Consider the following 57,671-nt stretch of genomic DNA (forward strand, 5'->3'; position numbering starts at 1 on the left):
TTCATCCAAACAGGCATTGGCCATTTTACAAGGTTTGAAAGCCGACGTAGTAACCTACAATCAGGTTACAGACGTACAAATCCTACACGATCGCGGCAATTTGATTCCAGCCGATTGGCAAGCGCGCCTGCCGAATAACAGTTCACCTTTCTATTCCACAATGGCGTTTCTGGTTCGAAAAGATAATCCGAAAGGAATTCACAGCTGGAATGATTTGGTGCGTGAAGACGTCAAACTGGTGTTTCCGAATCCGAAAACCTCGGGCAATGGCCGTTATACCTATTTGGCCGCCTGGGGGGCAACCAGTCAGGCCGACGGCGGTGACGAGGTTAAAACCCGCGACTGGATGAAACGTTTTCTGAAAAACGTGGTGGTATTTGATACCGGTGGCCGAGGTGCGACAACGACTTTTGTGGAGCGCGGGCTGGGCGATGTACTGATTAGTTTCGAATCAGAAGTGAACAATATTCGGAAAGAATATGGCAGTGACAAATATGAAGTCATCGTTCCGCCGGTGGATATCCTGGCGGAGTTCCCCGTGGCATGGGTAGATAAAAACGTTGCGAAAAATGGCACGGAAAAAGCTGCGAAAGCGTATTTAACCTACTTGTACAGCCCTGAAGCGCAACAGGTTATTACCAGCTTTAACTATCGCGTCTATGACAAAGCGGCCATGGCTGCGGCGAAGTCCACATTCCCGGAAACCAAATTATTCCGCGTGGAAGAACAGTTCGGCAGTTGGCCGCAGGTGATGAGCACCCATTTTTCCACCGGTGGCGTATTGGATAAATTGTTAGCGGAAGGGCACCAGTAATGTTGTCGGCGTCCAGCAAGCGGGTTCTGCCCGGATTCACCCTTAGCCTCGGGAGCAGCCTGCTTTATACCTGCCTGATCCTGTTGTTACCTTTGAGCGCTCTGGTGATGCAACTGGCTCAAATGAGTCTGGCGCAATACTGGGAAGTGATCTCCAACCCGCAGGTGGTCGCTGCTTACAAAGTCACGCTATTGGCCGCCGGCGTTGCCAGCGTGTTCAACGCAGTTTTCGGTATGCTGATGGCGTGGATTTTGACCCGCTATCAGTTTCCCGGCCGCAGTATTCTTGACGGTCTGATGGATTTACCTTTTGCCTTGCCGACGGCGGTTGCCGGTTTAACGTTGGCCACGCTGTTTTCCACTACCGGTTGGTACGGTGGTTGGCTGGCACAGTTTGATATCAAAGTTTCCTTTACCTGGCTGGGAATTGCTGTAGCCATGGCTTTTACCAGTTTGCCCTTTGTGGTGCGAACCGTGCAGCCGGTGTTGGAAGAGTTAGGGCCGGAATACGAAGAAGCGGCAGAAACCCTGGGTGCCACTCGTTGGCAGAGTTTCCGTCGGGTGGTCATGCCGGAGCTGGCTCCGGCGCTGCTGGCCGGTACTGCGCTATCGTTTACCCGTAGTTTGGGGGAGTTTGGCGCCGTGATTTTTATCGCCGGTAATATCGCGTGGAAAACCGAAGTGACCTCGCTGATGATTTTTATTCGCCTGCAAGAGTTTGATTATCCAGCGGCTAGCGCCATTGCCTCGGTGATTCTGGCCGTGTCATTGGTATTGCTGTTTAGCATCAATACCTTACAGAGCCGCTTTGGTCAGCGGATTGGGGGGCACTGATGGCGGATATTTCAGAATTTAACGGTGGCGCCGTTCGTCCGCCTTTTAACTGGAGAAAATGGACGTTAATTGCCATCGGCGCGGTGTTTTCCATTTTATTGTTAGTGATTCCAATCGTTTGGATTTTTATCACCGCATTCTCCAAAGGAATGGAGGTGGTAGGGCAGAATTTAGCCGATCCAGACATGCTGCACGCTATTTGGCTCACGGTGTTAGTCGCGCTGATTACCGTTCCGGTGAATTTGGTGTTTGGCGTCGTGATGGCCTGGCTGGTGACGCGTTTTCAGTTCCCCGGTCGTCAATTATTGATGACGCTGATTGATATTCCCTTTGCCGTCTCGCCAGTGGTAGCGGGTCTGATGTATTTGCTGTTTTACGGTTCCAATGGTGTGGCTGGCGGCTGGCTGGATGCCCATGATATCCAACTGATGTTTTCATGGCCGGGCATGGTGCTGGTGACGGTATTTGTTACCTGCCCGTTTGTGGTGCGGGAACTGGTACCGGTGATGATGAGTCAGGGCAGCCAGGAAGATGAGGCTGCAATATTGCTAGGTGCATCCGGTTGGCAAATGTTCCGCCGCGTTACCTTGCCGAATATCCGCTGGGCACTACTGTACGGTGTGGTCTTAACCAACGCCCGCGCCATTGGTGAATTTGGCGCAGTCTCCGTGGTATCCGGCTCAATTCGCGGTGAAACCTATACCTTACCGCTGCAAGTTGAATTGCTGCATCAGGATTACAACACTGCCGGTGCTTTCACCGCTGCGGCGTTACTCACCCTGATGGCGATAGTTACCCTATTTCTGAAGAGCGGTCTGCAATGGCGCTTAGCGCGTCAGGTTGTTCGCCTCGAACAGGAGGAAAAGCATGAGCATTGAAATTAACAATATCAGTAAATATTTTGGTCGCACCAAGGTATTGAACGACATCACGCTAGATATCCCTTCTGGTCAGATGGTGGCGCTGCTGGGGCCTTCGGGGTCGGGTAAAACGACGTTGCTGCGAATTATTGCCGGTCTGGAAAACCAAAATGCTGGACGGCTGAGTTTCCACGGTACTGACGTTAGCCGGTTACACGCGCGGGATCGTCGGGTGGGTTTTGTGTTCCAGCATTATGCGCTGTTCCGCCATATGACGGTGTTCGACAATATTGCGTTCGGCCTCACGGTATTACCGCGCCGCGAGCGTCCAAATGCGACGGTCATTAGGCAAAAAGTCGAACAGCTACTAGAAATGGTACAACTTGGCCATTTGGCGAATCGTTTCCCTTCCCAGCTTTCTGGCGGTCAAAAGCAGCGAGTCGCTTTGGCTCGTGCGTTGGCGGTAGAGCCGCAGATTCTGTTGCTGGATGAACCTTTTGGCGCGCTGGACGCGCAGGTACGTAAAGAATTACGCCGCTGGCTGCGTCAGTTGCATGAAGAGCTGAAATTCACCAGCGTTTTCGTGACCCACGATCAGGAAGAAGCGATGGAAGTGGCGGATCGGATTGTGGTGATGAGCCAGGGCAATATTGAGCAGGTGGGGACGCCGGATGACGTGTGGCGCGATCCGGCCACGCGTTTTGTATTGGAATTCCTTGGTGAGGTTAACCGATTAAGCGGTGAGATCCGCGGTTCGCAGCTTTATGTTGGCGCTCATCACTGGCCGCTGGATTTGGCTCCTATGCATCAGGGCCGCGTCGATTTGTTCCTGCGTCCGTGGGAAATGGAAATCAGTACTCAGGCCAGCGCTCGCTGTCCGCTGCCGGTTCAGGTACTGGAGGTCAGCCCGCGCGGCCACTTTTGGCAGTTAACCGTGCAACCGATAGGCTGGCATCAGGAACCTATCAGCGTGGTACTCCCTGAAGGTGGCGTGGCTGCGCCAGTGCGAGGCAATCGCTACTACGTTGGTGGATTGAACGCGCGGCTCTATTCTGGCGATCAATTACTGCAACCCATTGCTATGGCGCAAAGTGCCTGATAGTTTTTGCTCACCACATATAATCAGGTGGCCTATTGGCCGCCTTTTTGCTTTGTCCGAACGTGGCGTAAGAGTCATGCCATCGGGCACTTTTACTTGCTCAATAGGTTAATAATGTGACAACCCTGGAACAGTGTATCGGTAATACCCCGTTGGTGAAATTGCAGCGTTTGACACAAGGGCTGGACGCCGATGTGTGGGTCAAACTCGAAGGGAATAATCCTGCTGGTTCAGTAAAAGATCGGGCAGCGCTGTTTATGATTCAGCAAGGGGAATTACGGGGTGATATTCATCCGGGTGATGTATTAATCGAGGCTACCAGTGGTAATACCGGCATTGCTCTGGCTATGATTGCAGCGATGAAAGGCTACCGAATGAAGTTACTCATGCCGGAAAATATGAGTCAGGAGCGTCAGGCGGCGATGCGAGCCTACGGCGCTGAATTGATTCTGGTCAGCCGTGAGCAGGGCATGGAAGGCGCGAGAGATCTGGCGCTGGAGATGGAACGAAAAGGGCAGGGCAAGGTATTGGATCAATTCAATAATCTGGATAATCCTCTGGCTCATTTTACTGGCACTGGGCCAGAAATCTGGCAGCAAACGGCGGGGAAAATAACCCATTTTGTTTCCAGCATGGGTACTACCGGCACGATCACCGGCGTAAGTCGCTATTTGAAAAGCCAGAATCCGCAGGTGGAAATTATCGGTCTACAACCGGCGGAAGGCAGCAGTATTCCTGGTATTCGTCGCTGGTCTCCGGCTTATTTACCGGGGATTTTCCGTCCAGAACTGGTCGATCAGGTATTGGATATTGGGCAGAGTGATGCGGAGAAAACCATGCGTCGTCTGGCGGAACAGGAAGGGATTTTCTGCGGTGTCAGTTCCGGTGGTGCGGTGGCTGGTGCTTTACGCGTCGCGGCAGAACGTCCTGGCGCAGTGATTGTGGCGATTATTTGCGATCGTGGCGATCGTTATCTTTCTACCGGCGTTTTCGATTAGTTCCACCGATAAAAATGGCATCCGAAGACAACCCTGCACTTCGGATGCGTTTCAGCTAATACTGGCGTAACCGGTTGCCGTCCCAGGATAATTGTCGAATGGACGCCACTGCCGCGCCGTTCTCGGTTTCCCCGCCAATCAGCCAGATATTATCTCCATCCTGAATAGAAACGCCGTAACCCAAAGGTTGAGGCAATTTTCCGACGATTTTCCATTCCCCATTCACCAATCCATAGATTTCGTCATGCCAGTTTTTTTTCAGTCCTTGATGAGCATAAAGCTGACCGGCGTTAAATTGATCTCTGGCTCCGGGAAAGTTGGCTCCGCCTGCTACCAATATGGCCTGACGGCTAATACCAGCAAAGGATCCGGCCAGCCCTTCCTGCTGCTTTTTATCGCTGGCTGGAATCAGATCGGGCAACCGTTTCCAGTGCATCTGATCTTGTTGCCATGTCCCTTTTAGCGCTTCGGTGATTCGTAGTCCTGGTTTGACTTCTCCGTTAATCAAGATGACTCGGTTTTGCCGGGCCGCGATAGCAGAGCCTGCGCGGCCAAATTGAGGTAACTGGCCGCCGGATCGCCATTGATTATTCGTCGGGTTATAAATCATGATTTCGCGATTGAAGAAGTAGCTCTCTGGTGCCTGATTGAAATAAGCCTGAGCCACGGCATCTTTTTGTTGCGGAGTTTGAGCTGTGCTTAAATCCTGAAAATAGCCGTCAAATACCTGCTTATTCACCCCACCCATAATCCACGCCCGCTGACCATCGAGTGAAGCAATCGCAGTGCCAACCAATCCCTGAGGTGCGCGGGTTGGCACTTTTTCCCAACGATTTTTCGATGGATCGTAGCGATAAACTTCGGTTAAAGCTTGCGGATTGGCCTCGCTTTCCGTGGTTTTACCAACGCCACCGAAAACATAAAGCTTGCCATTAAGCATGACGGAAACCGCCTGTTCTCGCGGCTGAGCCGGGAATTCAGCTATTTTTTCCCAGGCTGGTGATGTATGAGCAACATCTATCCGAAACCAGTTCTTACCTGCGCTACCCAAACCCACATAAATGATCGAACCATTTATGGCGCCAGTACCGTTCTTGAGCGGCAAAGGAACATCAGGTAAAGCCGCTGCCTGACTAAGGGAAATAGAGCACGTTGTCAATAAAGCGTAAATAAAACATAGAGTTGACTTGAACATGATGCTATTTCCTTATTCAAAGCTTGAGTATTATTAGAATGTTTAACTCCATTATTAATAATGAAATGGAGTTAAACTATTATAAGTAACATACCCAGTCCTTAGATGAAATCGCAATGGGAAAGCGCATTTTTGTGACCGCTTACCGAAATTATTCTCTCTCAGGGGCTCGGGGCGGGTTCATTTCGGCGGCACGTTTGGCCGGGAAGAAGCCAAAAGCCATGCCAGTCAGGCTGGAACAGAGAAAGGCGTTAACCATGGGGGGCGAAAGACATCACAGTAAAACTGCTGCTGAACTGAGTGAATAACTCGCCGCTCGCCAGCGATAACATCATGATGAGGTAACCGCCTAAAAGGCAGACCCATACCGCTTCAATTAAGAATTGCTGCATGATATCGCTGTAATGGGCGCCAACGGCCATGCGCACGCCAATGTCTTTGGTTCGTTCGGTTACGGAAACTAGCATAATATTCATTATGCCAATGCCTCCGACAATTAGCGAAATTACCCAATCATAGGTACCAATAGCGTCATAGTTGCCGTGGTTTTCTCGATGGTTTGACGGATACTATCGGTATTCATCATGAAAAAAGCCGGATTGCCGTGACGCTGAGTAAGCCGTTTTAAAACGTCCTGTTCAGCGTTAACTCAGTCAATATCATCGTTTATCCGAACGTTAAGTAAGGCTGACCGAGCATACGCTGCATCGCTATGGAATAAGGAATCCAGACGTTCAGGTTTTCACCACGGCTAAAACCGCTCTGTTTTTAGCCGCCAGGCCGTTAATTCGATAGGGGAGGGAACCGAGTAAAGTCACCTTTACAATGGATTTTATCCGTTTGGGAACGGTCGGTTACGCGTATTCTCGTCGATGACAATTTCTTGTAGCAGGTTGTCCACGCCGTTGACGGTACCGGATACTGATGGATTGCCGTAGCGGAAAGTCACGCTGTGAACGTAAGGATTCAGTAAAACTGGCTGCGCTGGCGATTAATTGGCACGAAAATAGGTGAAATCAGTTAAGGGAGAAATATATGAAAATTCTATTAGTCGATGACGATATTGAGCTTGGCTCAATGCTGAAGGAGTACCTGAGCGGCGAGGGTTTTCAGGCTGATTTGGCTGTTACCGGTAAATCCGGTATTGATGGTGCATTATCCGGCAATTATATCGCGCTGATTCTCGACATCATGCTGCCGGATATGAGCGGAATTGATGTTTTGCGACAGGTGCGCCGGAAAAGTCGTTTGCCGATCATCATGCTTACTGCCAAAGGGGACAATATCGATCGGGTTATCGGTTTGGAAATGGGGGCTGATGATTATATGCCGAAACCTTGCTACCCGAGGGAACTGGTGGCGCGCCTGCGGGCGGTATTGCGTCGCTTTGATGAGCGGCCAGAGCAAATCAGCAGCGACTCCCTGCTGACGCTGGGAGCGCTGACGTTGAATCCCGCTACCCGCAGCAGTCAGTGGCAGGGTAAAGCGTTTGATTTAACCGCCTCCGAATTCAATTTGCTGGAATTATTGCTGCGTTCACCGGATCGGGTGGTGACTAAAGACGAACTGTCGGATAAAGGTCTGGGGCGACCGAGAGAGGCCTATGATCGCAGTGTAGATGTACATATCAGCAATATTCGGCAAAAAATTAGCCAGTTACCGGATAATAACCTCAATATTGAAACCGTTCGCAGCATTGGCTATCGCATCAAATAACGGTTTTTCAGGATATGATTATGCGTGGACGGTTGTTTTGGAAAATCCTATTGGGTTTCTGGTTTACCTTTATTTTGATGACCCAACTGCTTTGGGGGGTCTTTTCTTTCTATGGCAACCGACACGAGCCACTGGAAAACGGCATGATGCGACAGATGGTGGCCCAGCAGATGAAATCCGCCGCCTTGGCACTGAACAGCGGCGGTTTATCCGCGCTGGAAACTATGATGTCCGGCTGGACAGAACCGGAAAAAGCCTTGTTTTCAGTGCGACCTGAATCGGCGGCTCCGCCCGTTTCTGCTGCAAAAACACCTACCGATTCACCGTCATACCTCGTTGAGTGGGCGACAACGCCTGAGGGCGATAAATATCAGCTACGTTATGATTTTGACGGTATGCGGGCGGTTTACCTTCCCAAAGGGAACAGGGATGAGATTCTGAATATTCCAGCCCCCTTATTCTGGATGGGCGCATTAGGCGGGTTATTTTTCAGCACTTTTTTGGCATGGAATCTAACCCGTCCCATGCGCCAGCTGCGGGATGGTTTTGAGCGAGTAGCGCAGGGCGATCTTGCGGTACGCTTATTACCGGTAATGCGTCGCCGCCATGATGAATTGACCGAAGTGGCGCGTGACTTTGACTCTATGGCTGAACGTTTACAGGCGCTAGTGAGTGCCAGAGAGCAACTGCTGCACGATGTTTCTCACGAGTTACGCTCGCCTTTGGCGCGTTTGCAACTGGCGATTGGATTGGCTCATCAAAATCCAAGCAATGTGAAAACTTCATTGCAACGCATTGAACATGAAGCAGAGCGTCTGGATAAAATGATTGGTGAGTTACTGGCGCTTTCCCGCGCGGAGAATCAAACGTTGACCAATGACGAAGAATATTTTGATTTGTACGGGTTGGTAGAAGCGGTGGTGAATGACGCACGCTACGAGGCGCAGGTGCCGGGCGTGGAAATTTTGTTACAGGCTGAGCCTGAAAGGGAATATACGGTGAAAGGCAATGCCGAGCTGATGCGGCGTGCCATCGATAATATCGTCCGTAATGCGCTACGTTTTTCTACTCCCGGCCAGCAAGTGACGGTCAGGCTTTCCCAGATAGAAAAACAGTATCAAATCGAAGTGGTCGATCAGGGGCCGGGCGTGGAGCAAAGCCGCTTATCCAGTATATTTGATCCCTTTGTACGCGTGAAATCGGCTATGTCAGGCAAAGGTTATGGTCTGGGATTGGCGATAACCAGAAAAGTGATTCTGGCGCACGGCGGGCAGGTAGAGGCTAACAATGGTGAGCAGGGTGGTTTGGTGATTCGTTTACGTGTCCCCCAGTGGTCTACCCACTCGCGGTAATACTTCGGTAAGGGCATAGTCCTCCGACAATAAAAAACGGCGCCTAAGCGCCGTTTTCTCATCCGCAATATTCTTACTTCTTGATACGGATAATCGGTGTTTCGCCGACGGTAACGCTGCCAGAAAGTTTAATCAGTTCTTTGATCTCGTCCATGTTAGAGATAACAACTGGAGTCAGGGTAGACTTGGCTTTCTCTTCCAGCAGGGCCAGATCGAACTCGATAACCACATCACCTTTTTTCACTCGTTGACCTTCTTCAGCGATACGTTTGAAGCCTTCGCCTTTCAGTTCAACGGTATCAATACCGAAGTGGACAAACAGCTCGATGCCGCTGTCTGATTCGATAGAGAATGCATGGTTGGTTTCGAAAATTTTACCGATGGTACCGTCAACCGGAGCAACCATTTTGCTGCCTGATGGTTTAATCGCAATGCCATCACCAACGATTTTTTCGGCAAAAACAACGTCTGGCACATCTTCGATGTTTACGATTTCGCCAGACAACGGCGCAACGATTTCGATAGTGCCGCTGTCTTTCTTATCATCTGAAACCAATGATTTCAGTTTATCGAACAAACCCATGATCTTCTCCTAAGTATTTATATTGGACAGCGTTCCAGTCTCATGGAATTAGCAGAGTGTTTTCTCTTCGATGAACGTGTTAACCAAGTCCATCAATTCTTGCGCCGTTGGCTTAGATAACGCTTCAGCAGCCAACGCCTTCACATCTTCGAAATTCGTGTTACGGATAATTTTCTTGATGCGCGGGATCGAGATTGCACTCATGCTGAATTCATCCAGCCCCATGCCCAATAACAACAGTGTAGCACGTTCATCGCCAGCAAGTTCACCGCACATACCGGTCCACTTACCTTCAGCGTGAGATGCATCAATAACCTGTTTGATCAGGCCCAATACCGCAGGCGACATTGGATTATAGAGATGAGAAATCAGCTCATTGCCACGATCTACTGCCAGAGTATACTGAGTTAGATCGTTTGTCCCAATACTAAAGAAGTCAACTTCTTTTGCTAAATGGTGCGCGATGGTTGCCGCCGCTGGTGTTTCCACCATAACACCCACTTCGATAGATTCATCAAAGGCTTTATTTTCTTCACGCAGCTGAGCTTTTAGCATCTCCAGTTCTGCTTTCAGTGCCCGCACTTCTTCAACAGAAATGATCATCGGGTACATGATGCGCAGTTTACCGAAGGCAGAGGCACGCAGAATGGCACGTAATTGCGCATGAAGGATTTCTTTACGATCCATGGCAATACGGATTGCACGCCAGCCCAGGAACGGGTTTTCTTCTTTTGGCAAGTTCATGTACGGCAGGTCTTTATCGCCACCGATGTCCATGGTGCGGACGATAACGGCCTGAGAGCCCATGGCTTCGGCAACGGCTTTATAAGCCTGGAACTGCTCTTCTTCAGTGGGAAGAGAGTCGCGATCCATAAACAGGAATTCGGTACGATACAGACCAACGCCTTCAGCGCCGTTACGTTCAGCACCGGCGATATCGCGAACGGTACCGATGTTGGCAACCACTTCAACCTGATGACCATCTAAAGTGATAGCCGGCAGATCTTTCAGTTTGGCCAGATCGTTTTTCTCGGTGATGTACTGAGTATTCACCGCTTTCAATTGGTCGATCACATCGCTGGTTGGGTTAACGTAAATCTTGTTGTTCACCGCATCGAGGATCAGATAATCGTCGTTCTTCACCTGTTTGGTTACGTCGCTGGTGCCAACAATTGCAGGCAATTCCAGGGAGCGCGCCATAATCGAGGTGTGGGAAGTACGGCCACCGAGGTCAGTAATGAAGCCCAGAACTTTATCCAAGTTCAACTGCGCGGTTTCAGACGGCGTCAGATCCGTTGCAACCAGAATCACTTCTTCTGAAATTGCCCCCAAATCGACGATGGTCAGGCCGAGAATATTTTTCAGCAGGCGTTTACCTATGTCACGTACGTCAGCCGCACGTTCTTTCAGGTACTCGTCATCCAGTTCTTCCAGCGCTTTCGCCTGGCCTTCAATGACGGTATATGCGGCAGCGTCGGCTGAAGCATGTTCGTCTTTGATTAGGGCTATGATTTCCTGCTCAAGCTCTTCGTCTTCCAACAGCATGATGTGGCCTTCGAAGATGGCGGCTTTCTCTTCGCCTAGGCTCTCGCCAGCTTTGGTCTTGATCGCTTCTAACTGTTCAGATGCTTTCGCCCGGCCAGATTTGAAACGCTCGACTTCCTGCTCTACCTGGTCAGCAGAGATTTTTTTCCGGTTGATGACAATCTCATCTTCTTTCAGTAAAAGTGCTTTACCAAAAGCAATACCCGGTGAAACTAAAATGCCTGAAATCATAACCCTACCTTACTCTTGACTGGTTTTAACTTAAAAGACTGGGCTTCTTTTACTCAAGCTCTGCCATCAGTTTTACCAGGTGTTCAACGGCTTTCTGTTCGTCATCACCTTCAGCAGAGATGGTTACTACAGTACCTTGGGTCAGGCCCAGGGTTTGCAGTTTGAACAGGCTCTTAGCGCTGGCGCTTTTGCCATTGGAAGTAACGGTAATTTCAGAAGCAAAAGCTTTGGCTTCTTTAACAAACTGTGCAGCAGGACGGGTGTGTAGGCCATTCGGTGCGGTAATAGTAACTTCTTGCTGGAACATTGTGTTTCCCCAACTTATTTTGGATTTATGTTGTGGAGCTAAAGTCTAGTGTAATTTCCTAACTTTAGCCTGTATTGGCTAGCGCCTGACTATGGAACAAAGACAAGCTCTGATGCAACAGGAAACCAGAGTCATCGCTAAGGAGGATAACCTTCTCTTCGCGTTGTGTCTCCAATCCACACTATGTATGTCGCATATTACTCTTTTCAGCAAAATGATTAAATCGATTCAGCTAAAGTAACACACGTTGTGGGATTAATTTCGCGCATCAAAATAATTGACCGGTTAAATACTAAACCCAGAGGGTAAAATCAATCGTTATGTAGTGAAAAATTTGACGTACGCCACAAAAAAAAGCACCGCGAGGGTGCTTTTTTAGCATTTAGTGCGACCGCAAGTCTTACTGTTGCAGTTCTTGTTCTGTGAACAAATCTGCGAACAAAGCGGTGCTCAAATAGCGTTCACCCGAGGAGGGGAGAATAACCACAATCTCCTTGTCAGTAAAGCCAGCTTCTTCAGAAAGCTTCACGGCAGCAGCAACGGCGGCACCGGAAGAAATACCGGCCAGAATGCCTTCTTCTTCCATCAGTCTGCGCGCCATGGCGATAGCTTCCTCGTTGGTAACCAGTGCAACACGGTCGATTAAGGATAAATCTAGGTTTCCTGGAATAAAACCGGCGCCGATGCCTTGGATTTTGTGTGGGCCAGGTTTGATTTCCTGACCGGCCAGCGCTTGGGTAATCACTGGGGAATCCGTTGGTTCTACCGCTACCGTGGTGATGGCTTTGCCTTTGGTTTTTTTGATATAGCGGCTAACGCCGGTCAAAGTACCGCCGGTGCCCACGCCAGCAATAAATACGTCTACGCCGCCGTCGGTATCTTCCCAGATTTCCGGGCCGGTAGTTTTTTCATGGATTTCAGGGTTTGCGGGATTATCGAACTGTTGCAGAATCAGATAACGCTGCGGGTCGGTAGCCTGAATCTCTTCAGCCTTGGCAATCGCCCCTTTCATACCTTTTGCACCCTCGGTCAGGACCAAGTTGGCACCTAGCGCTTTCAGCAGTTTACGGCGTTCAATGCTCATGGTTTCAGGCATGGTTAGCGTCAGTTTGTAACCACGAGCGGCGGCAACGAATGCTAGTGCCACACCGGTGTTACCGCTGGTTGGTTCAACGAGTTCGATACCCGGCTTAAGAACGCCACGTTTTTCCGCGTCCCAAATCATGTTCGCCCCGATGCGGCATTTGACGCTAAAACTTGGGTTGCGCGATTCGACTTTCGCCAGAATACGCCCGTTGCCGATACGGTTCAGTCTAACCAACGGCGTATGGCCGATTGTTAAAGAATTGTCTTCATATATCTTGCTCATAGCCCGTCCTTTAACTCTATGAAAATGTAGGAAACGTTCAAAGCATACGCTAACAGGTCGGCTATGGAAGTAAAGAATTGGTATATCTATATGTGATTAGGAAATAAGTTTTTCCATCAATAAAAAGGGCGTGAGAACCACGCCCTGACTGGCTTTAGCGAGTAGGCTGAACAAACTGGTGCCGGTAACGATCTACCCACATAGCGGTGGCTCCACACACGGCAACGGGCATAATCACCAGATTCAAAAATGGAATCATCGTGAATACACTTACCAACGCGCCAAACTGCAAATTATCGACTTTATTCTGCCGTAGGGCGCTGCGCATGTTCTGAAAGCTCACTTTATGATTATCAAAAGGATAATCACAGTACTGGATTGACAGCATCCAGGCGCTGAAGAGGAACCATAGCACCGGCGCAGCCGTCTGGCCTATGCCAGGCACCAAATACAGTAACAACAGGACTAAGGCTCGGGGCAGGTAATACATTAGCTTGCGCCACTCTCGCGACATAATGCGTGGAATATCTTTAACGATACCGAGAATTCCAGTGTCTGGCAGCGGTTTTCCGGTTAGCTCGCCCTCTAATTGCTCAGCGAGTAAGCCGTTGAACGGTGCCGCAATAAAGTTGGCTACCGTGCTGAACAAATAGCTGAATACTAAGAGCACTGAAATAACCATCACTGGCCACAATAGATAGCTGAGCCATTGTAGCCAGTCCGGCACGTAGCTCATTAACTGTGGCACCCAAACGCTAATTCGGTTAAATAGCCACCAAAAAGCGCCGCCCATCAGTAAAATGTTGACCAATAGTGGCAAAATAACGAAGCGTCTGATGCCTGGGCGAGTCATTAACCGCCAGCCTTCCACAAAATAGCGAAACCCGCTGGTGGTTTTTGTGTCTTTTTGCACGAGTGACATGCCTTCCATTTCTCTGTAACTGAATCGTCCAGCCTATCATATTGCTATCAATTCTCACTGCCTAGTGCCATATTGGTTAATAAACGAACGAAATAGCTAGCATAATCATCTTTCTTAACAGAAAATCGAGCACGGACTTGCACTTGTGAACGTTGAGAAATAGAGTTAAAGGGTGAATGTTTGCCGCGGTGGCAATGTATTGGAACAACAGAGATAGTAATGATGCAGGATTTGCGTCTGATATTAATCGTTGTTGGCGCGATCGCCATAATAGCGTTGTTATTGCATGGTTTATGGACCAGCCGTAAAGAACGCTCTTCCCTATTTCGCGATCGCCCAGTTAAACGTCCGAAACAAGAACGTGATGAAACCCCGATCGAGACCTTCGATGAAGGGGTTGGAGAAGTGCGGGTGCGGGCTTCTCATCTACAGGATAAGCCTTCGTTGAGTCATGTTGATGACAACGATGAGGTGCCTATCATTCAACATACTGAGCCTAAACCGGCTTCGGTAAAGGTAGCGCCTCGTCAAGCGCCGGCAGCCCCCGTGCAGCCAGAGTATGACGATCCGTTGCTGGGCGGATTTTCGCCTGAACAACCACCGCATGCCACATCGGGTGATCCGCTGTTGGGTTCGGCGACTGAATCTTATTCAGCCCCGGAACCAGCGCAAGAACCACCGCGCATGGCGCCACAGCACGTTGAGCCTAAGCAGGCTGAACCGCAGCACGAACCTGTAGCTGCATCCGCTTCGGAAGTTAAGCAAGTTGCGAAACTGAAAGAAACGGTACTGGTTCTGCATGTTTCAGCCCACCACGGTGGTTCTATTGGCGGCGAAGTGCTGTTGCAGAGCGTATTGCAGGCTGGTTTCCAGTTTGGCGAAATGGGCATTTTCCATCGTCATCTCAGCCCAGCTGGCAGTGGCCCAGTTCTGTTCAGTTTGGCGAACATGGTCAAACCGGGATCTTTCGATCCTGACACCATGTCTGATTTTTCAACGCCAGGCGTCTCAATGTTTATGATGGTGCCGTCTTATGGCGATGCGAATCAAAACTTTAAGTTGATGCTGCAATCGGCTCAGCGTATTGCCGATGACGTCGGTGGTGTGGTGCTGGACGATGAGCGCCGTATGATGACTCCGCAGAAGCTGGAGACCTATAAGGCCCGTATCCGTGAAGTGCTGGATGCGACCGCCGAATAGTGCGCTTAGATAGCGAAACGAATTAACCCGAACCCCCGCATGCCGGGGGTTTTTTATCTTTGATGGTGGGCTATGGAATCGATAATCCAACAACTTAATCAACTGCGAGCCTCACTGCGCCATCACGAACATCAATATCATGTGCTGGATGCGCCAGAAATTCCCGATGCAGAATATGACCGTCTGATGGGCGAACTGCGGGAGTTGGAAGCGCAACACCCCAAATTGATTACCGCAGATTCGCCGACCCAGCGTGTCGGTGCCGCACCTCTGGATGCCTTCGACCAGGTACGCCACGAAGTCCCTATGCTGTCTTTGGATAACGTATTTGATGAAGAAAGTTATCTGGCTTTCAATAAACGGGTTCATGACAGACTGAAAACGGCAGAGCCGTTGACCTTTTGCTGCGAGCTAAAATTAGACGGTCTGGCGGTCAGTCTGCTGTATGAGGACGGTGAGTTAGTTCGCGCCGCCACCCGTGGTGATGGTACGACCGGTGAGAATATTACCGCCAACGTTCGCACTATTCACGCGATTCCCCTGCGTTTGCACGGTGATAATATTCCGCGTCGCGTGGAAGTCCGTGGCGAAGTCTTTATGCCACAGGCGGGTTTTGAACAATTGAACGAAGAGGCGCGACGTAAAGGTGGAAAAATTTTTGCCAATCCGCGTAACGCCGCCGCCGGTTCTTTACGGCAGCTCGATCCGCGAATAACGGCCAAACGGCCATTAACCTTTTTCTGTTATGGCGTCGGTTTGATGGACGGCGGCGAACTGCCCCGCAGCCATTTTGCACGCTTGCAGCAGTTTAAAGCCTGGGGGTTGCCGGTCAGCGATCGCGTCAAACTTTGTACCGGTGCTGAACAGGTTATCGATTTTTATCATCAGGTTGAGCAAGATCGTGCCAATCTGGGGTTTGATATCGATGGCGTGGTGATCAAGGTTGACTCACTGGATTTACAGGAACAGCTGGGCTTTGTTGCCAGAGCACCACGCTGGGCAACCGCATTTAAATTCCCGGCGCAGGAACAAGTCACTCTGGTCCGCGAAGTGGAGTTTCAGGTTGGTCGCACCGGTGCTATTACGCCGGTAGCTCGCCTGGAGCCGGTGCCGGTGGCGGGGGTGATTGTTAGCAATGCGACTTTGCATAATGCCGATGAGATTGAGCGTCTGGGGCTGCGTATTGGCGATACCGTTATTGTGCGTCGCGCTGGTGATGTTATTCCGCAGATAGTTGGCGTGGTGCTGGATAAACGCCCAGCCAATGCGCGGGAGGTGATATTCCCCGATCGTTGCCCGATATGTGGCTCTGATGTCGAACGCGTTGAAGGTGAGGCCGTGGCGCGTTGCACCGGCGGTTTGTTCTGCGCCGCACAGCGTAAAGAGGCGCTGAAGCATTTTGTTTCTCGTCGCGCGTTGGATGTAGACGGCATGGGCGATAAAATTATCGAACAATTGGTGGAGAAAGAATATGTCACTAATCCCGCCGATTTGTTTACGCTGACGGCCGGAAAACTGACCGGTTTGGATCGTATGGGGCCGAAATCGGCACAGAACCTAGTCGCCGCCTTGGAAAAAGCCAAAGAAACTACCTTTGCCCGTTTCCTATATGCGTTAGGAATTCGTGAGGTTGGCGAAGCAACCGCGGCCAATCTGGCCGCTCACTTCCGCACGTTGGATAATCTGCGTGCAGCGGATGTTGAAGCGTTGAAGGCCGTACCGGACGTGGGTGAAGTCGTCGCTAAACACGTGCTGAATTTCCTGTCGGAAGAACATAACCAGCAGGTTATCTCTCAGCTTGAACACGTGGTGCGCTGGCCGGAGCCGCAGCGGATTGTTGCAGAAGAAATTGACAGTCCTTTTGCCGGCAAAACCGTGGTATTGACCGGTTCTCTGAATATTCTTTCCAGAGATGAAGCTAAGGATCGCCTCACCGCGTTGGGTGCGAAAGTCAGCGGCAGCGTGTCGAAGAAAACCGACTTGGTGATCGCCGGTGAAGCCGCGGGCTCAAAGCTGGCAAAAGCGCAGGAATTGGGCATTAAAGTGATCGATGAGGCTGAGATGATCCGTTTGCTGGGCGAATCAGAATAAACCTGAAACCCGCCGCTGCTGGCGGCGGGTTTGGCCTGAATGGCTGAGAGGTGTGGAGTAGGGCGTGGAAAAAGAAAACCTGATTGAATTAGCCAATACCCGCATGCCTTTTGGTAAATACAAAGGGCGGGTTTTGATCGATTTACCGGAAGAATATCTGCTGTGGTTTGCCCGGAAAGGAGAGTTTCCTCAGGGTAAACTGGGCATGCTGATGGAGCTCACGATGACGATCAAAATGGAAGGGCTAGAAGGCCTGGTTAAACCTCTTAAGAAAGACTGATATGCCATGATGGCGACACTGTTTGGGTTTCAGTGCTCGCCATCATTGATTCATCTGTCTTATCCAACTCATTAAAATATAAACGTTAATTTTACTCTTCCCCGTAGGGCGATTGACCCCGTCTCCAGCCGTTGCACTGCTGTCGGCGTTGTCTGATTGCTGCGTTTTTGCCGCTTCTTTAGCCTGAATTCGGGTGATTTCGGCCTGTAATGTTTTAATTTGATTCTGAATCAGCTGTTGCTGGTTTTGCTTTTCATCGGCGCTGAGATCCGCATCTTTAATGGTATTGAGCTTTTCCGTTAACGTCCGAATTTGCTGAGTTAGCGCTTTTGCCTGTGAGGCATTGCCGTTATTGCTGGAACTGGCAACGGCAGAGGTGGATGCGGCTGAGATAGGGTTCGACATTTTTAAGAGCGATGGAATAATGCTTATCGACGATAGGGGGCTGTCTTTAACGGCTGACGCGGCTTTTATACAATTATTTCACTTACTGAATGCTGGCATATCACTCGGTATTACTGGGTTATGTTTGAGACCAGAGAATTGAGAGTGCAGAAAGGCAGCTAGATGATCGCGGGGAAAATCTAATAAAGCTGCCGATTGGAAGCGCAATAAAACCAGCCATAAGCTGGTTTATGCGTAAACGCGGGATAATACGGCAGACGGTCAAATTCAGCCTTAAACATAAACGTTAATCTGATTGCCAGCGCGATTTTTCCCCTCGCCATCGCCATCGCCGACGCGGGCTTTGCTGACGTTATCTACTGCGGTCAGGGCGGGTTTGTTACTCTGTGCATGGGTTTTTTTGATGGCGAGCATGTCGTCCTTACCCTTTTCTGCCTCTTTGGCCTGAATGCGGGCGATTTCTGCATAGAGGGCTTTGATCTGGTTGGTAATCAGCTGCTGTTGTTTTTGTATTTCCTCTTTCGATAAGCCGGAGTCTTTTAGCTCGGACAATTTCTCCGTCAGATCCTGTATTTGTTGGCGTAGTGCTTTGACCTGAGATTGGGCATCGCTACCGTTACTTGACGCCTTGTTATTTTGGGCTGTTTGCGGTACTGGAGCTGCTGTAGTAATAGTATTTGACATCCTTTTCTCCTAATAACCATGTGGGTATCTAAGAGATTTATCGGCATAACTAGCTAATTCTTTAGCCAGTTGCGGATATTCATGTCGTTCGAGACTGGCCGTTATAGACCAAATGCAGCTTAGGCCAGAGGTTCAGCCAACCTTTATCGGCTACTCTTTGATGAAAGGTCGCCAGATCGCCGTTTTTATCATTGAAAGTAATCGTTGAGGTAAACAAAGCCTGTAAACCCAGAGGCGCAATCAAAGTGAGGCTATCATTCGCTTCCAGCCGCACTCCGATAGCGGTTTCGACCTCGACCCAATAGCTGATAGCGTCCGCGGTGTTCAAATAAGGGGAACGATTGCTGCGTAAGTGCATGCGCGCCTGATTTTTTACCGACCACGGCAGAGGAGATTGCATCAGAAGCCGCGCTTCTAACTCTTTATCACGCTGTGGGTCAATGTTATCGCGGTCAAAGTAGACCAGATCGATATCATTCAGTGCTGTGGAGTTGGCATAACCCTGCAGCCGATCCCATACCAGATTACGCACAAAACCGGCAGCCAGACACCATTGGCTTAATCCTAATTGACGAGCATGATGCAGGGCATCCATGCGTTGGCTATCGGACTGTATCCACTCAATAATTTGCTGTTGCTGAGGCATAGAAATCCAAACTGATTTATCTGATGAATAAGCGAGAAATAGCATACCAGCCCGAAAGGGCGAATAGGTAGCGACCGGAACAGTTATTTTTTGAATAGCAGAAAGCAAAAAACCGGCCATAGGCCGGTCTTTTAAATGGTGGTGGAGCTAGACGGGATCGAACCGTCGACCTCTTGCATGCCATGCAAGCGCTCTCCCAGCTGAGCTATAGCCCCACAAATGTGGTGTAGTACTGGAATTCATACTGAAAATTATTTGAACCGCCAATCAACCTTAATTGCATTCAATTAAGCGAAGTTTGGTGGAGCTAGACGGGATCGAACCGTCGACCTCTTGCATGCCATGCAAGCGCTCTCCCAGCTGAGCTATAGCCCCAATGTACACATAATAAATCGTGTGAACGGGGCGCATGATATGAAACCGTAGAAACAGTGTCAACGGCTAATTCCATTTCTGTGTTTAAGCGCTGAAAAAGCCGCCAAATCAGCATCAAAAGCGCAAAATAATGGATGACGTATCACAGCTTTCACTTTTATAAAGATGAAAAAAAGCGGCCAATGTAGGCCGCTTTGAGACTGAAAAAACACCATTCTTACTGTTGCGCTTCGCGTTCAGCGATAAATGCCAGCGCTTTATCGATACGAGATAGCGAACGTGACTGACCGATAGCATAAACGGTGACGTCCATGCCAGGGGACTGACCCGCACCAGTAACGGCTACACGCAGTGGCATACCGACTTTGCCCATGCCTACGCCGAGGTCGTCTGCCGTGCTCTGAATCGCCTGATGAACGTTTTCTGCTGTCCAATCGGTAATGGCAGCCAGTTTGGCGCGTACCGCTTCCAATGGTTGACGAGCAACCGGACGCAGGTGTTTTTTAGCCGCATCCGCATCGAACTCTTCAAAATCTTCATAGAAGTAACGGCTGGATTCGGCCATTTCTTTCAGTGTCTTACAGCGTTCACCCAGCAATTTAACGATTTCAACCAACTCAGGGCCGTTGCGGGTATCAAAACCTTGCTGTTCAATATGCCAAGCCAGATGGACTGCCACCTGCTCCGGCGGCAGAGTATTAATGTAATGATGGTTCAGCCATTGTAGTTTTTCCGTATTGAAGGCGCTGGCGGACTTACTAATAGCATCCAGTGTGAAGAGCTCTTTCATTTCTTCAACAGAGAAGATTTCCTGATCGCCATGAGACCAGCCCAAGCGAACCAGATAGTTCAGCAAGGCTTCTGGCAGATAACCATCATCGCGGTACTGCATCACGCCCACTGCGCCGTGGCGTTTGGACAATTTTTTACCGTCGTCGCCCAGAATCATGGAAACGTGAGCATAAACTGGAACCGGAGCACCTAGCGCTTTCAGAATGTTGATCTGGCGTGGTGTATTGTTGATATGGTCTTCGCCTCGGATAACGTGGGTGATTTCCATATCCCAGTCATCAATAACAACGCAGAAGTTATAGGTAGGCGAACCATCGGTACGACGAATGATTAGATCATCCAGTTCCTGGTTGCTGAATTCAATTGGCCCGCGGATTTTGTCATCAAAGATAACGGAACCTTCCTGCGGGTTACGGAAACGCACCACGCATGGCTCATCGGCGCTGTGGGTGCATTGATTGTCGCGGCAGTGACCGTCGTAGCGAGGTTTCTCGCCGTTAGCCATTTGGGTTTCACGCAGTTCGTCCAGACGCTCTCTAGAGCAGTAACAGCGGTAGGCGGTACCGTTTTCCAGCATTTGATCGATAACCGCGTTATAGCGGTCAAAGCGTTTGGTCTGGAAGTATGGGCCTTCATCCCAATCCAGATTCAACCAATTCATCCCGTCCATAATGGCGTCAATGGCTTCCTGAGTAGAGCGTTCCAGATCGGTGTCTTCTATACGCAATACAAATTCACCACCTAAATGACGGGTGAATAACCAGGAATACAAGGCGGTACGTGCGCCACCTACGTGGAGGTAGCCGGTAGGGCTGGGTGCAAAACGGGTTTTGATTTTCATTGGGATCAAGTGCCTTATTACGCTACGCCTGTCGGCAGAGGCCGACGATTGCTCGGAATTTGAAAAAAGTAGGCCACATTCTATCACTCTGCCCCAATTCCTCAACGCCGTTCCGGAGTAGACTGATAGTATTCGTGGTGTTTATGGCTAAAGAAACGCCAGCATTGGTGATAAATATCGCATCCTGTTTAAAATTGCGGCGAACGATTGTTTTCGTTCTAAAAAGCGTTGACTCACTTCGAACTATCCCTATAATGCGACTCCAACAACACGGCGGGGCGATTAGCTCAGTTGGTAGAGCATCTCCTTTACACGGAGGGGGTCATCAGTTCGAATCTGGTATCGCCCACCACTCATCAATCATTTAGTTGTTCAGCAGTACCGTTGTAAGTAAGAAGTGGGCGATTAGCTCAGTTGGTAGAGCATCTCCTTTACACGGAGGGGGTCATCAGTTCGAATCTGGTATCGCCCACCAAACTCGACGTGTTGGCAGTAAGAAGTAGAATGAGATAGATGAGGGCGATTAGCTCAGTTGGTAGAGCATCTCCTTTACACGGAGGGGGTCATCAGTTCGAATCTGGTATCGCCCACCACTTCTTAAGACTTCGGGTCGTTAGCTCAGTTGGTAGAGCAGTTGACTTTTAATCAATTGGTCGCAGGTTCGAATCCCGCACGACCCACCATTTCCTTCCCGTATCAGTAAGCTCCCCAAAGAAAAAACAATCACAGACTGCACGATCCGTGTGGGTGAGATCCTGCGTTCAGGTTCGAGCCGAGCGAAGCGAGACAGCAACGCGAACGCGTTGACCCGAAGGGCGAGGCCAGCGGCCGAGTCATCCCGCACGACCCACCATTTCCTTCCCGTATCAGTAAGCTCCCCGAAGAAAAAACAATCACAGACTGCACGATCCGTGTGGGTGAGATCCTGCGTTCAGGTTCGAGCCGAGCGAAGCACGCACCATTCCCTATTGTCATTTTAGTTCCGTTAAATTTCCCTAAAATCACAGTTTTCAGTCATAGCGCTTTTGCCTACGCCCACTTATCGCGCTTCACATCCTCTAAATAGCTTGCTGAAAAAACCTCGTTTATGTGGGTAACCGGTTATTTTCATGCGTATAAAGCCAGTAGAGAGGCTGACGCAGCGCAGGTTAATGACGAATGCGGAAGTCAGCCGAGCGTTCCCATAAGGCGCAGAGAGCAGTAAGGGCGCTTAATTCAATTTAGGGGAATGCCGTGGCGTAGGATGTTGCGGTTTCTGGGAAGCTGATAAGATTGCAGGGGGAAAACATGCGTGCCATGTTGCTGATGGCTGAAAGGCTGAAGAAACGGTGGCATAAAAAAAGGCGCCGTAGCGCCTTTTTCATCAACCGACTTAGATTAAAGTACCAGACCCGCAATCGAGGCGGACAGCACGCTAACCAGCGTTGAGCCGTACAGCAGTTTCAAACCGAAGCGTGAAACCACGTTGCCCTGATGCTCATTCAGCCCTTTAATCGCACCGGCAACAATACCGATGGATGAAAAGTTAGCGAAAGAAACCAGGAATACGGACAGGATACCGACGCTGCGCGGAGACAGTTCGGAAGCTACTTTCTGTAAGTCCATCATTGCAACAAATTCGTTAGAAACCAATTTGGTTGCCATGATACTACCGACCTGTAGCGCTTCATGAGTTGGGACGCCCATGACCCAGGCAAATGGGAAGAAGACATAACCCAGAATACCTTGGAAGCTAATGCCAAATGCGAAGGTGAACAGGGCGTTCACTGCGGCGATCAGCGCGATAAAACCAATCAGCATAGCGGCAACGATAATCGCAACCTTGAAACCGGCGAGGATGTATTCACCCAGCATTTCAAAGAAGCTTTGGCCTTCATGCAGTGTACCCAGTTGCAGCTCTTCTTCTTCTCCCACTTTGTATGGGTTAATCAGCGATAGCACAATAAAGGTACTGAACATGTTGAGTACCAGCGCGGCGACAACAAATTTAGCGTCCAGCATCGACATATAAGCACCGACGATCGACATGGAAACCGTCGACATCGCGGTGGCAGCCATGGTGTACATGCGTTTTTCAGACATTTTGCCTAAAATGTCTTTATAGGCGATGAAGTTTTCTGATTGACCAAGGATCAGTGAGCTGACGGCGTTGAACGATTCCAGCTTACCCATGCCGTTCACTTTAGAAAGCAGGGTACCGATCAGACGAATAACCACTGGCAACACTTTGATATGTTGCAAAATACCGATCAGCGCAGAAATGAAGACGATAGGGCAAAGCACTCTCAGGAAGAAGAAGGCCAGGCCTTTGTCACCCATATTGCCGAAAACAAAATCGGTACCGGTCGCTGCGAATCCGAGTAATTTGTCGAAGAAGGCGGCGAATCCTTTCACAAAACCCAGGCCCACTTCCGAATGAAGGAAGAAGTATGCCAATAGCACTTCAATAACCAATAACTGAATGACAAACCGAATGCGGATGCTCTTGCGGTCTTTACAAATTAGCAGAGCCAAAATGGCCACGACGACCAAGGCCAACGCAAACTGCAGAATATGGGACATGTGTGCTCCAAACTTGAGGCAGGCTAGATTTCGGAGGTCATTTTATGTAACGCCTACATTAAAAACGAGACATAGATTGCAAATATAAAAAGTCACCTGAATATTTGCAATTAAATTAATAGGTTTCGTCACAAAACGACGCATGTTAATAATTTTCTTTATTCGTAGCATGGTTGTGCAAATTTGTTGAGAATCCTTGAGCAAAAAGCCGCAGGATTTAGTGAATACAAGCACAGATTTCCAGAAAGTAAAACCCAGCTATTGAAACAGCGATCTGAGTGGGTGGTGATTCAGAGAGATTGGCTATCAGAGAGATAAGTTTTACCAATGCAAATGCGCTTGATAATTATTATCATCTAGATAGTATGAGATAGACATAATTTCTCTAAGGGCAAACTGATATGATGAATAGCCGCGCAGCCGCCTCAGAGGGTCGTGCCTCCCGGAAGGTCAAGCTTTCCTTGATGGGGCCTGCATTTATCGCGGCCATCGGTTACATCGATCCCGGTAACTTTGCTACCAATATTCAGGCCGGAGCCTCATTCGGTTACACCCTGCTTTGGGTCGTGGTGTGGGCCAATGTTATGGCAATGCTGATCCAACTCCTCTCCGCAAAACTCGGCATTGCTACCGGTAAAAATCTGGCGGAACATATTCGAGATCGTTTTCCGCGTCCTGCTGTCTGGGCTTATTGGATTCAGGCAGAAATTATCGCTATGGCAACCGATTTGGCCGAATTTATTGGGGCGGCTATAGGATTTAAATTATTGCTTGGCGTGACGCTCTTGGAAGGCGCCATACTCACCGGTATTGCCACTTTCCTCATTCTCATGCTACAAAATCGCGGACAAAAACCTTTGGAGCTGGTCATTGGTGGTCTGCTGGTGTTTGTCGCGGCTGCTTATATTGTCGAACTGGTCTTTTCCCAACCCGAAGTTAGCGCCTTGGCGAAGGGAATGCTGATTCCCGATTTACCAAACGGCGATGCGGTATTTTTAGCCGCTGGAGTACTGGGGGCGACGATTATGCCACACGTCATTTATCTTCATTCCTCCCTAACGCAAACCGGGGGAAAGGAATCAAAAGCCGATCGTTATGCTTCGACCAAACTAGACGTAGCTACCGCCATGACTATTGCTGGCTTCGTGAATTTAGCTATGATGGCAACGGCGGCAGCCGCTTTTCATTTTAACGGTTATGGCAGTATCGCTGAAATTGAACAGGCTTATGTCACGCTGCAACCTTTATTAGGGCAAGGCGCGGCGACAATCTTCGGTCTGAGTCTGGTTGCCGCCGGATTATCGTCTACCGTAGTTGGCACTCTGGCGGGACAGGTAGTGATGCAAGGCTTTGTCCGTTTCTATATTCCGATTTGGGTACGCCGCTGTATCACTATGTTGCCATCATTCGTGGTAATTATGATGGGAATGGATGCAACCCGAATATTAGTGATGAGTCAGGTTTTGCTGAGTTTTGGCATTGCGTTGGCGCTGGTGCCACTGCTGTCCTTTACGGGCAATAGGGAATTAATGGGAGAAATGGTTAATTCCCGTTTGGTCCAAAACATTGGGAAACTGATCGTCGTGGTTGTAGTGGGGCTAAATCTATACTTACTCATTAGTCTGGCTTAATAAAATTCGGATAACCGGCGGATTGTTAGTGAATTCCGCCGGCACCGTTGTTAATCATCGTGGTCGTGATGAGGGTGGCGACCATGATGTTTGTTCTGTTGTTTCTTATACTTTTTATATGCGTGCTTATCGTATTTCCAATAGCGCCCATCGTGGTAATAATAGTTTTTCTTCCACCAGTCCTTATCTCGCCAGCGATGGCCGTCCCAGTAATGGCCGCGTCGGCTGCGCTCACCTATATCCTGCCCCTGATGCCCTTGCCACCATTGGCGATCGCGCCAGTCATAACCATCCCAGTAGTTCCCACTTCTGTCCTGTTCGCCGATCTGTAAAGAGACTCCGGGAAGCAGATTGATACTGACGGCCTGCGCCTGCTGCGCCAGAGGTAATGTAGCTAGCACGACAATCAGCAATAGGGGTTTTAACACGATGATTTCCTTCTTTATCTGACGGCAGCGATTAAAACTGAGCCGACAGTGAGTCACGCAATATTAAGATATTAATAAAATAGATAGAATCTAGCGTTCAGATAAAGATGGAAAATAACACTTTAGGAATTATCTGCCTGTTCATAATAATCATAATAAAGAGAAGGAGGGCAGGTAATTTGCCCTCTGGTGATGTGTAAACTGGGAAAGCGATTACATCAGGATGGATTCTATACGGGCTATTTCTTCAGCGCTAAAGTTGGTATTAGTCAGAGCCGCTACCGCATCCTCAATTTGTGCCGTTTTACTGGCGCCAATCAGCGCGGAGGTCACTTTGCCCTCACGCAGCACCCAAGCCACCGCCATTTGCGATAATTTTTGCCCTCGAGCCGCTGCTAGAACGTTGAGTTGGCGTACTTTTACCAGTTTTTCCTCAGTTATTTGCTCCGGATTAAGGAATTTACTGCCACTGGCGGCGCGGGAATCCTGAGGAATGCCGTTGAGATAACGATCTGTTAGCAGCCCGCCTGCCAGCGGTGAAAAGGCGATGGAGCCGACGCCAAATTCTGTCAGCACATCCTGCAAACCGCCCTCGATCCAGCGCTCGAACATAGAATATTTTGGCTGATGAATCAGGCAAGGCGTACCAAGGGATTGCAGAATAGTCAAAGCCTGCTGCGCCTGTTCTACGGGGTAGTTGGATAGCCCGATATACAGCGCCTTACCCTGACGTACCAGCAAATCCAGCGCTTTCATTGTTTCCTCTAAAGGTGTCTGCGGATCGGGCCGATGGTGGTAGAAAATATCCACGTAGTCTAACCCCATACGTCGTAAGCTCTGATTCAGGCTGGCTATCAGATACTTCTTCGAACCCCAGTCGCCATATGGGCCAGGCCACATGGTGTAACCAGCTTTAGAGGAAATAATCAGCTCATCACGGTAAGGCTGCAGGTCTTGCTGCAAGATTCGGCCAAAATTCTCTTCGGCTGAACCTGGCGGCGGCCCGTAATTATTAGCCAAATCGAAATGGGTAATCCCGTGATCGAAGGCGCAGTGAATCATATTTCGGCTGTTTTCAAACCGTGTTGCATTGCCGAAGTTATGCCATAAGCCAAGAGAGATAGCCGATAGTTTTAAACCGCTGTGACCACAGCGTCGATATTCCATGTCTTGATAGCGGGTAGGGTTAGCCTGATAAACCATGACAATCCTTAAGAGGAATAGGGCAGATAAATTAGTGTATGCGTTTTCACTAATCGGGTTCGCTAGCGGGATCACAAGGCTCACAAAGTCACGAAATATTTACAGTTCAGTATCGCTATTAACTTTGACGCATTAGATAAATTTAATTATTGGTTAATACTTTGCGTGTTTACTTTTTTATATGTTGGTTATATTCATAAGGATCACGCACGCTATGAAAAGTCATGTTTATAAAGTTGCCGATTATTTACTGGATCGTTTGGCACAAATGGGTATTAAGCACCTGTTTGGCGTGCCGGGGGATTACAATCTCCAGTTTTTGGACCATGTAATCGCCCACCCTCAGATCACATGGGTGGGATGTGCGAATGAGCTAAATGCAGCCTATGCCGCCGATGGTTATGCTCGTACACAGCCTGCCGCCGCGTTACTCACTACCATGGGAGTGGGTGAATTAAGCGCTATCAACGGTGTTGCGGGGAGTTTTGCTGAGTATCTGCCGGTTATTCATATTGTTGGAGCGATGACGCTACATTCCCAACGGAAAAAGGATCTTATGCATCATTCACTCGGGGATGGGGATTTCAACCATTTCTCTCGGATGGCTGCAGAAATCAGCTGTGCTCAGGCTTTTATTACGCAAGAAAACGCTGCTACTGAAATTGACCGAGTGCTGGTAGCGGCATTATTTCACCGTAAACCTGTTTATTTACTGATGCCAGCGGATGTTGTAGAAGCTCCATTGCATGCTTACCCAAATGACTTGGAACTTCAGTCTCCGTTACTATCGCCGGCGTCATTACATGCTTTTACTCTTGCTGCCAGAGAGTTATTAACCTCAGCTCATCAGGTCTCCGTGCTGGCAGATTTTTTGGTAGATCGCTTTGGTGCGACTGAAGTTTTAAGGGGATGGTTGAGTCAAACTCATTTGACCTGTTCGACATTGTTAATGGGAAAAGGTGTGATAGATGAGTCGCGTGCAGAATTTATGGGGACCTACAGTGGTGCTTCGAGCGAAATTGTGGTGAGGCAGGCGATTGAAAATGCTGATGTGTTGATAATGTTAGGGGTATGGTTTGTTGATACCATTACCTGCGGATTTAGCCAGCAAATTCCGATGGAAAAACGCATTGATATTCAACCTTTTGAAGCAAGAGTTGGTTCACAGATATTTAGCCAAATTCCAATGGTGGTAGCGATAGCTGCATTAGAAGAAATCACACTCGATTTACAGCGCAATTGGAGTCAGCCTGATTTCGTTCCTTTACCGTTACAACCATCATCATCAGGACTATTGGATCAGCAAAGCTTTTGGCATCAAATTCAGGGGTTTTTACGGTCGGAAGATGTCGTTATCTGCGATGTAGGAAGCTCTTCTTTTGGTGCTGCATCCCTCCGTCTCCCCAAGAATGTTACCTTCATCGTCCAACCAATGTGGAGTTCTATTGGCTACAGTTTGCCAGCAGCCTATGGCGTGCAAACCGGCAGTCCGCAGCGTCGAGTCATTTTAATCATTGGGGACGGTGCCGCTCAGTTAAGCATTCAGGAACTGGGGTCAATGCTGCGGGATGGGTTAAAACCCATTATTCTCTTATTGAATAACAATGGCTACACGGTAGAAAGAGCTATTCACGGCGAAAATCAACCCTATAACGATATATCTGCATGGAATTGGACTCAGTTACCGCAGGCGTTTGGGGCGGGTAACGAAGTCATATCCCTGAAAGTGAGTAAACCTGAGCAATTACAAAAAGCATTGCAATTAGCCGATCAAAACTCGCAGCTGGTATTTATCGAAGTTATTCTACCGCAGATGGATATACCGCCACTGCTGAGAAAAGTTACGGAAGCTCTCCGAAACAGAAACGCCTCAACCTGATATCAATGGTGATTGGTCGCCTGTAAGCTGTTCTAACAACCATAAACCGGCTGGTCCCGGCGGTTTTTTTTTCGACCACACCGCATCCAGAGAAATCATTTTTGGCCAGCCAACCGCAGAGAGTTCAACCAATTGATTACGGCTGAATTGTTTCACCATCCAACGTGGCAGGATTGCCCAGCCAAAGCCCTGTTCCGCCATTTCTAACAGCATCAAATAGCTTGGTGCAGACCAAACCGGCCCTTGAGCAGTGTTTTTATCTGTTTGTGTATAGGTGTTCAGCCGCAGTTGCCGCACGGTGGCCAGTTGTTCAGGTTGGATTTGTTGGCACTGAGCTAGCGGATGATTCCGTTGGGCAAACAGCGCCATACCGGACTGTTCTGGCAGAGGGCTGACGCCAATATCTGGCGGGTAGTCTTTTTGGACTTCAACCATCCCTAAATGAGCGCGACCATCCTGCAGTAACCCAATAACATCATCGGCCTCAGCAATCATGCATTCGAATTCAATATCAGGATAGCGCAGCTCAAAACGTTGCATTAGGGCTTCGTGGTGAGTGGGCTGATAAATATCCGAGAGTACAAAACTAAGACGAGGCTCTATTTTATCTGCCAAACGAATAGAAAGATAATCTAAACGCTCGCTGGCTGCCAGAATCTCCTGAACCTGCGCTAGCACGCGACGTCCGTGAGCAGTGAGCACCGGCTGGCGCGCCTGCCGATCGAACAAGACTAACCCTAAATCTGCTTCCAGATTGGCAATTGCAGTGCTGATGGTGGACTGACTTTTACGCAATTTACGAGCTGCAGCAGAAAAAGATCCCTGAGATGCGGCTTCGACGAATGCAATTAACGCTTCCGGTGAGTAGTGCATTATCTATCTACTTAATCGATGGCTTCTATTTTTAATCTATCCCAAAAAACGATGATAATCACTCGGTAGTTTTTAATTCATCAAAAAAAACAGGTCGATTTTATGCAAGCTAATCGTAAATCATTCGTTGAACGTATTATTCACGCCGTGGGGTTCGAAGTTATCGCCGTCGGCATTTGTGCGCCGCTGGGCGCTTGGTTATTAAACCGTTCGGTTCTGCAAATTGGGACATTAGCGGTGATGCTATCAACGGTCGCCATGTTGTGGAACATTATCTATAACAGTATTTTTGACCGAATCTGGCCAGTGAGCCGCGTAGCAAAGACCCTAGCGGTGCGTATCTGGCATGCTTTTGGTTTTGAAGCTGGGTTTGTATTGATCGGTGTGCCTATTGCGGCCTGGCTGCTGGGGATTTCCTGGGGACAGGCTTTTATGCTAGAGATCGGTTTCTTCCTGTTTTTCCTGCCTTACACCATGGCCTATAACTGGCTTTACGACACGCTGAGAGCGCGGGTGATTGCCTCCCGCCATCAGGCAAAAGAAAAAACGGCCGTTTGTCAGAGTAACGGTCAAGATTAAGGGGCGTAAGTGCTGGAGGTAAATATGAAATTATGCGGTTTTTCTCTGTGCTGAAACGTTTTTTGTGATCCGTATCGCTAAAGGCGCGGTGTTTAGTCCGCAGAGATTGTTGTTTTTCTGCCGTGATTTTACAGTGGGTACAGTTAACTCAATTAGTTAAATATCCATTTAACGGAGAAGTATTTGATGACGACCTATGCGTTGGTGGGTGATGTTGGCGGGACTAATGCCCGTTTGGCGCTGTGCGCTGTAGCAACGGGCGAAATATCTCAGGCGAAAACCTATTCAGGACTTGAATTTGAGAGTCTCGAAGCTGTTATCAGCCAGTATTTGGCGGAGCATAGTGCTGCGGTAGAAGACGCCTGTATTGCCATTGCCTGTCCGATTACCGGTGATTGGGTGGCCATGACAAATCATACCTGGGCGTTTTCGATTGCCGAAATGCAAAAAAATCTTGGTCTGAGTAAGCTGGAAATCATTAATGATTTTACTGCGGTATCAATGGCGATACCTATGCTTTCTACGCAGGATGTTATCCAGTTTGGCGGTAAGGATAAACAGCCGGGCAAACCTGTAGCGGTATATGGCGCTGGAACAGGTTTAGGTGTGGCTCATTTGGTTCATGTTGATCGCCGTTGGTTGAGCCTGCCGGGAGAAGGCGGCCATGTAGATTTTGCGCCAAACAGCGAAGAAGAAGATCGCATTTTGGCGGTGTTACGCAAGGAATTAGGGCATGTTTCCGTTGAACGCGTGCTTTCCGGGCCGGGTTTGGTGAATTTATATCGCGGAATCGTGATTTCTGACCATCGGGTGCCGGAAAATCTGGCACCGAAGGATGTCACCGAGCGAGCAATGGCAGATAGCTGCACCGATTGTCGCCGGGCGTTGTCACTATTTTGCGTGATTATGGGGCGATTTGGCGGCAATTTGGCGCTGAATCTCAGCACCTTTGGCGGCGTTTATATTGCCGGAGGCATAGTTCCACGTTTTATGGAGTTCTTCAAAGCGTCGGGATTTCGCGGAGCGTTTGAAGATAAGGGGCGCTTTAAAGATTTTCTCGTCGACATACCGGTATATATGATCACCCATCAACAGCCGGGCTTGCTGGGTGCTGGTGCCTATTTGCGCCAGAAATTAGGTATGGAACTGTAGTTACATTAATAAACGCCTATTATTTTAAAGGTTAATGAGGCGTTTTTTTTTAAGTTCTGTTTAGCCAGATTTTGGATAATGGCGGTAACTGTAATTTTTTTGCAGCTGCCGGTCTAGTTGCTGGCATTAATAACAGGAACTTTATCCATGCCAATAAATAATATAAATACCAGCAGACCATCCCCGTAACTATTCTCCCGAACAAGAATGACCTATATAAAAAGCAAAAAACGTTAGGTCAGGAAGTGATGAAAATTAAAAATGAGTTGTCTGCTATTAAAGTGGAGATTAATAAGGAACAAAAGGCGATTAAGAGTAGCAACATCCTGCTAAAAAGCCTCACTGGTATTTCACCCAAGCATGGTGATGATGTGAATGTGCGCTTGAAAAACGGCAATGTAAAGTTTGGCCAAAGAAGCAATTCTTTGAAAAACTTTGTTTCTGGCAGCCGTTATCAAGCTGAGCGACAAGAAGCCGCTAAATATTTTGGCTCGGAGGACCGCGAAGTCTCTGCTGCTGAGGCTAAGGTAAGAAAAGCGGACGAAGCTAATCAAAAAATCCGTAAGGACTTTTCTATGGTTTACCAAAGTAACGCAGGCTGTAAGGCGTTAAATGTTGAGGCTCGCCACCAGTTTGCCCGGTAGCCTAAGTGGTAGTAAAGTCGTTGCCGAATATGAAAGAGTGCATGGCGATAATATCTTCGGCCGAGGCAACAAAGAACTTAAAACTACACTCAAAGTTAATTGTTCGAATTTGACTGAATTAGTCAAAGCTGGAGCTAAAGCGTGGTATACACCAACGAATAAAAATACTATTACGCATCGTGGGCAAGGGATAACCAGCGCGGACATCAATAAATTAATTAGCCAATTCAATAGCGATAAAGCTCAAAATAAAGCCACTACTTATTCTCTAGGGCAGTTCTTTTCTACTTCCGGTGATAAAAAGGTCGCACAAGATTTTGCCAACCGTAGTCAGGATAGTGAAAGAGTCATGTTTGAAGTTAAGGGCAACAGTGGTAGGGGGATTTTTGTATCGGGCGGTTTAGCCTTTGAGAAAAACGAGCATGAAGTATTGTTATTCCCCATTAGCAAATTTCAAAGTGACCTCTATTACGAAAACGGGTACGTATAACGTTAAGATTAGCGACGTTAAGAACCATTCATAAGCGAAATTATTACCTTGCTAAGCTCGTCACTGATTAATTTTTTGATTCTGATAAACCCAAATGCCTACCAAATCTTAGGCTTTTCGCTAAGTATTGGTAGGCATTGATTTGGTCTGCCTTAATTCTTATTAATCAATCTATTAAGCATGGCTGCTGGCGGTAATGCCTGTCGGTGTTTCTTTTGGCTTTTCCAACTGTTTTGCCGAACCTTTCGGTGGCTTGATAATGAGAGTTAACAGTAGGGAAAGCACTGACATCACGGCAATCACGATAAAGGTGGCGTGGAATCCACCCAGACGGGCGGCGATAAATGAACCTGCCAGCGCCCCTAAACCAAAGCCTTGATAGATAATGCCATAGTTTTTGCTGTGATTTTTCAGTCCGAAGAAGTCACCGACAATGGCCGGGAATACGGTGATATTGCCACCGAAACAGAAGGCAATTGCGCCAACGCACAGGAAGAAAAGGGCGTGGGTCAAAGGAACGAAGCTTAGAACGCAAACTGCCAGCGTAGTAACTAACAAAGTGAAGGTAATCACTCGCAGGCGCCCGACTTTATCAGACAGCGCGCCCAAAATAATGCGGCCAGCGGTGTTGAAAATGGCGATGGCAGAGACGGTATTAGCCGCAGTGGCTAAATCCATTCCCGCTAATTCGACGCCCAAATCCTTCACTATACCAATCAAATACAAACCACTCATACATGCGGTGAAGAAGATGATGAAAAGGAAATAAGATTCTTTCACTGCCAGCATTTCTTTTACGCTGAAATCACGACCATTCTGGCTGGCTTGCTGCACATTGGCTGATTGTGGCGCGCTGACTTTTTCTTTCAGCAATAGGGAGCCTACGCCGACCAGAGCCATCACGATAAGACCCCAGTAGAAGAAGGCCAGAGAAACGCCCTGATTGGCAATCAGGCTGGCATTGACGTATTTGAATAGCAGGCTACCTGTACCGAATGCGCCAACGGAAATACCGGCTATCAAGCCTTTACGTTCAGGGAACCATTTAATTAGATTAGAAAGTGTTGTGATATATGCGGTGCCATCTGCAAAACCAACGACTACGCCAGCCAGCAGATAAATCATGCCAAGGGAAGTGGCGAAGGAACTGGCTATTAGCCCCAAACCTAGAATCAGGCCGGATATGAGCGTCAGATTGCGAATGCCGAAACGTTCCTGCAAGCGCCCTGCAAATAGTGTGGCAATAGCCAAAGAGAAGCTGGTGATAGAAAAGGTGGTGGCAACCGCGCCGAGTGACCAACTGAATTTTTCACCCAGCGGCTGGTTGAATAGGCTCCATGTATAAATAGTGCCCAAACCCATTTGGACAATGATAGTTCCTACAACGATTAGCCAACGATTTACCGGTTTGCTGCTCATGCCGGACTCCTTAACATCAATACAATTTGGCCCGAATAATTCGGTCTGCCATAAAATTACGAGCTGATGATTGACGAAGGATTAGGAGGTTAAGTCACTATCAGCCCGCCCAATGAAGCCAGTATACGGGCGGGTTTACCATGAAAGATCAAATGAGGAATGAGCTGCATTCAGCGCGGAATGAAATGCATCTATAGGCGCATCAACTGCCTGAACTCTTTTACCTTGCTGCGGCTGACGGGCACTTCAAAATCCAAATCGCTGAGACGAAGGATGTAAGTATTGTTAAACCAGGGCACGATTTCGCGGATTTTGGACAGATTAACGCAGTAAGAACGGTGGCAGCGGAAGAAGTACTCCTCTGGCAGTCGGCTGAAGAATTCAGTGATATTCATCGGCATGATGAATTCTTCCCGACGGGTGTAAACCAGCGTCACTTTTTCCTGCGCCGCGGCGTAATAAATATCGTTAATATCCGTCACTATGATGCGTTCGTCTTTCATCAGATTGATGGTGTGAGCGCTGCGTGGTGCCAGACTGGCGGGTTGCTCGTTTTCCTGACGGTTACGCTTGTGCAGCGCTTCCAGTTTTTGCAGCATGGTGACAATTCGGGATTCGTGATATGGCTTGAGAATATAATCAAATGCTTCTATTTCAAAAGCTTCCACCGCGTGCTCTTTATAGGCGGTGATAAAGATAATATGCGGTTTGTGAGTAAACTTGCTGATATTTTGTGCCAGCAGTACGCCATCCAACGACGGAATGTTTATATCCAGAAAAATAGCATCAACTTGATGATTTTGAAGATATTTTAATACATCTAATCCGTCATCAAAGGTTGCTTCAATGGTGATGCCACTGTGCTGGCGAATGAGATAGCTCAGTTCTTCTTGAGCAAGAAATTCATCTTCCACAATAATGGCTTTCATGAATAATGCTCCGGGTGAACTGGCGGTGAAGTTGAATTATGCATGAACTTTTCCGCCATTTTTGCTAATAAAGAATGAAATTTCGGTGCCTGGCTCTAAACGTCGGATTTGTAAGCCTGCGCCGTATAACAATTGCACACGGTGATGCACATTCAGTAGGCCTATTTTGTTACCCGGCATTTCATTATTGGCCACTCTGTCTATGGTCTCCTGATTAATGCCATTACCGGTGTCTTTGACTGAAATTTTAATTTGAACTCCATGATCTTTCACTGCAATGACGACCACGCCTTTACCCTTGCAAGGCTGAATTCCATGCACAATAGCGTTTTCCACCAGAGGTTGAATTAACAGGCTGGGAATTCTCAGTGAAATATCATCGTCGATATCATAAATCACCGTCAGCTTACTGCCGAAGCGAGCCTGCTCAATGGCAATATAATCCTGTATCTGATGTAGCTCTTTGCGAATATCTATCTGTTCGTCATTCAGTTCGAGGTTATAACGCAAGTAACGAGACAGATTGATGATCAGCTGTCGAGCGGTGTCTGGATTGATCCGAATCGAGGAAGAGATGGCATTCAACGCATTAAACAGGAAATGGGGATTGATTTTACTTTGCAATGCGCGCATTTCTGCTTTATTCGCCATTTCCTTTAGCTGTTCAATACGGGAGACTTCCATTTGCGTAGAGATAATTTGCGATAGACCGACCGCCATCACTTTCAGCGAATAGGTAATTTTATGAGCATGGCAGTAATAAATTTTAAGCGATCCCGTCACCTCGCCTTTTTCCCACAGTGGGATGATAATTAGCGAATGAATTTGCGGTGTACGGTGAACCTCGTCGTTATTACGAATAGTAATTTTGCCACGCTGAATACTCTCTTTGGTGATATCGCTGATAATTTCGTGCCCTATATCATAGGTGTCGGCACCGACACCAACGTAGGCCAGAATATTGTGAGTATTGGTAATGGCTACCGCATCTGCTTTTATATCGGTGCGGATAATTTCACACACGGTGCTCAGTGATTCCCCGTTGATATTACGAAAGTAGGGCAGCGTTTTATTGGCGATATCCAAAGCTAGCTTCGCCTGCCGTGCGGCAATGACCTCTTTTTCATCCTCAACACTTTGTACCAGCAACACAATCAGGCCGATACATACGGCCCCTAAAATCATTGGAATCGCGATTTTCGAGACAATATCGATACCCAGCGCAGTCGGTTTGGCCCATACCACAACCAAAAGCATGGTGAGCGATTCACAGATCATGCCGCCGAGAATACCGATGCTCCATTGGCGCTCTTTCTTTACCTTCAAATTGATATAGCCAGACATTAATCCGGCAATAATGCTGGTGATAAGACAGGGAACAGAAGTAATGCCGTCAATATCAATTAAATAGCGGTGGCTACCGGCGATAATACCGGTGATGATCCCGACCCAAGGGCCAAATAGAATACCGCCAGACATCACGGCAATAACTCGAACGTTAACCAGCGATCCTTCGACGTTAATACCTGAGTAGGTACCAAAGATGGCGAACAGAGAGAAAATAGCGGTTACCGCGAGCAGTTCCAGCGGCGTGTGTTTCTCTTTTTGTAGTAGCTGACGGAACAGGCGGGTGCGGGTCAGGAAAAACAGGCAGATCAACATTAGCGCGGCGCGATCAAAAACCGCCAGCAACATTTCAAATATTTGGTGCACAACAGGCTCGTTTGCGGGTGAATATCGGCTCACTATAAGGAAAAGCGGCTCTTATCGCTACTTTAACCGTGCTTTTTAGCGAAGCAGGACGAAGTAAATTCAGTCGGAAAAACGAGTCTTCCGACTGATAATTAGTGGGCGGGAGGATTACTGTTCGAAGCCGAGCTGTTGTTTTCCTAATGGCGTCAAATCTTCAACCGTGGCTCTGCCGACGAAATCGACTTCAAAATCATCAGCGGCGAAATCCGGTGGCGATTTACCGTCGATAAAGCTGGCCAGTTGGCGAGGCAAATAGGCGGCATTTTTTTCACACCAAGGCGCCGCAGCGATATACATCACGTTACTGTCAAATTCACCGTTGTGCTCATTTTCCACTGAATGAATCACGTCGCAATGCCAGAACACCGTATCACCGGCCTCTAGATCGGGAATAGGGGAAATGGCTTCGAGTAAAAGAGGATGCCATTGCTCCGACGCTGAAAGCGCTCGACCCGGCATTGCGCCGCATAAGTCATCTTCTGCAACATCATCTTGTAGCGCGCGCAGCAGAATGTAGGCCATGGCGTTGGCAATCGGGATGACATTCAGAGTGCCTGCGTGGGTTCGCTGAGGAGTTAACGCCGTCCACCCCTGAAAAGTTCGGAACATGGAACACACTGCCGGTGACGGAAACTCCCGTACTTCCGGTCTGCCTTCTGCGGCGAAAGGATCATATTTTTGCCATTCGCCGGAAAAAACGTGGCGGTAAACGTAGCGGAAATTTTCATCCAGCCAGCGTTCGATGGCGCCACCGTCAACGTGAGGCGATAGGCCCAGTGAAGATGAACGCGGCGGTCGGCGGCGGGTGCGGTCGGCGTAAGTGACTACACGGTTAGGATCAAAGTGTTGTTTGCCGTTACTTTCGCTGTGCCATAGGCTATTGAGAAACACCTGAATCGCCTGCATCCGACAATCTTGTCGCGCTTCCACCTGAGGTTTGGACCAATAGATCCCATAAATCTGCGGTTTACTGGCCGCTAAAGTGCCGAAATAATTGTCTTCGGCAGCGTTTTTCAAACGCTCGACAAAATTGTTTCGCTCTAGATACTGGCCGATTTCCTGATTCCAACTCTCGGCTTTTTTTCGTGGGAATACGCCGTGAATGGCGCAGGTTCCCCGCTGTTTTATCAGGTTTTTTTGTTGTTCGGTCACGCGGTTATGAATGATATCGTCGGCGTGTAAGCGCGGCACAGGGTTTTCGCCCGCGGCTAAACGTTGACGAATAACATTTACCTGTTGGCGAATGTTTTCCTCAACGGCGAGAAAAACTTGCTGATAATCAGGTAAAGCCTGGCGTAGCTGATGTTTGACCAGTCTGATTGCCGCAGGAATATCATCTATTTGTAATGAAGCCATATTTTATCTCTCCGACGTACTGAGGTAGAGGCAGGGGAAACGGGGCAATAGGCAAATATGAGAAAAATAAAGCCACCGAGATGTTCTACACTTGTTAAATTTATGTGACTATTATTTCGGCAAAATAGAGAAGAATAAAGGGATGATGTTCAGAAAAAATCTCCTCTTTATTTTGTGATTGATACCGACCAAACAGCTGAGGAAATAATGATTCATATCGCTACCGAACGATTAACGTTAAGCACTATGACAGAACAGGATTGGCCACTTTTTTCACGGCTATATCAGGATCCAGAGGTGATTCGCTATATTTCCGATCCGCAGGATCTCGCCACCATTCGGACTCGTTTTGCTGTTCGCATACAGCCTTGGGACAAAGCTTCTGAGCATTGGCTGTGTCTGGTGATTCGCGAAAAAGCATCGGGGCAACCTGTCGGCATTACGGGTTTTTTGCCTGAATGGCAACCTGTTCAGCAAGCGGAGGTTGGCTATGGCTTATTACCTGAATTTACAGGTAAAGGTTATGGTCAGGAATCGCTGGTGGCGGTGCTGGAGTTTGCTTTTCAGCAATGTCAGTTTCATAAAGCGAAAGCAACGGTAACTGTAGGTAACCAGCCTTCTCGCGCCATGCTGGAGCGCTGTGGTTTTCAACTGGAAGGAACCTTAAGAGATAACTTCCGCCTCAGTGGGGAATGGTACGATGACTGGGTACTGGGATTGCTGGCCGATGAGTTTGCGGCGAGGAAAAATGCGTTGTTACTTTGAAGTAAAATAATTTCGTTAGCCACTCGACAGTATTTCAGCGCTGCGATATGTTCTTAAACAGACCCGTTGTGGTCTGCGTCGCTCGGACGGTCCGGGCGCTCACGTATCCTCGAGGAAATTATGGCTGAATTACCATCCAAACGTCGTTTTACCCGCATTGATCGTCTCCCGCCCTATGTTTTTAATATTACGTCTGAGCTAAAGATGGCTGCGCGCCGCCGTGGCGAAGACATTATTGATTTCAGTATGGGTAATCCGGATGGGCCAACGCCGCCGCATATTGTCGAAAAAATGTGTAGCGTTGCTCAACGTGAAGATACTCACGGTTATTCCACTTCGCGCGGTATTCCGCGTTTGCGTCGCGCCATTTCTCGTTGGTACGCGGATCGATATCAGGTCGATATCGATCCGGAAAGTGAAGCTATCGTGACCATTGGTTCTAAAGAAGGGTTGGCGCATTTGATGCTGGCAACTTTGGATCACGGCGACACCGTTTTGGTGCCGAATCCAAGCTATCCCATTCATATTTATGGCGCAGTGATTGCGGGCGCACAGGTGCGCTCAGTTCCACTGACTGAAGGTATTGATTTCTTTGGTGAATTGGAACGGGCGATCCGTGAAACCATTCCTAAGCCTAAAATGATGATTTTAGGTTTCCCCTCAAATCCAACGGCACAGTGCGTCGAACTGGACTTTTTTGAGCGGGTGGTAGCGTTAGCCAAACAGTATGATGTGCTGGTGGTGCATGATTTAGCCTATGCAGATATCGTTTATGACGGCTGGAAGGCCCCTTCAATCATGCAAGTACCGGGTGCAAAAGACATTGCGGTAGAATTTTTCACCTTATCGAAAAGCTATAACATGGCCGGTTGGCGCATCGGCTTTATGGTCGGAAATCCCGAATTGGTCAGTGCGTTGGCACGAATCAAAAGTTACCACGATTACGGTACTTTTACTCCATTGCAGGTCGCTGCTATTGCTGCCCTTGAAGGGGATCAGCAGTGTGTGAAGGATATTGCTGAGCAGTATCGTCAGCGCCGTAATGCATTGGTGAAAGGCCTGCATGAAGCTGGTTGGATGGTAGATAATCCAAAGGCATCAATGTATGTTTGGGCGAAAATTCCTGAACCTTATGCGCATCTTGGTTCGCTTGAGTTTGCCAAGCGCTTGCTGTCTGAAGCGAAAGTCTGCGTTTCTCCGGGAATTGGCTTTGGTGATTATGGCGATACCCACGTGCGGTTCGCGCTAATCGAGAATCAAGATCGTATCCGGCAGGCGGTACGCGGGATTAAAAGTATGTTTCGCGTTGATGGCTTAATTAAACCGACTAAACCGGCCAGCGGCGAATAAGGTGATCCACTCACTAACTGGGCTAATTTTATTACCCGGTTAGTGTTTTTTGCTGCAAATATAGCTTTTTCAATAAGCTGAATAAGTTTCTTAAGGTTCGCTTCATCAAAATTGCGCCATACTTTTAGCGAAATCGTTTTTGACGTATGACTTCTGTGGAGCATTACAATGAAGAATCGCTATTCTCTGTCTCAAATTACGCTGCACTGGCTAACGCTATTAATGGTGATTCTGACCTATTCAGCGATATTGCTCAGTGACGTAGTTCCTGATGAAGATCGGACGCTAGTAAAGAATCTGCACTTTAATTTTGGTCTGAGTGTCTGGCTATTGATGTTATTACGGCTTTGGCTACGCCAACGTCACCCTTCTCCGGTTATTACTCCGGCATTACCAAAGTGGCAGGCTGTTAGCGCCCATTCGTTACACTGGCTGATATACCTGATGTTTTTATCGTTACCGATATTAGGCGTGCTGGCTCAGGCTTACGGTGGCAAAACCTGGTATTTTCTGGGCTGGCAAGTGCCACAGTGGGTTACGCCTAATTCTCAGGCCAGATCGTTAATTAAACAGGCCCATGAGCTAATTGCTACTTTGGGATATTTTGTTATCGGGCTGCATACGCTGGCGGCGCTATATCATCACTATATTCGTCATGATGACACGCTACGTAGAATGATGCCGGGAAAATAAAATGACAAAGGGCGCGAATGCGCCCTTATATGCCGCATAAGGCGGCGGCGGGTTACTCTACCATTAACATGAAGGTGCCAATCCAAACCACCAACATGAAAGAGATCCCCATAAAGAAATATTTCACTGAACAACTCCCCTTGGAGCTACCTCGCCAGCAATGACCCAACTTGTTGTGCAGAGTCTGAAAAGTAGATAGATATTACCCCAGCCTAGTTGAAGCCATATGGTGACCAAGACAACTTACTCGCTCGGATCTATCTAAAATGCCGGTCTGACACTTTGACTACGGCAGGATCGCGATAATGTAATCCCATAACCAGGGTGATATCAATACTGTATTTTTATGCACACGATCACGGTTATAGGATTTTTATGCCATTTATTCGGGTTATTTATCTGAAACGTGATGAAAATAACGATTTTTTAAATTTTAGATAAATAACAAATTGTTACGTTCTTTCTTTGTTAATCACTCTATAGATTCAATTTTTCTGACTACGACATAGGCTTCATAGCCCAGCAAATACAGAGCCTGCTCCAGTGCCTCGACTTTAGATGCGTAGTCCACGTCTAACAAACGGTCCATTTGAGCAGCATTTAGGCCAAGCTTCCGCGCTAGATCGGCTTTGCGAGTGCCGCTGGCGATCATTCCGTTATGTAACTCGGCTTTTAATGTGACCAATATCGGTAAATGTACCGAAAATTCGTTGTCCTCTGGCATTGATGGCGCGGGAATAGAGCGTCGCTCCTCCATTTCCACCGCAATCGCGGTTTTCAGACTATCCTGAGCCTCTAGCTCTACATCCTCAATGGAATAGGTAACGGACTGTACTTCAGGAAAATCGCGAAAGTGAATCTGATATTCGCCGCTGGTTTCATCAAAAAGGTAACTGGCTGGATAACTGAACACGGCGCGTACTCCTATAGAGAAAGAAGCCTATCTAACATAGATTAGAAAGACTCCTTTCTTGCGGCAATGGGAAAAATTCTATTTAGAATAACCGACTCTAGTTATTTTTAATACAGTCATCAAATATGTCACATAACGAGATGAGCTCAGATGTTTTTTTTGTTAATAAAAAAATCTAAACGCTCATCTGGTTTGGCTATCTTAGGGCATGCCCACAGATTCGCTGAATATGCAAGAAATGGATTGATATAGGTGATGACATTCTTCGCAAATGTAGAGTTTGTGATAAAAAATAATGTTCCAAAAATAAATGCGACATCAAATAATCTACCTCTTGTCGCTTTTCTTTTTTTTTGAAATTATTGCAAATGTAATTATGGCTACGGGAATGAAAGAAAATAAAATGGCAAAGGCAATGTTTGATTTTATATCATTCAAAGATGTTCCTTTGACACCGCTAAGTAAATGGTAATAAACGGAGTCAGTTACACCATTACCAGTAAATTGGTCACAAACAAACCAGAAGCTGAATATTATTACACACAACGAAATAGCTATAGCTTTCGTTACGATGAAACTCTGTGATTTTAACATTAAAAGGAGTAATGTAGATAATAATATATAATCCATGGTGCCCACTAATCTATTAAAAATAATTCATATTTTTATATTACTTTTTAGTTCAATTAATGATAGTTAGGCAGCTATCAAATTGTCATTATTGGGTTTATTTAACCTCATGATAATTAGAATCTTGAAATTAACGCTATAAAAATAGATATTTATTAATGAAATACGTGAGATCTGTTTGTAGTGGGCTACTCGATATGGGTTTTTATGGCTGATGTTGAATGAAAGAAATAAAGGAATGGTGCCTCATCTAACAGCTCGCTCTCGATCCGAGAAATCGCTGCTTTCTAAGATGTAAGAATGTCTGCAACACTATGATGATTATGGGTTTCAGTTTGTTATGGCTTAAATCGGTTCCCCTTCGATTAGGCTGATTTCCTGTATCGGTAACTCAATCACTTTATTTATTTTTAAACCTGCCGCAGTGAACAACACCCGGAACTCGGCTTCGGTGCGCTCGCGCCCTTGGGTACAGGCTAGCATGGTGATGTCGCTATGTTTACCTGCATGATAGGTATTTCCTGATGGAATAATGGCCTCTACAATAAGAATTTTATTTCCTTTACTCATCGCATTGGCGCAGTTGCGTAGGATCTGTATGCATTGTTCATCATTCCAATCGTGTAGAATATATTTCAGTAAATAGAGGTCATGGCCAGAGGGAATAGACTCAAAGAAATTTCCAGTTAGAATAGTGCATCGGGAAGCCATATTCTGGTGTCGGATGATTTCGGTGGTTTTCTCAACTACAGAAGGGCTGTCAAAAATCACCCCAGTGGGATTTCTATTGGCTGCCAGTATGGTTAACAGTAACGCTCCATTGCCGCCTCCGATATCTATAATTCTATTGAAATCGTTAAAGTTATAGGCTGGAATTACTGTCTGAACGAAATACTGAGTCAGACCAGCCATACCATTATTAAAGTTCTCTGCCTGTTCGGGATGCCGTTCGTAGTATTGCCATATGTCTAATTGATAATGTAGCTCTAGGCTACTTTTCCCCTCGGTAATACCTTGTTGAAGCGAAGAGAAAGCAACGGATAACTCTCCCATCATTGCCAGTAAAAAAGGTTTAACGCTGCCAATAGTATTTTTATGTAAAGCTGCCGCCGCTGGGGTAAATTCAAAAATTTTCTCGTCGACTATATTCCCGTCAATTTCCCTGAAAATGCCTTCGGCAGCCAGAAGCCTTAATAGTCGATATAAATATTCTGATTTTACTCCGGTTATTTGTGCCAATTCGACAATGCTTCTAGGTGATTCAAAGAGTAATTCTGCAATATTTAGCCTGGCCGCAACCTGAGCACAGTGAGCTAATTGATAACCATATATTATTTCCAGAACCTGTTTGGATGACTCGGGTGAAAAGCTTGGTTTCATCATAATATTTTGACCGCAGTGAGAGATAACACAAGTATAGTTAATGAATAGAGAAAGTTTTTGTGGATGGCGCTCTGAATATAGCTCTTTTAACGGAATATTTTGATCTTCACGTTTACCCGCTCTCGGCAGTTATGTCCATATTTTGTGGCTTAGTCAGGTTTATCTGAAGCGGATAGCATAATTTTATTCATGATTAGCTGATCTCTTTATGATTCCTGTTTGTTCGCAGCGAACAATGTCTTACCATAGTGATCACTTTTTCTTATATGACTGTATGGATAACCGATGCGTTATTGGGCTGCTATTTTACCTGTGCTTACTTTGCTGACCGCCTGTAGCAATCAACCGACACCTTCAGCCACGGCACCTCAGAAGGGCGGTTTTCTTCTGGAACCGGCACATACAGGCCATATGCTAAGTGGGGATTTCGCGACTAACCCAGCGGCAAACCGTTTTGTCGATAAAATGGTACGAGAACACGATTTTGACCGTCAGCAATTACATGATGTATTAGCTCAAGCTCAACAATTAGATTGGGTTATTCGCTTGATGGATAAACAGGCGCCGACCAGCCGGCCACCGTCTGGGCCTAATGGTGCCTGGAATCGCTATCGCAACCAGTTTATTACACCGGATAACCTACAAAATGGTATAGCTTTCTGGAATCAATATCAGGATGCGTTGCAGCGAGCTTATGAAGTTTACGGCGTGCCCCCAGAGATCATTGTTGGCATTATCGGGGTAGAAACCCGCTGGGGTCGCGTAATGGGTAAAACCCGTATTATTGATGCATTGGCTACGCTGTCATTCAGTTATCCGCGCCGCGCAGAATTCTTTAGCGGCGAGTTGGAAACCTTCCTGCTAATGGCGCGTAAAGAAGGTAACGATCCGCTTTCCCTGAAAGGATCTTACGCCGGTGCAATGGGGTACGGTCAGTTTATGCCATCATCCTTCAAGAGTTATGCGGTTGATTTTGATGAAAACGGTCATACCAATCTTTGGGATCCCGTTGACGCCATCGGTAGCGTGGCCAACTATTTTAAAGCCCACGGCTGGCAGAAAGGTGGCAAAGTTGCCGTTCAGGCTATCGGGCAGGCTCCTGCGCTAGATAATGGATTTAAAACCCGATATTCCGTGACTACGTTAGCCGCTGCGGGGCTACAACCAAGGGAGTCTCTCGAGGGTTATCAGGAGGCTAGCCTGCTGCGTCTTGATGTTGGCACCGGCTATCAATACTGGTACGGATTACCCAATTTCTACACCATTACTCGTTATAACCATAGTACTCATTATGCGATGGCCGTTTGGCAGTTAGGCGAAGCGGTTGGCCGCGCGCGCCAAGGGTATTAAGCTATTGCTATAAGTTTAAACGTTGAACATTAGGCTATTCATTACGTATTGACGACGGCTTTATTGACTATTTATGGGTTGCTTCGGCGACCCATTTTTATCTGCGTGGCCCCAAGGGAATAAGTATATCCGTACTCTTATTCATGTTTATTCGTGAGTTTGCTGGTCTCCGATAGGATAAAAAGTGTAAAATACCGACTTATAAAGGTCATAGCCTTTAATTTACGGTATTTTAAAATTTATTCTATTTAGTATTAAGGGGTTATCGTGACAGCATTACCTAATTGTCCAAAGTGTAGTTCCGAATTTACCTGGCAGAACGGTGAGCAGTTGAACTGCCCTGAGTGCGGCCATGAGTGGTCTGAAAATGGCAATGTGGCAGAGGATGACGAAGGTCTGGTCGTGCGTGATGCCAACGGTAATCTACTGGCAGATGGCGATGCGGTAACCGTCATTAAAGATTTGAAGGTGAAAGGCAGCTCTTCAACTCTTAAAATCGGCACCAAAGTAAAAAGCATTCGTTTAGTCGAAGGCGATCATAATATCGATTGTAAAATCGATGGTTTTGGCCCGATGAAGCTGAAATCAGAATTCGTAAAAAAAGCTGATTAACAGCGAGTTAGAGTAATACGGCTGATAACGGGCAGTTTTTATGATTTATCGGCCATTTTCTTTAACCATTGGATAAAAACGTTAATTTTTGGCCACTGGCGTTCTGATAACGTCGAAATGTAATAGCGCTGTTCGCATACCACTTCCATCCCTGGGAAGGGCATAATCAACTCCTGATTTGCCAGACGACGCGCCACCAGTTTTTTTCTCCCCATGGCGATACCAACGTGGTTGATTGCTGCGAGAATGGCTAAATCAGAACGATCAAATCCCATACTGCGCTGAGTGGTATCAAGTGAGACTCCAGTTCGTCGGCTCCAATCCTGCCATTCACTGATATCCGAGTCTCGGCTCCATGCCTGTCGATCGTGTAGAAGCGTACATTGGCGTAGGTTGATCAAGTTTCCGTAAAGTTGATGTTTTTCCGCATATTCTGGGCTACACACCGGCACCATCGACTCATCCATCAGGTGTTCATACGACAACTTTTCCGGCGTTTTATCATCGTAGTAAATGGCCAAATCTATGCCACCACCGAGAAAATTGACGTTGTCATTACCGGTCATAATATTCAGGCTGATGGCCGGGTAATGATGAGCAAAATCAGCTAGTTTCGGCACCAGCCAGCATTGGGCAATCGAAGGGCGAGAATAGACTGTAAGAGTGCCGGATAACTCCTGGTTTTTAATCTCCAGAACTTCCTGATTAAGGTAATCAAGGGAGGACTTCAGCGCCCAAAATACCCGTTCGCCTTCACTGGTAAGCTCAATTCTCCGGTGAAAACGCTGGAATAATTTAAACCCCAATTCATCTTCGAGGCCATTTATACGATGGCTTACAGCGCTGGGGCTAATTGATAACTCATTGGCCGCCAAGGCAAAAGATTTATGACGAGCCGCAACTTCAAACGTATAGAGTTTTGATAGCTGATAGCCATTAAGAAGTTGATTGCGGTTGATATAGGTGTTTTCCGGGTACATAGGGAAGCTGCTCACTTTATTTTGTCTAAATATTATACCGATTTACATTTTCACTGCATGACTAGGGTTATTTAATGTGATTCAAATCGTACTTATACCGCAAAATATGACCTATTTGGCATGTTTGATTCAATCTGGCTCATCCAAAAGCGTTTTTTTATCGTTTGTCAGTCTCTATCAACTCTTATTCAATAAAGCCACAAGAAAACTATTGGTTGAGGTTGGATATGGACTCACAAATCTGGGTAGTGGGGACGTTATTAACAAGTATCATCATTATTATATTCGCCATAGTAAAATTAAAGATTCATCCTTTTCTGGCGCTATTGTTAGCCAGTTTTTATGTCGGCCTATTAATGGGTATGAACCCACTGGAAATGGTTAACTCCATTGAAAGCGGAATTGGCGGCACACTAGGATTTTTAGCGGCTGTTATTGGTTTAGGCACCATCTTAGGCAAAATGATGGAGGTCTCCGGGGCGGCCGAACGTATTGGTATAACACTGCAACGATGCCGTTGGTTATCACCAGACGTCACTATGGTTCTGGTCGGGTTGGTGTGCGGTATTACCCTGTTTGTTGAAGTTGGGGTGGTATTACTGATTCCGCTGGCATTCTCTATTGCCAGAAAAACCAATACCTCATTGTTTAAATTAGCTATTCCTCTGTGTACGGCATTAATGGCCGTTCACTGTGTGGTTCCACCACATCCTGCCGCTCTTTATGTGACCAATGCATTAGGCGCAGACGTAGGGACGGTCATTGTTTACGGATTATTTGTAGGATTGGTAGCTTCATTAATTGGTGGGCCATTATTCCTGAAGTTCGTGGGTAATCGGTTACCGTTTAAACAAGTACCCGCTGAGTTCTCTGAATTTCAGGTACGTAGAGAAGAAGACCTGCCATCGCTAAGCGCCACATTGTTTACCGTATTACTGCCGATTATTCTGATGTTGATGAAAACTGCGGCAGAACTGAATATGGAAAAAGGTTCTTCGCTATATTCACTTTTAGAGTTTATTGGTAACCCAATAACGGCGATGTTTATTGCAGCTTTTGTGGCCTACTACACTTTAGGCATCAGACAAAATATGGGTATGGCTACCCTGCTGAAAAAAACCGAAGACAGTTTTTCATCTATCGCGAATATTTTATTAATTATCGGTGCCGGTGGGGCATTTAATGGAATATTAAAAGCCAGTGGCTTGGCAGATACTCTGGCCGTGATTTTATCGAATATGGATATGCATCCAATTTTACTGGCCTGGCTGGTGGCGATTATTTTGCACGCGGCAGTCGGTTCTGCCACTGTGGCGATGATGGGCGCGACGGCGATTGTATCGCCAATATTGCCGATGTATCCCAATGTCAGCCCTGAAATCATTACATTGGCGATTGGTTCCGGAGCGATAGGCTGCACTATTGTGACTGACTCATTATTCTGGTTGGTAAAACAATATTGCGGCGCAACGCTGAGTGAAACCTTTAAATATTATACCACGGCAACGTTTATCGCTTCGTTAATTGCCTTGGCGACGACTTTTTTACTTTCTTACATTATTTGATCAACAAAGAGATATTCCATGAAAAAGACAGAAATTGATAAATTAATTACCGGCTACCCTTTAGTCAAAAATCTTATCAATCTGGAAGAGGTTACTTGGTTTAATCCTTTGTCCACCACGTTGGAACAGGGCTTGCCCTATGTCGGATTGACGCAGGAAGATGTGGCTGATGCGGAGGCCCGCTTACAGCGTTTTGCGCCTTATCTTTGCCAGGCGTTTCCTGAAACGCAAAAGACTCAGGGTATTATTGAGTCGGAGATCGTCGCGATTCCAGAAATGCAGAAAACTCTGCAACAGCGCTATAACTGTGAAATTACGGGGCATTTATTACTAAAGAAAGATAGCCATTTGCCTATTTCTGGTTCTATTAAGGCGCGAGGCGGTATTTATGAAGTATTAACACATGCGGAAAAATTAGCTAAACAGGCTGGTTTACTATCTGAAACTGATGATTATGCCAAACTGTTTTCCGAGTCTTTCCGCGAGTTTTTTGGCCGTTATCGAATTGCGGTTGGCTCAACCGGTAATTTGGGAATGTCAATTGGCATTATGAGTGCCAAACTCGGATTTAGTGTCAGTGTGCATATGTCCGCCGATGCTCGGGAATGGAAGAAAAAGAAACTGCGGGAACACGGTGTTAACGTAGTGGAGTATGAACAAGACTATGGCGTTGCCGTAGAGCAGGGGCGTAAGCAGGCAGAATCCGATCCCGATTGTTTCTTTATCGATGATGAGAATTCGCAAACTTTATTCCTTGGATATTCAGTGGCTGGAAATCGTCTGAAGCAGCAATTTGCCGAGCAGAATATTCTGGTTGATGAGGATCACCCACTGTTTGTTTACCTGCCATGCGGCGTTGGCGGTGGCCCCGGCGGCGTAGCTTTCGGATTGAAATTAGCTTTCGGCGATAATGTACACTGTATTTTTGCCGAACCTACGCATGCTCCATGTATGTTACTAGGCGTTTATACTCAGTTACATGACAATATTTCAGTGCAAGATCTCGGCATTGATAATATTACTGCTGCAGATGGTCTGGCCGTGGGTCGGGCATCTGGTTTCGTTGGAAGAGCTATGGAGCATCTATTAGATGGCTTCTATACCCTGAGCGATAGCGAAATGTATGACTTGCTCGGATTGTTAGCTCGTGATGAGGGAATTCAGCTGGAGCCTTCTGCTCTCGCAGGTATGCCAGGAGCTGCTCGGGTAACGAGTTCTCCCGATTATCTAAGCAAGCATGGCTTTAGCCCAGAGAAAATGGAAAATGCTACCCATTTAGTCTGGGCGACCGGTGGGGGTATGGTGCCAGCAGAGGAAATGAGTAAATATCTCGCTACCGCGAAAATTTAAGTTAGCTGCATTTCATCTTAGTTTACGTGAATAAATGATGTTCAAGGGTCACCCTATTTTAGGTGGCCCTTGTTATTCATGGGATTAGCCGATTCATCTGCATGTTCAGCTACCGATATATTTCCACACAGCGTTATCAGGATTCTGGATGTCCGTCTATAGCTGCGGCTAAATCTCGATATTCTTCACATTCAGTACCGCATAGGCCTTTGATAGTCGCTAATTCGGCTTTAGCCAGATCGGGGCGACCTTTAATCATATAAGCCTCACCCAGGTATTCGCGGACCTTAGGATAATGAGGATCAAGAGCAATTGAGCGTTGATAATAAGTAATGCCTTCGTCTGTACGACCTAATTTTCGGGTGGCATAACCGCGATAATTCCATGCTTCACGGGTATTTGGTTGTTTTAACGTATCCAATAGATCCAACGCTTCCTGGTAGCGCCCCGTTTTTGCCAAATGATATGCATACTGTGTTTTATCACTATCGCTGACCATACTGGTTTTTTCCACCACACAACTATTGGTTTTGGTGTCATAAACCTGACCCTTTGGGCAATCCGGCGTTTTATTCGAATCATCTCCCATTGCATGAGTGAGTGTAGGAACCTGCAATAAACTGGCGAGCAAACATACCAAAGGTAATTTTTTCATCGTATTAGAAGCAAAATGACTTTTCATGATGATGTCCTGTTTTGAGGCAACATCGAGTGTCGCTGTTTCCACGGGTGGGGTAGCAACGGATGGCCGCTGAGGGGATACAAACTGGCGCAATAACTAGCCAAACCCGCATGGTCCACTCTCTAAGTAAATACTGAATTACAGGATAAGCAAGGTGGGAGTGTTTAAAAGCATGGGGGAATATTCGAATTATTAGATATAGTGGTTAACGCGTGTTTTAACTAACTATTCAATATGATTTTTGGGTTGGTTGCCATGATATTAGCTCTCCATAGGATTATTATCGGATATTAATGTGACGACGAAAATTAGCGATGTAGTTGAGTGGGAATTGGTCAGGTTAGTCAGAAGATAAAATATCTGTAATTATAGAGTACGTAGCCAGATACCACCGCGTACTCCATTATGGGGAAAAACTTTGCTAATATCTATCATAGGCATGATAGGTTTTTGATTAGCTGTTTGGTGTCATGTCCGATGCCAAACGGTCTATTAGTTCTACGACTTCATTACTTGCCGTCTCCATATGTTCAAGAGCCGATGTCATCGCATCTATATTGTCATCAAAAAAAGCGCTAAGCGCTATACGACCAGAATGATGAACTGCCGCATGAGGTTTTTCTAACTGTTGATAAGCGGGATAATGTGCAAGATTGCGGCCATCACCGGCTGCATACCATTTGCCTAAGCGGCATTCCGTGTGCGAATTAACCTGAACACTATTGTTATTGTCTAGCAATAGTTTATATATTTGTAATTTCCATATAACATGATCAATTTTTACTATGTTAAGAAACTGTAGGTTGGTAATGAATGCAATAATTGATTGCATGTGAGAAGAACGGGCGATAACAATGTTTATTGAGTCTACGATATTAGAAATGTCTTTCTTAATATGCTCAATTAACGGTTTTTGTTCTGAGACTATGCTACAAACTTTGATTGTATTATCTTCAATGGATTTTGTTAGATGAAATATATCATCAGTACTTTCTTTGACTTCGCCAGACAATGATTTTATTTCTTTTGCTATTACGCTAAAACCACGACCTTTGTTTCCTACGTGAGCAGCCTCAATTGCTGAGTTTATTGCGATCAGATTCGTCTGGTTTGATAGTTTGTTTATTTCGGATACGCAACCTTTAATCTGATCGATTGATTTTCTAAACTCAGTTAATGAATCGGTACTCTGGTTAGCATTAGTCTCAATATGAACAATAAAGTTGACCAGTTTTTCCAACGCTTGCTTTGCTTCGTCGTTTCGTTGATTAAGTTCGTCTATTGCATCTTGTTCACGTTTGAGGTCGTTGCTGGAATTGAGCAGCGAGTCACGAACCATCTCAAGAGTTGAAACTCCGGTTAAAAGTTGTTGGCAAATAATCCTTTCGTAGGGAGGGAGTAGAGAGATACTCTCTGTGTTCGACTCAGTTGAATTTAAAGGGATAATATCATGCTGTAAATTTGACTTAGTGGAGAATAACATTTGATTTATTTTTCTTAGCATAGTGAATATTCATGTTGTTATATTGACAGCATATTTTATACTTTAGGCGTTCATAAAATGGTGATCAAAGTCATATCGGTTAATATTTAATTTTCATTCTAAAAATATGAGCGATTTTATAAAGAAAATGAACTTTTATTATTGATGTTGATTCTCGGATAACATGTGTGGCGAAAGGAGGGGGTGACGACGATTAACTGTATTGTTGATGGCATTAATAGGAGTGTCAAATAAAGGCTATTTCAATTTATTGTTGAGGTTGTTTTGTAAATAATGTTATTTGCATGCTGCATATACAAATCGATGTTTGCCGATTTTTTATCATTAATATGTTATTTTTTTTACACGGTAATGAGCAAGGCTGGTATGGATGAATTATTATTAGCGCGATTGATGGTGGTGAATTATATTTACTCCTCCCGAGGAAACAGCGAAGTATCAATCATAATATGTTCAGCATATAACCCATTGATACTCTAGTTATACTCTTGTCGCTTACTTGTTTATACAGCTTGGCACTTATCATTACTTTATTACCCATGCGGGTGCGGTTGATCTGGTAACCTGATGCATTCATCTCTTGTGCCTTTTTAAGCCATTATCACTTCAGCTGAAATCAGTGTACTGCTGGTCGCAGTCACGTTCTGCGCGGGGGGCTAAAAGCAATTAGGGAAAGAATGCTTGCGGAAATAACAGTGGGCATAATTTTTATATTCATAGCCCTATAAGTGGTTATTTGAAGCGTTCATTTATTCAGGAACAGCTTGATGCCAGACACAATAAAGCGAACTCATCAGTGGAAAAAAGTGACGAACAATAATTTTTTCTATTTTTTGTAACTTTTCTCTTTTTTATAAAGGGGCATGGGCCGAAAAATGCCACCGCACTCCTGTTGATTCAATGCGATTAGGCATTAAAGTTGTTTTTCAATACCTGTAGGCCATCACGATAAATACCGGAGAACAACGCTTCGGTTTGTGCATCGCTAGCGCCAACCGGCGTAAAATGACCGGTCCATTCCACTCGGGAAATATTGCTATCAGCCGTACTACGAACCGAGATAGTCGACCTATAATCCACTACCGGGAACAGCGCCTGAATAATGGAATAACTGTGGGTGTGCTGACAGTTATCAAAGGGCTCGATAACGGTCCGTCATCATCGGCGGTTAGAGTACGTACGCGCCCTCATTTCGTTAACATGCTTTTCGGGATGAGCAGTAGCCAGCCAGGTAGGGAGTCGAAGCCGCCCATTAGTTGCTATAGGGTTTTTACGGAAGCAGGGATTTCAATTGATACCGTTGTAGTAGACATTATGGGCGGTGTGGCATAAAGCGAATCAGCGACTACCCGTAATGCATTTTCGCGACATATTGTACGATAAATCTGCAATCATCAGCGAAAAATAAGTTGTTGGGCTAGAACAAGAATAAATGCATTTAGGATTTCATCAGGCGTAGTGAGCTATTTGATGTAATAACGGGACGTGCTGAGAGGTGTTATGGTGTCCCCGACTGGAATCGAACCAGTAACTAGCCCTTAGGAGGGGCTTGTTATATCCGTTTAACTACGGGGACATGCCATGATTTTTGCTGTTGATAAAAGCAGCTGTGCATCATTATACCTATTTTCACTCTGAAAATAAGCAGTTAGCGGTTTGTTTGTTTACATTATCGCCAGTTATCGCTTAAAAATGCTTATCGCTAAATCCACCAGAGAATGCTAGTTCCGATCTGCGGCTAGATTTATTTTTTCTGCAAATCAGTCTTTTTTTGGGTGTTTTCTTTAGATTTTTTTGGTTTTCTCGTCATATCGCTGCGTATTTGAGCATGACTTATCAGAGCAAATATAAAGGAGCCACCGATGATATTGCCGGCAAGCGTCGGGATAGCGAAGGGGTAAATAAATTCCTGCCATGAAAGGTTACCGCTAAATACCAGATAGAAGATTTCTGCGGAGCCAACGACGATATGAGTGAGATCGCATAAAGCCACCAGATAGGTCATTAGAAAAATCACCCAGATTTTAGCCGCGCCAGCGGAGGGTAGCATCCACACCATGGTGGCGATAATCCAGCCGGAAAGAATGCCTTTAGTAAACATTTCGGCTGGCGTATTTTCCATAATATCCTGAGCAATGCTGATAAAAGCGGCGCGCGTCGCGTCATCAAACAAGGGAATATGGATAAATGATCCCGCGGCCAAGGCGGTTCCAATTAAGTTTCCCAGCAAAACTAATCCCCATAGGCGAAATAAAATACTGAAATTCTTAACGCTGGGTTTTTGCATAATGGGCAATACTGCAGTGACGGTATTTTCAGTAAACAGCTGCTGGCGAGCCATAATGACAATAATAAAGCCGAAGGTATAACCGATATTCTCGATAAAAAGGCTGGCGGGTGCATCGGATAATTTGGCGTGAAAAATGCCTTTTGCCATTAAAGATGCTCCCATAGATAAGCCCGCAGCAATGGCCGATAGCAATAGCGCTAAGCCATCGCGCTCCAGTTCTTTTTCGCCTTCGACGCGAATTTTCTCGTGTATTGCGGCCGCGCGTGAAGGGAGATTTTTCTCATTAACATCAATCTCTTTTCCCTGTTTTTGCTCATCGCTTTCTACCTGAATATCGCCATCGTTGTTTTTATGGTCATTCATGTCTTTCTCCTCAGGAAGCCGGATTAACTTTTCAGCGTTGATAGACGGGAGGGACTAGATTCAGCTATTAAGCATAGTGGCTTTTTTACAGCGAATGTTGAGATGGGAAAGAAGCGATTATTGAGAAAGGAACTGAAACTGTCACAAAACGTCAGCTTTGACTGTTTTTTCTACAAAATATTGATCTTATGCTGAATATTAACTCTATAAGGTTAGGTTTCGGGATAGACCCATGCTACGTAAGGGTTAGGCCTTATGCTATTATTCCGGTTCCCGGTTGTTGAAAATCTTGCGGTTAAAAGACGAATCCCATGTTGGAAGCGAAAAATCTGAGTTGCATACGCGACGAACGAACCTTATTTAAGGGACTAAGTTTCTGTATCAAAGCGGGGGATATCGTACAGGTGGAAGGCCCCAACGGAGCGGGGAAAACCAGCCTGTTGCGGATTTTAGCCGGTCTGGCGCAGGCCGACGCTGGTGAAGTTCACTGGCAGGAAGCGAATATCCTGCGGGATCGCGCTGGTTATCATCAGGATTTATTATTTCTGGGCCATCAGCCCGGAATAAAATCGGTGCTCACTCCTTTCGAAAACCTGGCTTTTTATCAATCGGCTCAGAGTGATTATGACGAAAATGCCATCTGGCAGGCGTTAGAAAACGTGGGTTTGGTCGGCTATGAAGATTTGCCGGTTGCCCAGCTTTCTGCCGGTCAGCAGCGTCGCGTAGCGCTGGCTCGTTTATGGCTGAGTAAAGCCCCACTCTGGATTTTGGATGAGCCGCTGACGGCGATTGATAAACAGGGCGTAAGTGAGTTGATCGCTTTATTTGAGCAACAGGCTGCGGCTGGGGGAATGGTGCTGTTGACAACCCATCAGGAGCTTGGCGGCGTGCGTCAGGGCGTAAGAAAAATCAGCCTGATTGGCTCGGGGACAAACTGATGTTTCTCAGTGTATTACGTCGGGAATTAAAAATTGCGTTCAGAAAAGGCGCGGAGATTGTTAACCCACTGTGGTTTTTTCTTATCGTCATTACTCTGTTTCCATTGGGCGTTGGCCCAGAGCCGCAGTTACTGGCGCGTATTGCTCCGGGCATAGTCTGGGTCGCGGCTTTGCTGGCTTCATTGTTATCGCTGGAACGGCTGTTTCGGGATGATTTTCTCGATGGGTCGTTGGAGCAACTGCTTTTATTGCCTTCGCCGCTGCCGCTCACGGTGTTAGGCAAAGTGTGTGCTCACTGGGTCGTGACCGGATTGCCATTGCTAATTCTCTCGCCGCTGGTGGGTATGCTGCTTTCGCTGGATGTGAATACCGGCATCGCCGTAGCGCTGACTTTGTTGCTGGGGACGCCGACGCTGAGTTTTATCGGGGCTATCGGCGTCGCGCTTACGGTGGGATTGCGCAGAGGTGGAGTATTATTAAGTTTGCTGGTTTTACCTTTATATATACCGGTTCTTATCTTCGCCACCGCAGCTATTGATGCTGCCTCAATGGGGATGCCTATTGATGGATATCTGGCGATTCTTGGCGCAATGCTGGCCGGTAGCGCTACGTTAGCTCCTTTTGCCACGGCGGCTGCGTTGAGAGTAAGCATTCATTAATCCTATTTAAATTTACAGATTTCGTACGATGAATTGGATGATATCTGGCGACCATGCAGTGACGCATCTGGTTGAAATACATATTTTTTATTGAATGTGGTAGCCAACGCCATTCAGAGCAGATTGTGCACCGCAACCCGTATCGGCTTAGTTAGCAGGACGATTACCAAGACGATTACCGTCATTTTTATAGTGAGCAATGACCAACATGTGGAAATGGTTTCATCAATTTGCCCAGCCGGAAAGGCTGTACAGAGTCTGCGGTCGCTTTATTCCGTGGTTCGGCGCAGCGGCCATTATTTGTCTGGCTATCGGTTGGGGAGGAGGCTTTGGCTTCGCACCGGCTGATTATCAGCAAGGTAACAGTTTTAGAATAATGTATCTGCATGTGCCAGCGGCGATTTGGTCGATGGGTATTTATGTGTCTATGGCGATAGCCGCCTTTATCGGGCTGGTCTGGCAGATAAAAATGGCGGATTTGGCCGTGGCGGCAATGGCTCCCGTGGGGGCTGTATTTACCTTTATTGCGCTGGCTACCGGCTCCGCTTGGGGAAAACCTATGTGGGGAACTTGGTGGTTGTGGGACGCGCGCCTGACGTCTGAGCTAGTACTGCTGTTTCTGTATATCGGCGTGATTGCGCTGTATCACGCGTTTGACGATCGAAAACTGGCTGGTCGAGCGGCCGGTATTTTAGTATTGGTCGGCGTGGTGAATATTCCTATCATTCATTTTTCCGTGGTGTGGTGGAATACCTTGCATCAAGGTTCTACCGATATGCAGCAAACCATTTACCCGACCATGCGTACTCCGCTGCGTTGGGCAATCTTCGGTTATCTCTTCTTTTTTGCCACTCTCACGTTAATGCGTTTGCGTAACCTTATTTTACATCAGGAGCGTCATCGCCCTTGGGTGGTGGCGTTGTTAGGTAAGGAGCGCTCGCTATGACACCGGCATTCAACTCTTGGGCGGAATTTTTCGCAATGGGTGGCTACGCCTTTTATGTCTGGCTGGCGGTGGTCGTGGCCTTGCTGTCGTTGTTTGGTTTATGGGCGCATACCCTGTGGATGAAACAAGGGTTATTGAAGAGTATTCGACGCCAACGTAGACGCGATCAGCGAGTTCGTCAGGCGCAGCAGCGGGAGAGAAAATAATGAACCCACGTCGAAAAAGCCGTCTGTATCTGGCCTTAGTAGTGTTAATCGGCATAGGTTTGACCACCACGCTGGTGCTTTATGCCTTGCGAGCCAATATTGATCTGTTTTATACCCCCAGCGAGATTTTACAGGGGAAGGGACCCAAGCACGAAAAACCTGAGGTTGGGCAACGTCTGCGTATTGGTGGAATGGTGATGCCCGGTTCAGTAAAACGTGACCCGCAGAGCTTACAGGTCACTTTTAAGGTGTATGACGCGCGCGGTGCGATCGACGTGACTTACACCGGCATTTTGCCGGATCTGTTCCGTGAGGGACAGGGTGTGGTAGCTCAGGGCGTTTTTGCGGAAGGAAATCGGGTGGATGCTAAAGAAGTGCTGGCTAAGCATGATGAAAAATATACGCCACCGGAAGTTGTTGAAGCGATGAAAGAAAATCACGTTCGCCCGGCGGCGGC

General features: G+C 47.0%; 52 protein-coding genes, 7 tRNA genes, 1 other RNA gene and 4 pseudogenes (2 of these 64 cut by a window edge). 34 read left to right on the forward strand and 30 right to left on the reverse strand.

The features are described from left to right. The 5 genes from AD970_RS03305 to cysM all read left to right on the forward strand — a co-directional run. Positions 1-814, forward strand: the 3' portion of a protein-coding gene (locus tag AD970_RS03305) for a sulfate ABC transporter substrate-binding protein (RefSeq protein ID WP_049596919.1). It extends 224 nt beyond the left edge of the window; only the last 814 of its 1,038 coding nucleotides appear in the window; its start codon lies off the left edge, out of view; the stop codon is at positions 812-814. Continuing rightward, positions 814-1,647: a sulfate/thiosulfate ABC transporter permease CysT gene (cysT, locus tag AD970_RS03310; RefSeq protein ID WP_049596920.1), complete on the forward strand. Its 834-nt coding sequence runs from the start codon at positions 814-816 to the stop codon at positions 1,645-1,647. Before AD970_RS03305 ends, cysT begins: the two co-directional genes overlap by 1 nt. Further along, entirely contained in the window at positions 1,647-2,525 is an 879-nt protein-coding gene (gene cysW / locus AD970_RS03315; protein ID WP_049596921.1) for a sulfate/thiosulfate ABC transporter permease CysW, read from the forward strand. Before cysT ends, cysW begins: the two co-directional genes overlap by 1 nt. Further along, entirely contained in the window at positions 2,515-3,606 is a 1,092-nt protein-coding gene (gene cysA, locus AD970_RS03320) for a sulfate/thiosulfate ABC transporter ATP-binding protein CysA (RefSeq protein ID WP_049596922.1), read from the forward strand. The genes cysW and cysA overlap by 11 nt, the downstream gene beginning before the upstream one ends. Positions 3,607-3,722: 116 nt before the next feature. Continuing rightward, the gene (gene cysM / locus AD970_RS03325) at positions 3,723-4,604 is read left to right on the forward strand and encodes a cysteine synthase CysM (RefSeq protein ID WP_049596923.1); all 882 of its coding nucleotides are present in this window, start codon (positions 3,723-3,725) and stop codon (positions 4,602-4,604) included. 55 nt (positions 4,605-4,659) lie between these two features. Here cysM and AD970_RS03330 read toward each other — a convergent pair whose 3' ends face one another. After that, the gene (locus tag AD970_RS03330; protein WP_049596924.1) at positions 4,660-5,799 is read right to left on the reverse strand and encodes an N-acetylneuraminate epimerase; all 1,140 of its coding nucleotides are present in this window, start codon (positions 5,797-5,799) and stop codon (positions 4,660-4,662) included. Positions 5,800-5,950: 151 nt separating this feature from the next. After that, positions 5,951-6,751, reverse strand: a pseudogene (locus tag AD970_RS19315) (FtsX-like permease family protein); the annotation flags it as partial. An 83-nt stretch (positions 6,752-6,834) separates the two neighbouring features. Here AD970_RS19315 and AD970_RS03340 point away from each other — a divergent pair. The 3 genes and pseudogenes from AD970_RS03340 to AD970_RS03345 form a co-directional block, all read left to right on the forward strand. Then, entirely contained in the window at positions 6,835-7,515 is a 681-nt protein-coding gene (locus tag AD970_RS03340; RefSeq protein ID WP_049596925.1) for a response regulator transcription factor, read from the forward strand. A 20-nt stretch (positions 7,516-7,535) separates the two neighbouring features. Continuing rightward, a pseudogene (locus AD970_RS20495) lies at positions 7,536-7,790 on the forward strand (sensor histidine kinase); the annotation flags it as partial. 57 nt (positions 7,791-7,847) lie between these two features. Beyond that, positions 7,848-8,867 (forward strand): annotated as a pseudogene (locus AD970_RS03345) (ATP-binding protein); the annotation flags it as partial. A 73-nt stretch (positions 8,868-8,940) separates the two neighbouring features. On the opposite strand, the gene crr reads toward AD970_RS03345, so the two are convergent. From crr to cysZ, 5 genes are all read right to left on the reverse strand, one after another. Continuing rightward, positions 8,941-9,450 carry a PTS glucose transporter subunit IIA gene (gene crr / locus AD970_RS03350; RefSeq protein ID WP_049596927.1) on the reverse strand — a complete coding sequence of 170 codons (510 nt, stop codon included), beginning with the start codon at positions 9,448-9,450 and terminating at the stop codon, positions 8,941-8,943. A 48-nt stretch (positions 9,451-9,498) separates the two neighbouring features. Continuing rightward, positions 9,499-11,226 (reverse strand): phosphoenolpyruvate-protein phosphotransferase PtsI, encoded by a 1,728-nt coding sequence (gene ptsI / locus AD970_RS03355; protein ID WP_049596928.1) that lies wholly within the window; start codon positions 11,224-11,226, stop codon positions 9,499-9,501. A 49-nt stretch (positions 11,227-11,275) separates the two neighbouring features. Next, on the reverse strand, positions 11,276-11,533 hold the full coding sequence (gene ptsH / locus AD970_RS03360) for a phosphocarrier protein Hpr (RefSeq protein WP_049596929.1): 258 nt from the start codon (positions 11,531-11,533) through the stop codon (positions 11,276-11,278). A gap of 400 nt (positions 11,534-11,933) precedes the next feature. Continuing rightward, on the reverse strand, positions 11,934-12,902 hold the full coding sequence (cysK, locus tag AD970_RS03365; RefSeq protein WP_049596930.1) for a cysteine synthase A: 969 nt from the start codon (positions 12,900-12,902) through the stop codon (positions 11,934-11,936). A 154-nt stretch (positions 12,903-13,056) separates the two neighbouring features. Then, positions 13,057-13,824: a sulfate transporter CysZ gene (cysZ, locus tag AD970_RS03370; RefSeq protein ID WP_049596931.1), complete on the reverse strand. Its 768-nt coding sequence runs from the start codon at positions 13,822-13,824 to the stop codon at positions 13,057-13,059. A gap of 219 nt (positions 13,825-14,043) precedes the next feature. On the opposite strand from cysZ, the gene zipA reads away from it, so the two are divergent. The 3 genes from zipA to AD970_RS03385 all read left to right on the forward strand — a co-directional run bounded on the left by zipA (position 14,044) and on the right by AD970_RS03385 (position 17,395). Beyond that, on the forward strand, positions 14,044-15,024 hold the full coding sequence (gene zipA, locus AD970_RS03375) for a cell division protein ZipA (RefSeq protein WP_049596932.1): 981 nt from the start codon (positions 14,044-14,046) through the stop codon (positions 15,022-15,024). Between the two features lie 72 nt (positions 15,025-15,096). After that, positions 15,097-17,115 carry an NAD-dependent DNA ligase LigA gene (gene ligA, locus AD970_RS03380; RefSeq protein WP_049596933.1) on the forward strand — a complete coding sequence of 673 codons (2,019 nt, stop codon included), beginning with the start codon at positions 15,097-15,099 and terminating at the stop codon, positions 17,113-17,115. A 64-nt stretch (positions 17,116-17,179) separates the two neighbouring features. After that, positions 17,180-17,395, forward strand: a complete 216-nt coding sequence (locus AD970_RS03385; protein ID WP_049596934.1) for a DUF3820 family protein — start codon at positions 17,180-17,182, stop codon at positions 17,393-17,395. Between the two features lie 42 nt (positions 17,396-17,437). On the opposite strand, the gene AD970_RS03390 is transcribed toward AD970_RS03385, so the two are convergent. The 6 genes from AD970_RS03390 to gltX form a co-directional block, all read right to left on the reverse strand. Beyond that, entirely contained in the window at positions 17,438-17,800 is a 363-nt protein-coding gene (locus AD970_RS03390) for a FlxA-like family protein (RefSeq protein ID WP_049596935.1), read from the reverse strand. 273 nt (positions 17,801-18,073) lie between these two features. Continuing rightward, positions 18,074-18,484 carry a FlxA-like family protein gene (locus tag AD970_RS03395; RefSeq protein WP_053215257.1) on the reverse strand — a complete coding sequence of 137 codons (411 nt, stop codon included), beginning with the start codon at positions 18,482-18,484 and terminating at the stop codon, positions 18,074-18,076. A gap of 79 nt (positions 18,485-18,563) precedes the next feature. Then, complete coding sequence (locus tag AD970_RS03400) at positions 18,564-19,130, reverse strand: nucleotidyltransferase family protein (protein ID WP_049597174.1); 567 nt, start codon at positions 19,128-19,130, stop codon at positions 18,564-18,566. A 139-nt stretch (positions 19,131-19,269) separates the two neighbouring features. After that, positions 19,270-19,345 (reverse strand) — tRNA-Ala (locus AD970_RS03405). 84 nt (positions 19,346-19,429) lie between these two features. Then, positions 19,430-19,505: transfer RNA gene (locus tag AD970_RS03410), tRNA-Ala, on the reverse strand. A 217-nt stretch (positions 19,506-19,722) separates the two neighbouring features. Further along, positions 19,723-21,138 (reverse strand): glutamate--tRNA ligase, encoded by a 1,416-nt coding sequence (gene gltX, locus AD970_RS03415; protein WP_049596936.1) that lies wholly within the window; start codon positions 21,136-21,138, stop codon positions 19,723-19,725. Positions 21,139-21,414: 276 nt separating this feature from the next. Here gltX and AD970_RS03420 point away from each other — a divergent pair. The 5 genes from AD970_RS03420 (at position 21,415) to AD970_RS18470 (ending at position 21,991) form a co-directional block, all read left to right on the forward strand. Next, positions 21,415-21,490: transfer RNA gene (locus AD970_RS03420), tRNA-Val, on the forward strand. A 47-nt stretch (positions 21,491-21,537) separates the two neighbouring features. Continuing rightward, positions 21,538-21,613 (forward strand) — tRNA-Val (locus tag AD970_RS03425). A 42-nt stretch (positions 21,614-21,655) separates the two neighbouring features. Beyond that, positions 21,656-21,731 (forward strand) — tRNA-Val (locus AD970_RS03430). Positions 21,732-21,745: 14 nt separating this feature from the next. Continuing rightward, positions 21,746-21,821 (forward strand) — tRNA-Lys (locus AD970_RS03435). Between the two features lie 44 nt (positions 21,822-21,865). Beyond that, a non-coding RNA gene (locus AD970_RS18470) (RtT sRNA) lies at positions 21,866-21,991 on the forward strand. Between the two features lie 524 nt (positions 21,992-22,515). Here the strand turns inward: AD970_RS18470 and AD970_RS03440 are convergent. After that, the gene (locus tag AD970_RS03440; RefSeq protein WP_049596937.1) at positions 22,516-23,700 is read right to left on the reverse strand and encodes a NupC/NupG family nucleoside CNT transporter; all 1,185 of its coding nucleotides are present in this window, start codon (positions 23,698-23,700) and stop codon (positions 22,516-22,518) included. Positions 23,701-24,101: 401 nt separating this feature from the next. Here AD970_RS03440 and AD970_RS03445 point away from each other — a divergent pair, with 401 nt between their 5' ends. After that, positions 24,102-25,331, forward strand: coding sequence for an Nramp family divalent metal transporter (locus AD970_RS03445; protein WP_049596938.1), 1,230 nt, complete (start codon positions 24,102-24,104; stop codon positions 25,329-25,331). A 50-nt stretch (positions 25,332-25,381) separates the two neighbouring features. Here the strand turns inward: AD970_RS03445 and AD970_RS03450 are convergent, their stop codons facing one another. Continuing rightward, positions 25,382-25,759 carry a DUF2502 domain-containing protein gene (locus AD970_RS03450; RefSeq protein WP_049596939.1) on the reverse strand — a complete coding sequence of 126 codons (378 nt, stop codon included), beginning with the start codon at positions 25,757-25,759 and terminating at the stop codon, positions 25,382-25,384. A gap of 213 nt (positions 25,760-25,972) precedes the next feature. Further along, positions 25,973-26,962 (reverse strand): L-glyceraldehyde 3-phosphate reductase, encoded by a 990-nt coding sequence (gene mgrA / locus AD970_RS03455; RefSeq protein WP_049596940.1) that lies wholly within the window; start codon positions 26,960-26,962, stop codon positions 25,973-25,975. Positions 26,963-27,176: 214 nt separating this feature from the next. Here mgrA and AD970_RS03460 point away from each other — a divergent pair, with 214 nt between their 5' ends. After that, positions 27,177-28,841, forward strand: a complete 1,665-nt coding sequence (locus AD970_RS03460; protein WP_049596941.1) for an alpha-keto acid decarboxylase family protein — start codon at positions 27,177-27,179, stop codon at positions 28,839-28,841. On the opposite strand, the gene AD970_RS03465 is transcribed toward AD970_RS03460, so the two are convergent. Next, complete coding sequence (locus AD970_RS03465; RefSeq protein ID WP_049596942.1) at positions 28,833-29,714, reverse strand: LysR family transcriptional regulator; 882 nt, start codon at positions 29,712-29,714, stop codon at positions 28,833-28,835. The genes AD970_RS03460 and AD970_RS03465 overlap by 9 nt on opposite strands. A 102-nt stretch (positions 29,715-29,816) precedes the next feature. On the opposite strand from AD970_RS03465, the gene AD970_RS03470 reads away from it, so the two are divergent. From AD970_RS03470 to AD970_RS20045, 4 genes are all read left to right on the forward strand, one after another. Then, entirely contained in the window at positions 29,817-30,293 is a 477-nt protein-coding gene (locus AD970_RS03470) for a multidrug/biocide efflux PACE transporter (RefSeq protein WP_049596943.1), read from the forward strand. A gap of 186 nt (positions 30,294-30,479) precedes the next feature. Then, positions 30,480-31,445, forward strand: a complete 966-nt coding sequence (glk, locus tag AD970_RS03475; protein WP_049596944.1) for a glucokinase — start codon at positions 30,480-30,482, stop codon at positions 31,443-31,445. A 248-nt stretch (positions 31,446-31,693) separates the two neighbouring features. After that, entirely contained in the window at positions 31,694-32,089 is a 396-nt protein-coding gene (locus AD970_RS20040; RefSeq protein WP_235786898.1) for a hypothetical protein, read from the forward strand. Beyond that, positions 32,058-32,579, forward strand: coding sequence for an ADP-ribosyltransferase family protein (locus AD970_RS20045; protein ID WP_235786899.1), 522 nt, complete (start codon positions 32,058-32,060; stop codon positions 32,577-32,579). The genes AD970_RS20040 and AD970_RS20045 overlap by 32 nt, the downstream gene beginning before the upstream one ends. Positions 32,580-32,753: 174 nt before the next feature. Here the strand turns inward: AD970_RS20045 and AD970_RS03485 are convergent, their stop codons facing one another. The 4 genes from AD970_RS03485 to AD970_RS03500 form a co-directional block, all read right to left on the reverse strand. Beyond that, positions 32,754-33,998, reverse strand: coding sequence for an L-lactate MFS transporter (locus tag AD970_RS03485; protein WP_049596945.1), 1,245 nt, complete (start codon positions 33,996-33,998; stop codon positions 32,754-32,756). Positions 33,999-34,189: 191 nt separating this feature from the next. Further along, positions 34,190-34,927, reverse strand: a complete 738-nt coding sequence (locus AD970_RS03490; protein WP_049596946.1) for a LytR/AlgR family response regulator transcription factor — start codon at positions 34,925-34,927, stop codon at positions 34,190-34,192. 36 nt (positions 34,928-34,963) lie between these two features. Then, the gene (locus AD970_RS03495) at positions 34,964-36,640 is read right to left on the reverse strand and encodes a sensor histidine kinase (RefSeq protein WP_049596947.1); all 1,677 of its coding nucleotides are present in this window, start codon (positions 36,638-36,640) and stop codon (positions 34,964-34,966) included. Between the two features lie 147 nt (positions 36,641-36,787). Further along, entirely contained in the window at positions 36,788-38,035 is a 1,248-nt protein-coding gene (locus AD970_RS03500) for a DUF1479 domain-containing protein (protein ID WP_049596948.1), read from the reverse strand. A gap of 207 nt (positions 38,036-38,242) precedes the next feature. On the opposite strand from AD970_RS03500, the gene AD970_RS03505 reads away from it, so the two are divergent. The 3 genes from AD970_RS03505 to AD970_RS03515 all read left to right on the forward strand — a co-directional run bounded on the left by AD970_RS03505 (position 38,243) and on the right by AD970_RS03515 (position 40,843). Next, the gene (locus tag AD970_RS03505; RefSeq protein ID WP_049596949.1) at positions 38,243-38,800 is read left to right on the forward strand and encodes a GNAT family N-acetyltransferase; all 558 of its coding nucleotides are present in this window, start codon (positions 38,243-38,245) and stop codon (positions 38,798-38,800) included. 120 nt (positions 38,801-38,920) lie between these two features. Then, a complete protein-coding gene (alaC, locus tag AD970_RS03510; RefSeq protein ID WP_049596950.1) occupies positions 38,921-40,150 on the forward strand; it encodes an alanine transaminase in 1,230 nt (409 codons plus the stop codon). 168 nt (positions 40,151-40,318) lie between these two features. Continuing rightward, the gene (locus AD970_RS03515) at positions 40,319-40,843 is read left to right on the forward strand and encodes a cytochrome b (protein WP_049596951.1); all 525 of its coding nucleotides are present in this window, start codon (positions 40,319-40,321) and stop codon (positions 40,841-40,843) included. A 52-nt stretch (positions 40,844-40,895) separates the two neighbouring features. Here AD970_RS03515 and ypdK read toward each other — a convergent pair whose 3' ends face one another. The 3 genes from ypdK to AD970_RS03530 form a co-directional block, all read right to left on the reverse strand. Further along, positions 40,896-40,970, reverse strand: coding sequence for a membrane protein YpdK (gene ypdK, locus AD970_RS19510; protein WP_120805928.1), 75 nt, complete (start codon positions 40,968-40,970; stop codon positions 40,896-40,898). A gap of 345 nt (positions 40,971-41,315) precedes the next feature. Then, positions 41,316-41,756, reverse strand: coding sequence for a type II toxin-antitoxin system HicB family antitoxin (locus tag AD970_RS03520; RefSeq protein ID WP_049596952.1), 441 nt, complete (start codon positions 41,754-41,756; stop codon positions 41,316-41,318). Between the two features lie 975 nt (positions 41,757-42,731). After that, positions 42,732-43,769 (reverse strand): methyltransferase, encoded by a 1,038-nt coding sequence (locus AD970_RS03530; RefSeq protein ID WP_049596954.1) that lies wholly within the window; start codon positions 43,767-43,769, stop codon positions 42,732-42,734. A gap of 285 nt (positions 43,770-44,054) precedes the next feature. Here AD970_RS03530 and mltB point away from each other — a divergent pair, with 285 nt between their 5' ends. Next, on the forward strand, positions 44,055-45,119 hold the full coding sequence (gene mltB / locus AD970_RS03535; protein ID WP_049596955.1) for a lytic murein transglycosylase B: 1,065 nt from the start codon (positions 44,055-44,057) through the stop codon (positions 45,117-45,119). Positions 45,120-45,386: 267 nt separating this feature from the next. Beyond that, the gene (locus tag AD970_RS03540) at positions 45,387-45,731 is read left to right on the forward strand and encodes a zinc ribbon domain-containing protein YjdM (RefSeq protein WP_049596956.1); all 345 of its coding nucleotides are present in this window, start codon (positions 45,387-45,389) and stop codon (positions 45,729-45,731) included. Positions 45,732-45,769: 38 nt separating this feature from the next. Here the strand turns inward: AD970_RS03540 and dsdC are convergent, their stop codons facing one another. Next, positions 45,770-46,711 (reverse strand): DNA-binding transcriptional regulator DsdC, encoded by a 942-nt coding sequence (gene dsdC, locus AD970_RS03545; protein WP_049596957.1) that lies wholly within the window; start codon positions 46,709-46,711, stop codon positions 45,770-45,772. A 227-nt stretch (positions 46,712-46,938) separates the two neighbouring features. Between dsdC and dsdX the strand changes: the two genes are divergently transcribed. Both dsdX and AD970_RS03555 read left to right on the forward strand, forming a co-directional pair. Next, entirely contained in the window at positions 46,939-48,276 is a 1,338-nt protein-coding gene (dsdX, locus tag AD970_RS03550; protein WP_049596958.1) for a D-serine transporter DsdX, read from the forward strand. A gap of 18 nt (positions 48,277-48,294) precedes the next feature. After that, on the forward strand, positions 48,295-49,626 hold the full coding sequence (locus tag AD970_RS03555; RefSeq protein WP_049596959.1) for a D-serine ammonia-lyase: 1,332 nt from the start codon (positions 48,295-48,297) through the stop codon (positions 49,624-49,626). 136 nt (positions 49,627-49,762) lie between these two features. On the opposite strand, the gene AD970_RS03560 is transcribed toward AD970_RS03555, so the two are convergent. The 5 genes and pseudogenes from AD970_RS03560 to AD970_RS03580 form a co-directional block, all read right to left on the reverse strand. Then, the gene (locus AD970_RS03560) at positions 49,763-50,281 is read right to left on the reverse strand and encodes a tetratricopeptide repeat protein (RefSeq protein WP_408068303.1); all 519 of its coding nucleotides are present in this window, start codon (positions 50,279-50,281) and stop codon (positions 49,763-49,765) included. 481 nt (positions 50,282-50,762) lie between these two features. Then, entirely contained in the window at positions 50,763-51,812 is a 1,050-nt protein-coding gene (locus tag AD970_RS03565; protein ID WP_049596961.1) for a methyl-accepting chemotaxis protein, read from the reverse strand. A gap of 906 nt (positions 51,813-52,718) precedes the next feature. Beyond that, a pseudogene (locus tag AD970_RS03570) lies at positions 52,719-53,065 on the reverse strand (SRPBCC family protein). 248 nt (positions 53,066-53,313) lie between these two features. Beyond that, positions 53,314-53,388 (reverse strand) — tRNA-Arg (locus AD970_RS03575). A gap of 168 nt (positions 53,389-53,556) precedes the next feature. Continuing rightward, positions 53,557-54,465, reverse strand: a complete 909-nt coding sequence (locus AD970_RS03580; protein ID WP_049596962.1) for a formate/nitrite transporter family protein — start codon at positions 54,463-54,465, stop codon at positions 53,557-53,559. A 311-nt stretch (positions 54,466-54,776) separates the two neighbouring features. Between AD970_RS03580 and ccmA the strand changes: the two genes are divergently transcribed. The 5 genes from ccmA to ccmE all read left to right on the forward strand — a co-directional run. Further along, complete coding sequence (gene ccmA / locus AD970_RS03585) at positions 54,777-55,403, forward strand: cytochrome c biogenesis heme-transporting ATPase CcmA (protein ID WP_049596963.1); 627 nt, start codon at positions 54,777-54,779, stop codon at positions 55,401-55,403. After that, a complete protein-coding gene (ccmB, locus tag AD970_RS03590) occupies positions 55,403-56,062 on the forward strand; it encodes a heme exporter protein CcmB (protein ID WP_049596964.1) in 660 nt (219 codons plus the stop codon). The genes ccmA and ccmB overlap by 1 nt, the downstream gene beginning before the upstream one ends. A gap of 208 nt (positions 56,063-56,270) precedes the next feature. Next, complete coding sequence (locus tag AD970_RS03595) at positions 56,271-57,008, forward strand: heme ABC transporter permease (RefSeq protein WP_049596965.1); 738 nt, start codon at positions 56,271-56,273, stop codon at positions 57,006-57,008. Then, positions 57,005-57,214, forward strand: a complete 210-nt coding sequence (gene ccmD / locus AD970_RS03600) for a heme exporter protein CcmD (protein WP_049596966.1) — start codon at positions 57,005-57,007, stop codon at positions 57,212-57,214. The genes AD970_RS03595 and ccmD overlap by 4 nt, the downstream gene beginning before the upstream one ends. After that, on the forward strand, positions 57,214-57,671 hold the 5' portion of the coding sequence (gene ccmE, locus AD970_RS03605; protein ID WP_049596967.1) for a cytochrome c maturation protein CcmE. It continues 37 nt past the right edge of the window; 458 of the gene's 495 nt are visible here — the first part of the coding sequence; its start codon is at positions 57,214-57,216; its stop codon lies beyond the right edge, outside the window. Before ccmD ends, ccmE begins: the two co-directional genes overlap by 1 nt.

Origin of the sequence: Yersinia nurmii, from assembly GCF_001112925.1 — a bacterium.
In the GTDB taxonomy this organism is placed as follows: Bacteria; Pseudomonadota; Gammaproteobacteria; order Enterobacterales; family Enterobacteriaceae; genus Yersinia; species Yersinia nurmii.

What these genes read in the sequence shown, in the direction of transcription:
- alaC (WP_049596950.1), top strand. Translation starts at nt 38,921, where the DNA reads ATGGCTGAATTACCATCCAAACGTCGTTTTACCCGCATTGATCGTCTC.
- AD970_RS03555 (WP_049596959.1), top strand. Translation starts at nt 48,295, where the DNA reads ATGAAAAAGACAGAAATTGATAAATTAATTACCGGCTACCCTTTAGTC.
- cysZ (WP_049596931.1), bottom strand. Translation starts at nt 13,824, where the DNA reads ATGTCACTCGTGCAAAAAGACACAAAAACCACCAGCGGGTTTCGCTAT.
- AD970_RS03470 (WP_049596943.1), top strand. Translation starts at nt 29,817, where the DNA reads ATGCAAGCTAATCGTAAATCATTCGTTGAACGTATTATTCACGCCGTG.
- AD970_RS03465 (WP_049596942.1), bottom strand. Translation starts at nt 29,714, where the DNA reads ATGCACTACTCACCGGAAGCGTTAATTGCATTCGTCGAAGCCGCATCT.
- ligA (WP_049596933.1), top strand. Translation starts at nt 15,097, where the DNA reads ATGGAATCGATAATCCAACAACTTAATCAACTGCGAGCCTCACTGCGC.
- AD970_RS03565 (WP_049596961.1), bottom strand. Translation starts at nt 51,812, where the DNA reads ATGCTAAGAAAAATAAATCAAATGTTATTCTCCACTAAGTCAAATTTA.
- glk (WP_049596944.1), top strand. Translation starts at nt 30,480, where the DNA reads ATGACGACCTATGCGTTGGTGGGTGATGTTGGCGGGACTAATGCCCGT.
- AD970_RS03445 (WP_049596938.1), top strand. Translation starts at nt 24,102, where the DNA reads ATGATGAATAGCCGCGCAGCCGCCTCAGAGGGTCGTGCCTCCCGGAAG.
- AD970_RS03395 (WP_053215257.1), bottom strand. Translation starts at nt 18,484, where the DNA reads ATGTCAAATACTATTACTACAGCAGCTCCAGTACCGCAAACAGCCCAA.
- cysT (WP_049596920.1), top strand. Translation starts at nt 814, where the DNA reads ATGTTGTCGGCGTCCAGCAAGCGGGTTCTGCCCGGATTCACCCTTAGC.
- AD970_RS03340 (WP_049596925.1), top strand. Translation starts at nt 6,835, where the DNA reads ATGAAAATTCTATTAGTCGATGACGATATTGAGCTTGGCTCAATGCTG.
- ccmB (WP_049596964.1), top strand. Translation starts at nt 55,403, where the DNA reads ATGTTTCTCAGTGTATTACGTCGGGAATTAAAAATTGCGTTCAGAAAA.
- AD970_RS03400 (WP_049597174.1), bottom strand. Translation starts at nt 19,130, where the DNA reads ATGCCTCAGCAACAGCAAATTATTGAGTGGATACAGTCCGATAGCCAA.
- AD970_RS03460 (WP_049596941.1), top strand. Translation starts at nt 27,177, where the DNA reads ATGAAAAGTCATGTTTATAAAGTTGCCGATTATTTACTGGATCGTTTG.
- dsdX (WP_049596958.1), top strand. Translation starts at nt 46,939, where the DNA reads ATGGACTCACAAATCTGGGTAGTGGGGACGTTATTAACAAGTATCATC.
- gltX (WP_049596936.1), bottom strand. Translation starts at nt 21,138, where the DNA reads ATGAAAATCAAAACCCGTTTTGCACCCAGCCCTACCGGCTACCTCCAC.
- AD970_RS20040 (WP_235786898.1), top strand. Translation starts at nt 31,694, where the DNA reads ATGAAAATTAAAAATGAGTTGTCTGCTATTAAAGTGGAGATTAATAAG.
- dsdC (WP_049596957.1), bottom strand. Translation starts at nt 46,711, where the DNA reads ATGTACCCGGAAAACACCTATATCAACCGCAATCAACTTCTTAATGGC.
- AD970_RS03530 (WP_049596954.1), bottom strand. Translation starts at nt 43,769, where the DNA reads ATGATGAAACCAAGCTTTTCACCCGAGTCATCCAAACAGGTTCTGGAA.
- mltB (WP_049596955.1), top strand. Translation starts at nt 44,055, where the DNA reads ATGCGTTATTGGGCTGCTATTTTACCTGTGCTTACTTTGCTGACCGCC.
- zipA (WP_049596932.1), top strand. Translation starts at nt 14,044, where the DNA reads ATGATGCAGGATTTGCGTCTGATATTAATCGTTGTTGGCGCGATCGCC.
- cysW (WP_049596921.1), top strand. Translation starts at nt 1,647, where the DNA reads ATGGCGGATATTTCAGAATTTAACGGTGGCGCCGTTCGTCCGCCTTTT.
- AD970_RS03580 (WP_049596962.1), bottom strand. Translation starts at nt 54,465, where the DNA reads ATGAATGACCATAAAAACAACGATGGCGATATTCAGGTAGAAAGCGAT.
- AD970_RS03515 (WP_049596951.1), top strand. Translation starts at nt 40,319, where the DNA reads ATGAAGAATCGCTATTCTCTGTCTCAAATTACGCTGCACTGGCTAACG.
- AD970_RS03490 (WP_049596946.1), bottom strand. Translation starts at nt 34,927, where the DNA reads ATGAAAGCCATTATTGTGGAAGATGAATTTCTTGCTCAAGAAGAACTG.
- cysA (WP_049596922.1), top strand. Translation starts at nt 2,515, where the DNA reads ATGAGCATTGAAATTAACAATATCAGTAAATATTTTGGTCGCACCAAG.
- AD970_RS03500 (WP_049596948.1), bottom strand. Translation starts at nt 38,035, where the DNA reads ATGGCTTCATTACAAATAGATGATATTCCTGCGGCAATCAGACTGGTC.
- ccmD (WP_049596966.1), top strand. Translation starts at nt 57,005, where the DNA reads ATGACACCGGCATTCAACTCTTGGGCGGAATTTTTCGCAATGGGTGGC.
- ptsH (WP_049596929.1), bottom strand. Translation starts at nt 11,533, where the DNA reads ATGTTCCAGCAAGAAGTTACTATTACCGCACCGAATGGCCTACACACC.
- crr (WP_049596927.1), bottom strand. Translation starts at nt 9,450, where the DNA reads ATGGGTTTGTTCGATAAACTGAAATCATTGGTTTCAGATGATAAGAAA.
- ccmA (WP_049596963.1), top strand. Translation starts at nt 54,777, where the DNA reads ATGTTGGAAGCGAAAAATCTGAGTTGCATACGCGACGAACGAACCTTA.
- mgrA (WP_049596940.1), bottom strand. Translation starts at nt 26,962, where the DNA reads ATGGTTTATCAGGCTAACCCTACCCGCTATCAAGACATGGAATATCGA.
- cysK (WP_049596930.1), bottom strand. Translation starts at nt 12,902, where the DNA reads ATGAGCAAGATATATGAAGACAATTCTTTAACAATCGGCCATACGCCG.
- AD970_RS03595 (WP_049596965.1), top strand. Translation starts at nt 56,271, where the DNA reads ATGTGGAAATGGTTTCATCAATTTGCCCAGCCGGAAAGGCTGTACAGA.
- ptsI (WP_049596928.1), bottom strand. Translation starts at nt 11,226, where the DNA reads ATGATTTCAGGCATTTTAGTTTCACCGGGTATTGCTTTTGGTAAAGCA.
- AD970_RS03330 (WP_049596924.1), bottom strand. Translation starts at nt 5,799, where the DNA reads ATGTTCAAGTCAACTCTATGTTTTATTTACGCTTTATTGACAACGTGC.
- AD970_RS20045 (WP_235786899.1), top strand. Translation starts at nt 32,058, where the DNA reads ATGTTGAGGCTCGCCACCAGTTTGCCCGGTAGCCTAAGTGGTAGTAAA.
- AD970_RS03485 (WP_049596945.1), bottom strand. Translation starts at nt 33,998, where the DNA reads ATGAGCAGCAAACCGGTAAATCGTTGGCTAATCGTTGTAGGAACTATC.
- AD970_RS03440 (WP_049596937.1), bottom strand. Translation starts at nt 23,700, where the DNA reads ATGTCCCATATTCTGCAGTTTGCGTTGGCCTTGGTCGTCGTGGCCATT.
- AD970_RS03560 (WP_408068303.1), bottom strand. Translation starts at nt 50,281, where the DNA reads ATGAAAAAATTACCTTTGGTATGTTTGCTCGCCAGTTTATTGCAGGTT.
- AD970_RS03390 (WP_049596935.1), bottom strand. Translation starts at nt 17,800, where the DNA reads ATGTCGAACCCTATCTCAGCCGCATCCACCTCTGCCGTTGCCAGTTCC.
- AD970_RS03505 (WP_049596949.1), top strand. Translation starts at nt 38,243, where the DNA reads ATGATTCATATCGCTACCGAACGATTAACGTTAAGCACTATGACAGAA.